This is a genomic window from Microbispora sp. NPDC049633, from assembly GCF_040675265.1.
In the GTDB taxonomy this organism is placed as follows: Bacteria; Actinomycetota; Actinomycetes; order Streptosporangiales; family Streptosporangiaceae; genus Microbispora; species Microbispora maris.
Genome location: NZ_JBFAOO010000019.1, coordinates 1 through 57,330, shown reverse-complemented (window position 1 = coordinate 57,330; position 57,330 = coordinate 1). Strand labels below are relative to the sequence as shown.

Annotated in this window: 50 protein-coding genes, 2 tRNA genes and 1 riboswitch; of the genes, 26 read left to right on the top strand and 26 right to left on the bottom strand. The window is 70.5% G+C overall.

Features of this window, described 5'->3' with window-relative positions; translation table 11 throughout:
• The first annotated feature begins 62 nt into the window (after window positions 1-62).
• The 4 genes from AB0J39_RS07940 to purU all read left to right on the top strand — a co-directional run bounded on the left by AB0J39_RS07940 (window position 63) and on the right by purU (window position 5,417).
• Window positions 63-1,652 carry an XRE family transcriptional regulator gene (locus tag AB0J39_RS07940; RefSeq protein ID WP_363462678.1) on the top strand — a complete coding sequence of 530 codons (1,590 nt, stop codon included), beginning with the start codon at window positions 63-65 and terminating at the stop codon, window positions 1,650-1,652.
• A gap of 21 nt (window positions 1,653-1,673) precedes the next feature.
• Window positions 1,674-2,240 (top strand): GNAT family N-acetyltransferase, encoded by a 567-nt coding sequence (locus AB0J39_RS07935; RefSeq protein ID WP_363462677.1) that lies wholly within the window; start codon window positions 1,674-1,676, stop codon window positions 2,238-2,240.
• Between the two features lie 247 nt (window positions 2,241-2,487).
• A complete protein-coding gene (locus AB0J39_RS07930; RefSeq protein ID WP_363462676.1) occupies window positions 2,488-4,413 on the top strand; it encodes a tetratricopeptide repeat protein in 1,926 nt (641 codons plus the stop codon).
• Window positions 4,414-4,568: 155 nt separating this feature from the next.
• Window positions 4,569-5,417, top strand: coding sequence for a formyltetrahydrofolate deformylase (gene purU, locus AB0J39_RS07925; protein ID WP_363462675.1), 849 nt, complete (start codon window positions 4,569-4,571; stop codon window positions 5,415-5,417).
• A gap of 2 nt (window positions 5,418-5,419) precedes the next feature.
• On the opposite strand, the gene AB0J39_RS07920 is transcribed toward purU, so the two are convergent.
• Entirely contained in the window at window positions 5,420-7,483 is a 2,064-nt protein-coding gene (locus AB0J39_RS07920; RefSeq protein WP_363462674.1) for a prolyl oligopeptidase family serine peptidase, read from the bottom strand.
• A 299-nt stretch (window positions 7,484-7,782) separates the two neighbouring features.
• Between AB0J39_RS07920 and AB0J39_RS07915 the strand changes: the two genes are divergently transcribed.
• The 3 genes from AB0J39_RS07915 to AB0J39_RS07905 are packed head-to-tail and all read left to right on the top strand — an operon-like array spanning window position 7,783 to window position 9,388.
• Entirely contained in the window at window positions 7,783-8,292 is a 510-nt protein-coding gene (locus AB0J39_RS07915) for an HNH endonuclease (RefSeq protein ID WP_363462673.1), read from the top strand.
• Window positions 8,293-8,297: 5 nt separating this feature from the next.
• Window positions 8,298-9,116, top strand: a complete 819-nt coding sequence (locus AB0J39_RS07910) for a GNAT family N-acetyltransferase (protein ID WP_363462672.1) — start codon at window positions 8,298-8,300, stop codon at window positions 9,114-9,116.
• Window positions 9,117-9,166: 50 nt separating this feature from the next.
• Window positions 9,167-9,388: a zinc ribbon domain-containing protein gene (locus tag AB0J39_RS07905; RefSeq protein WP_363462671.1), complete on the top strand. Its 222-nt coding sequence runs from the start codon at window positions 9,167-9,169 to the stop codon at window positions 9,386-9,388.
• A gap of 95 nt (window positions 9,389-9,483) precedes the next feature.
• Here the strand turns inward: AB0J39_RS07905 and AB0J39_RS07900 are convergent, their stop codons facing one another.
• Complete coding sequence (locus tag AB0J39_RS07900) at window positions 9,484-9,978, bottom strand: WYL domain-containing protein (protein ID WP_363462670.1); 495 nt, start codon at window positions 9,976-9,978, stop codon at window positions 9,484-9,486.
• A 298-nt stretch (window positions 9,979-10,276) separates the two neighbouring features.
• Between AB0J39_RS07900 and AB0J39_RS07895 the strand changes: the two genes are divergently transcribed.
• The 3 genes from AB0J39_RS07895 to pip all read left to right on the top strand — a co-directional run bounded on the left by AB0J39_RS07895 (window position 10,277) and on the right by pip (window position 13,953).
• Window positions 10,277-12,016, top strand: a complete 1,740-nt coding sequence (locus tag AB0J39_RS07895) for an alpha/beta hydrolase domain-containing protein (RefSeq protein WP_363462669.1) — start codon at window positions 10,277-10,279, stop codon at window positions 12,014-12,016.
• 348 nt (window positions 12,017-12,364) lie between these two features.
• The gene (locus AB0J39_RS07890) at window positions 12,365-12,838 is read left to right on the top strand and encodes a hypothetical protein (protein WP_363462668.1); all 474 of its coding nucleotides are present in this window, start codon (window positions 12,365-12,367) and stop codon (window positions 12,836-12,838) included.
• A 152-nt stretch (window positions 12,839-12,990) separates the two neighbouring features.
• Window positions 12,991-13,953 carry a prolyl aminopeptidase gene (pip, locus tag AB0J39_RS07885; protein ID WP_363462667.1) on the top strand — a complete coding sequence of 321 codons (963 nt, stop codon included), beginning with the start codon at window positions 12,991-12,993 and terminating at the stop codon, window positions 13,951-13,953.
• Window positions 13,954-14,026: 73 nt separating this feature from the next.
• Here the strand turns inward: pip and ilvD are convergent, their stop codons facing one another.
• Together ilvD and AB0J39_RS07875 are read right to left on the bottom strand one after the other, a co-directional pair.
• The gene (gene ilvD, locus AB0J39_RS07880; protein WP_363462666.1) at window positions 14,027-15,865 is read right to left on the bottom strand and encodes a dihydroxy-acid dehydratase; all 1,839 of its coding nucleotides are present in this window, start codon (window positions 15,863-15,865) and stop codon (window positions 14,027-14,029) included.
• A 100-nt stretch (window positions 15,866-15,965) separates the two neighbouring features.
• Window positions 15,966-16,796, bottom strand: a complete 831-nt coding sequence (locus AB0J39_RS07875; protein WP_363462665.1) for a nuclease-related domain-containing protein — start codon at window positions 16,794-16,796, stop codon at window positions 15,966-15,968.
• Window positions 16,797-16,940: 144 nt separating this feature from the next.
• On the opposite strand from AB0J39_RS07875, the gene AB0J39_RS07870 reads away from it, so the two are divergent.
• Entirely contained in the window at window positions 16,941-18,368 is a 1,428-nt protein-coding gene (locus AB0J39_RS07870; protein ID WP_363462664.1) for an amidase, read from the top strand.
• 3 nt (window positions 18,369-18,371) lie between these two features.
• On the opposite strand, the gene AB0J39_RS07865 is transcribed toward AB0J39_RS07870, so the two are convergent.
• From AB0J39_RS07865 to pepN, 4 genes are all read right to left on the bottom strand, one after another.
• Complete coding sequence (locus AB0J39_RS07865) at window positions 18,372-19,340, bottom strand: hypothetical protein (protein ID WP_363462663.1); 969 nt, start codon at window positions 19,338-19,340, stop codon at window positions 18,372-18,374.
• Window positions 19,341-19,349: 9 nt separating this feature from the next.
• Window positions 19,350-21,239 (bottom strand): hypothetical protein, encoded by a 1,890-nt coding sequence (locus AB0J39_RS07860; RefSeq protein ID WP_363462662.1) that lies wholly within the window; start codon window positions 21,237-21,239, stop codon window positions 19,350-19,352.
• A 2-nt stretch (window positions 21,240-21,241) separates the two neighbouring features.
• Entirely contained in the window at window positions 21,242-21,793 is a 552-nt protein-coding gene (locus AB0J39_RS07855) for a LemA family protein (RefSeq protein ID WP_363462661.1), read from the bottom strand.
• Between the two features lie 295 nt (window positions 21,794-22,088).
• Entirely contained in the window at window positions 22,089-24,653 is a 2,565-nt protein-coding gene (gene pepN, locus AB0J39_RS07850) for an aminopeptidase N (RefSeq protein ID WP_363462660.1), read from the bottom strand.
• Between the two features lie 182 nt (window positions 24,654-24,835).
• Here pepN and AB0J39_RS07845 point away from each other — a divergent pair, with 182 nt between their 5' ends.
• Both AB0J39_RS07845 and AB0J39_RS07840 read left to right on the top strand, forming a co-directional pair.
• The gene (locus AB0J39_RS07845) at window positions 24,836-25,444 is read left to right on the top strand and encodes a DsbA family protein (RefSeq protein ID WP_169987636.1); all 609 of its coding nucleotides are present in this window, start codon (window positions 24,836-24,838) and stop codon (window positions 25,442-25,444) included.
• A gap of 94 nt (window positions 25,445-25,538) precedes the next feature.
• Window positions 25,539-26,945, top strand: coding sequence for an aldehyde dehydrogenase family protein (locus tag AB0J39_RS07840; RefSeq protein WP_363462659.1), 1,407 nt, complete (start codon window positions 25,539-25,541; stop codon window positions 26,943-26,945).
• A 1-nt stretch (window position 26,946) separates the two neighbouring features.
• On the opposite strand, the gene def is transcribed toward AB0J39_RS07840, so the two are convergent.
• Window positions 26,947-27,435 carry a peptide deformylase gene (def, locus tag AB0J39_RS07835; protein WP_363462658.1) on the bottom strand — a complete coding sequence of 163 codons (489 nt, stop codon included), beginning with the start codon at window positions 27,433-27,435 and terminating at the stop codon, window positions 26,947-26,949.
• A 107-nt stretch (window positions 27,436-27,542) separates the two neighbouring features.
• Between def and AB0J39_RS07830 the strand changes: the two genes are divergently transcribed.
• Complete coding sequence (locus AB0J39_RS07830; protein WP_139576480.1) at window positions 27,543-28,013, top strand: ribose-5-phosphate isomerase; 471 nt, start codon at window positions 27,543-27,545, stop codon at window positions 28,011-28,013.
• A gap of 58 nt (window positions 28,014-28,071) precedes the next feature.
• Here AB0J39_RS07830 and AB0J39_RS07825 read toward each other — a convergent pair whose 3' ends face one another.
• A complete protein-coding gene (locus AB0J39_RS07825; protein ID WP_363462657.1) occupies window positions 28,072-28,233 on the bottom strand; it encodes a hypothetical protein in 162 nt (53 codons plus the stop codon).
• 36 nt (window positions 28,234-28,269) lie between these two features.
• Window positions 28,270-29,505, bottom strand: coding sequence for a GNAT family N-acetyltransferase (locus tag AB0J39_RS07820; protein ID WP_363462656.1), 1,236 nt, complete (start codon window positions 29,503-29,505; stop codon window positions 28,270-28,272).
• Window positions 29,506-29,622: 117 nt separating this feature from the next.
• Here AB0J39_RS07820 and AB0J39_RS07815 point away from each other — a divergent pair, with 117 nt between their 5' ends.
• Window positions 29,623-30,735: a PP2C family protein-serine/threonine phosphatase gene (locus tag AB0J39_RS07815; RefSeq protein ID WP_363462655.1), complete on the top strand. Its 1,113-nt coding sequence runs from the start codon at window positions 29,623-29,625 to the stop codon at window positions 30,733-30,735.
• Between the two features lie 4 nt (window positions 30,736-30,739).
• On the opposite strand, the gene AB0J39_RS07810 is transcribed toward AB0J39_RS07815, so the two are convergent.
• Complete coding sequence (locus AB0J39_RS07810; protein WP_363462654.1) at window positions 30,740-31,345, bottom strand: response regulator transcription factor; 606 nt, start codon at window positions 31,343-31,345, stop codon at window positions 30,740-30,742.
• 190 nt (window positions 31,346-31,535) lie between these two features.
• On the opposite strand from AB0J39_RS07810, the gene AB0J39_RS07805 reads away from it, so the two are divergent.
• The gene (locus AB0J39_RS07805; protein WP_363462653.1) at window positions 31,536-32,840 is read left to right on the top strand and encodes a site-2 protease family protein; all 1,305 of its coding nucleotides are present in this window, start codon (window positions 31,536-31,538) and stop codon (window positions 32,838-32,840) included.
• Between the two features lie 17 nt (window positions 32,841-32,857).
• Here the strand turns inward: AB0J39_RS07805 and AB0J39_RS07800 are convergent, their stop codons facing one another.
• Together AB0J39_RS07800 and AB0J39_RS07795 are read right to left on the bottom strand one after the other, a co-directional pair.
• A complete protein-coding gene (locus AB0J39_RS07800) occupies window positions 32,858-33,367 on the bottom strand; it encodes a DinB family protein (protein WP_363462652.1) in 510 nt (169 codons plus the stop codon).
• A 17-nt stretch (window positions 33,368-33,384) separates the two neighbouring features.
• Entirely contained in the window at window positions 33,385-34,581 is a 1,197-nt protein-coding gene (locus AB0J39_RS07795) for a serine hydrolase domain-containing protein (RefSeq protein ID WP_363462651.1), read from the bottom strand.
• A gap of 321 nt (window positions 34,582-34,902) precedes the next feature.
• Here AB0J39_RS07795 and AB0J39_RS07790 point away from each other — a divergent pair, with 321 nt between their 5' ends.
• Entirely contained in the window at window positions 34,903-35,334 is a 432-nt protein-coding gene (locus AB0J39_RS07790) for a hypothetical protein (protein ID WP_363462650.1), read from the top strand.
• Between the two features lie 65 nt (window positions 35,335-35,399).
• Here AB0J39_RS07790 and AB0J39_RS07785 read toward each other — a convergent pair whose 3' ends face one another.
• The 7 genes from AB0J39_RS07785 to AB0J39_RS07755 all read right to left on the bottom strand — a co-directional run bounded on the left by AB0J39_RS07785 (window position 35,400) and on the right by AB0J39_RS07755 (window position 43,153).
• Entirely contained in the window at window positions 35,400-36,332 is a 933-nt protein-coding gene (locus AB0J39_RS07785) for a hypothetical protein (protein ID WP_363462649.1), read from the bottom strand.
• Window positions 36,333-36,345: 13 nt separating this feature from the next.
• Window positions 36,346-36,484: riboswitch (cyclic di-AMP (ydaO/yuaA leader) on the bottom strand.
• Window positions 36,485-36,555: 71 nt separating this feature from the next.
• Complete coding sequence (galT, locus tag AB0J39_RS07780) at window positions 36,556-37,614, bottom strand: galactose-1-phosphate uridylyltransferase (RefSeq protein WP_363462648.1); 1,059 nt, start codon at window positions 37,612-37,614, stop codon at window positions 36,556-36,558.
• A gap of 37 nt (window positions 37,615-37,651) precedes the next feature.
• Window positions 37,652-38,455, bottom strand: a complete 804-nt coding sequence (locus AB0J39_RS07775) for a DeoR/GlpR family DNA-binding transcription regulator (RefSeq protein WP_363462647.1) — start codon at window positions 38,453-38,455, stop codon at window positions 37,652-37,654.
• A gap of 227 nt (window positions 38,456-38,682) precedes the next feature.
• On the bottom strand, window positions 38,683-39,249 hold the full coding sequence (locus tag AB0J39_RS07770; protein WP_363462646.1) for a TIGR03086 family metal-binding protein: 567 nt from the start codon (window positions 39,247-39,249) through the stop codon (window positions 38,683-38,685).
• Window positions 39,250-39,336: 87 nt separating this feature from the next.
• Entirely contained in the window at window positions 39,337-41,070 is a 1,734-nt protein-coding gene (locus tag AB0J39_RS07765; protein WP_363462645.1) for a SpoIIE family protein phosphatase, read from the bottom strand.
• A 162-nt stretch (window positions 41,071-41,232) separates the two neighbouring features.
• Complete coding sequence (locus AB0J39_RS07760) at window positions 41,233-42,591, bottom strand: TrpB-like pyridoxal phosphate-dependent enzyme (protein ID WP_363462644.1); 1,359 nt, start codon at window positions 42,589-42,591, stop codon at window positions 41,233-41,235.
• 64 nt (window positions 42,592-42,655) lie between these two features.
• Complete coding sequence (locus tag AB0J39_RS07755; protein ID WP_363462643.1) at window positions 42,656-43,153, bottom strand: DUF2087 domain-containing protein; 498 nt, start codon at window positions 43,151-43,153, stop codon at window positions 42,656-42,658.
• A 50-nt stretch (window positions 43,154-43,203) separates the two neighbouring features.
• Between AB0J39_RS07755 and AB0J39_RS07750 the strand changes: the two genes are divergently transcribed.
• Window positions 43,204-43,596 (top strand): VOC family protein, encoded by a 393-nt coding sequence (locus AB0J39_RS07750; RefSeq protein WP_363462642.1) that lies wholly within the window; start codon window positions 43,204-43,206, stop codon window positions 43,594-43,596.
• A gap of 3 nt (window positions 43,597-43,599) precedes the next feature.
• Here AB0J39_RS07750 and AB0J39_RS07745 read toward each other — a convergent pair whose 3' ends face one another.
• Both AB0J39_RS07745 and AB0J39_RS07740 read right to left on the bottom strand, forming a co-directional pair.
• On the bottom strand, window positions 43,600-44,361 hold the full coding sequence (locus tag AB0J39_RS07745) for an enoyl-CoA hydratase (RefSeq protein ID WP_363462641.1): 762 nt from the start codon (window positions 44,359-44,361) through the stop codon (window positions 43,600-43,602).
• 168 nt (window positions 44,362-44,529) lie between these two features.
• Window positions 44,530-44,606 (bottom strand) — tRNA-Pro (locus tag AB0J39_RS07740).
• 90 nt (window positions 44,607-44,696) lie between these two features.
• Here AB0J39_RS07740 and AB0J39_RS07735 point away from each other — a divergent pair.
• Window positions 44,697-44,770 (top strand) — tRNA-Gly (locus tag AB0J39_RS07735).
• A 22-nt stretch (window positions 44,771-44,792) separates the two neighbouring features.
• Here the strand turns inward: AB0J39_RS07735 and AB0J39_RS07730 are convergent.
• Window positions 44,793-45,026, bottom strand: a complete 234-nt coding sequence (locus AB0J39_RS07730; protein WP_363462640.1) for a helix-turn-helix transcriptional regulator — start codon at window positions 45,024-45,026, stop codon at window positions 44,793-44,795.
• Between the two features lie 442 nt (window positions 45,027-45,468).
• Here AB0J39_RS07730 and AB0J39_RS07725 point away from each other — a divergent pair, with 442 nt between their 5' ends.
• A complete protein-coding gene (locus AB0J39_RS07725; protein ID WP_363462639.1) occupies window positions 45,469-46,215 on the top strand; it encodes a PDZ domain-containing protein in 747 nt (248 codons plus the stop codon).
• Window positions 46,216-46,738: 523 nt separating this feature from the next.
• Here AB0J39_RS07725 and AB0J39_RS07720 read toward each other — a convergent pair.
• Together AB0J39_RS07720 and AB0J39_RS07715 are read right to left on the bottom strand one after the other, a co-directional pair.
• Window positions 46,739-47,719 carry a ferritin family protein gene (locus tag AB0J39_RS07720; RefSeq protein ID WP_363462638.1) on the bottom strand — a complete coding sequence of 327 codons (981 nt, stop codon included), beginning with the start codon at window positions 47,717-47,719 and terminating at the stop codon, window positions 46,739-46,741.
• Between the two features lie 148 nt (window positions 47,720-47,867).
• On the bottom strand, window positions 47,868-48,257 hold the full coding sequence (locus AB0J39_RS07715) for an ATP-binding protein (protein WP_363462637.1): 390 nt from the start codon (window positions 48,255-48,257) through the stop codon (window positions 47,868-47,870).
• A gap of 366 nt (window positions 48,258-48,623) precedes the next feature.
• Here AB0J39_RS07715 and AB0J39_RS07710 point away from each other — a divergent pair, with 366 nt between their 5' ends.
• The 6 genes from AB0J39_RS07710 to AB0J39_RS07685 all read left to right on the top strand — a co-directional run bounded on the left by AB0J39_RS07710 (window position 48,624) and on the right by AB0J39_RS07685 (window position 56,898).
• Complete coding sequence (locus AB0J39_RS07710) at window positions 48,624-49,490, top strand: helix-turn-helix transcriptional regulator (RefSeq protein WP_363462636.1); 867 nt, start codon at window positions 48,624-48,626, stop codon at window positions 49,488-49,490.
• A gap of 201 nt (window positions 49,491-49,691) precedes the next feature.
• A complete protein-coding gene (gene tig / locus AB0J39_RS07705) occupies window positions 49,692-51,083 on the top strand; it encodes a trigger factor (protein ID WP_363462635.1) in 1,392 nt (463 codons plus the stop codon).
• A 353-nt stretch (window positions 51,084-51,436) separates the two neighbouring features.
• Window positions 51,437-52,081 carry an ATP-dependent Clp protease proteolytic subunit gene (locus AB0J39_RS07700; RefSeq protein ID WP_169987685.1) on the top strand — a complete coding sequence of 215 codons (645 nt, stop codon included), beginning with the start codon at window positions 51,437-51,439 and terminating at the stop codon, window positions 52,079-52,081.
• Between the two features lie 14 nt (window positions 52,082-52,095).
• Window positions 52,096-52,743 (top strand): ATP-dependent Clp protease proteolytic subunit, encoded by a 648-nt coding sequence (locus tag AB0J39_RS07695; protein WP_169987687.1) that lies wholly within the window; start codon window positions 52,096-52,098, stop codon window positions 52,741-52,743.
• A 206-nt stretch (window positions 52,744-52,949) separates the two neighbouring features.
• On the top strand, window positions 52,950-54,233 hold the full coding sequence (clpX, locus tag AB0J39_RS07690; RefSeq protein ID WP_150935092.1) for an ATP-dependent Clp protease ATP-binding subunit ClpX: 1,284 nt from the start codon (window positions 52,950-52,952) through the stop codon (window positions 54,231-54,233).
• 85 nt (window positions 54,234-54,318) lie between these two features.
• Window positions 54,319-56,898 carry a valine--tRNA ligase gene (locus AB0J39_RS07685; protein ID WP_363462634.1) on the top strand — a complete coding sequence of 860 codons (2,580 nt, stop codon included), beginning with the start codon at window positions 54,319-54,321 and terminating at the stop codon, window positions 56,896-56,898.
• The last annotated feature ends 432 nt before the right edge of the window (window positions 56,899-57,330 follow it).

Here is a 57,330-nt window from a genome sequence, read left to right as displayed (position 1 = left end):
AGGGTGAGGACCGCTCGAGACCACGGGCTGCTAGCGCGGCCGGCCACGAGAGAGGGGCCGGAATGTCCGGCAGGCAACACAGGGAGACGGAGATCGCGCGCCGGATCCGGGCGCGGGGCCTGGCCACCGGGCGCAGCCTGGCCGAGATCGCCGAGGAGATCCACAGCGACTGCGGGCCACAGTTCGGCACGACCCGGATCAAGGCACATCGCCTCTCACACGGTGTGGCGCTCGCCGACGTGATCGAGCAGGTGCGCGCTCTCTTCGAGAGGGACGGAAAAGCCGTCCCCGGCATCGGAGAGACGCTACTGTCCGCGTACGAGTCGGGGATGAAGCGGCCCGGCCCGGAGTATCTCCACTACCTGTGCTCGGTCTATCGGGTGGAACCGCTGGCTCTCGGGTTCGAGAGCCCGTGCATCTGTGGCCACGGACACCTCGCCGAACCGAGTAGTGGAGCCCCAGAAGAGGACAGACCTGACACTTCACCCGCTCCGTGGGGTGCGCCGGCCCCGTCGGGCGGCGAGACCCCCACGATGAACGGGGGCGAGGAGGACGAGAACGTGCTACGGAGGACGCTATTGAGGCTCCTCGCCGGCGGCGCCGTGGGGGCGGCTGGCCTCCAAGAGCTCGACGAAAAGGTGCTCGGCGCGGTGGAGAACCTCCGTCGGCGTATGGACGAGACCATGGTCACGGCCACCGTCTCGCCGGCGATGCTCGATCAGTGGGAGCAGGCCACGTCCGGGTTCGGGCGGCAGTACATGAACACCCCGCCCGTACGGCTGCTCTGCGACGTGATGCTGGAGTTCACCGCCGTGCGCAAGGCGCTGGACCGCCGCCAGCCCATCGACGTGCAGGAGCGGCTGTGCCGCATGGCCGCCCAGCTCGCCGGGCTCTCCGGGATGATCATGATCGACCTGGGGGACCAGCGGCTGGCCCGCTCGTTCTTCCGCACCGGCAGAATGGCCGCGGACGAGACCGGCGACCGCGCTCTGCGCGCCTGGGTCACCGCCCGCGAGGCGCTGGTGCCGCTTTACTACGGCGATCCGCGCGAGGCGCTCACGCTCGCGAAGAAGAGCCGCGACCTGGCCGGCCACACCCCGTGCGCCGCCCGGACCATGGCGCCGGTCGTCGAGGCGAGGGCGCTGGCGAAGATCGCCGGCGTCAACGGCTCGCGGCACGAGGTGGTCGAACAGGCCAAGCGGGCGCTGCACCGCGCCCGGGCGGCCTTCCAGCAGATGAACGACAGCGACCGGGAGGACCCGGCCTTCGGCTACACAGAGCGGCAGCTCTACTTCTACCAGGGCGACGTCCTGGTGAAGCTGGGGCAGACCGTGGAGGCCGACGTGATCCTGCAGCAGGCGCTCGACAAGTACACGGACGAGGACCTGCTCGACCAGACCCTGATCCGGTTCGACCGGGCGATGTGCCGGCTCATCGACGGCGACGTCGAGGCGGCGCTGAAGCTGGGCCAGGAGGCCATCGACCTGGTCGACAAGGACTACCGGACCGACCTGCTGCTCAAACCGGCGTACGACCTGGTGAAGGCGATCAGGGCGAAGCACGGCGACTCCGCCCGGTTGCAGGAGTTCTGCGAGGTGATCAAGCAGAGCCGCGTCACGATCCCGCCGGAGTTGGTCCGGGACGTCGGGTGACGTGGGTAACAAGGAGGACGTGTGGCAGGAGACGCGCTGGCGGGGGATCTCGAGCCGGGAGATCCCGTGAGAGGCGGGGAGGGCGGGATCGCACCGCTGAGGATCCGGCGGTACCGCTGGTCGGATCTCGACGCGGTGTGGTCCCTTCATCAGATCGGCCTGGCCCAGGTGGGCGTGGTTCCGGGCGACGGCGTCTACTACGACGACGATTTTCCCCGGATCACCGAGATCTACCTGGCGGCCGGGGGTGACTTCCTGGTCGGAGAGGTGCCCGGGGCGGGGCTCGTCGCGATGGGCGGCCTGCGGCGCATCGACGCCGACACGGCCGAGATGTGCCGGCTGCGCGTCCACCCCGATCACCAGCGGCGCGGCTACGGTGCGCGGATCACGGGGGAGCTCGAGGAACGGGCGCGCCGGCTCGGATACTCGACGTTGCGCGGGGACACCACCCTGCGTCAGGCCGCCGCGCTGGAGCTCTACCGCAAATCCGGCTGGCGGGAGTTGCGGCGCGAGGTATGCGGCGACAACGTGGTGATTTATATCGAGAAGCAGCTAAATGGCGTGGTCTCCCGGCTTTTCTCCCGATAGATAATGCTTCCATCCCTTGGCGGATAGCTGATCCCTGCGAATACTTGTGCCTTGTCCGCAAGAGTGGGGAAAGAGGCGTGATGAAGAAGATCATTATCCGTAAGCCGGGGACGACCAAGCTGAGCGGCACCTCGAGCGTGATCCACAAGGGGTGAGGGACCTCCCGAGCCACATCTGGGTCCGGGGAGACCTCTCCCGCGACCGCGTAGCGGCCCTCCGATCGCTGGTTGGGAACCACGCCCTGGAGGTGCCGCCCCCAGTCGCGCCCGTCGTCAACGGGCACCGCCGGCTACGCGGTCCGTACACGATCGGCGGCGCGCTGCTGCGCGCCCTCGTCCCGGTCGCCCTGGAGCGTTCCCCGGGCTTGGTGGCGGCACACGACATCGAGATCCGGGCCGTCGCACCCGGCCTGCGCCCTCTGGTGCCGGCGCGCCGGCAGCCCATCGAGGACCGCCTGACCGAAGACGAGCGGATCCTCGTGCCCGCGCCGCGCCGCACGCTCCGGATCGCCAACGGCATCGCCGAGTTCGTGCGCGACTGCCTGGAGGGACCGCGGACGCTGCTGGTGGACAACCTGCACGAGGCGGATCCGGCCGACCGCGAACTGCTGCGCGTCCTGGCGCGCCGGGCGCCGGGCCTGACGCTGGCGGTGGGCTCCGTGGAGCCGCCGTGGGAGGGCATGCGGCCGGTGGAAGCGCGGGCTCAGGGCGGGCCCCCCGACGACTACGTCGCCTCGGACGGCACCTGTGACGACCCCAGGGCCTACCGCGCGTACCTGTCGCTGCCGCCGGAGGAACGCGCGCGCCGGCACGACCGGCGCGCCGCCGAGCTGAGGGCCGGCGCCGCGGCGGCGGAGTACGCACTGGGCGCGGTGCCCTACCACCTGGAGCACGGCGGCGACCCGCACGCCGCGGCGCAGGCGCTGTGGGCGGCGGTGGACCACTGCGTCACCGAGGGGTTCCTGCACGCGGTCGTGGAGTTGGGCTCGCGTGGCCTGCGGCTGGTGGAGCCGGGTTCGGACCTGTGGTGGCGATTCACCCAGCGCACCGCGACCGCCCTGACAGGGCTGGGCCGGCGCGCGCACGCGCAGGAGCTGTACGACCAGGCCCGGCGGGTCAGCGTCGATCCCGCCGTGCACGCGGCCGCCGCGTACGGCACGGCGATGCTCGACGCGCGCGACCGCGATCCGGCACGGCGGGACCTGGTCAGGGCCAGGGCCTGGATCAACGAGGCGATAGCGATCTCCACGCTGCTGCCCGACCGGCGGACGCGGGCCTTCAAGCTCGGGTTCGACCAGAACGCCCGCGCGTTGATCGAGCTGCGGGAGGGACGGGCCGACGAGGCTCTCGGCCTGGTGCAGTCGGCCATCGACCTGGCCGAGCGCGACCTGCCGCCGGGCGCCCACCCCGTCCACCGGATGGTGCTGTTCGCCAACCGGGCGCAGCTTCTCGCCCGCCTGGGCCGCACGCGGGAGGCGCTGGCCGACTTCGACCGGGCCGTCGCGATCGATCCGGGCTTCCCCGACTACTATCTCGACCGGGGCAACCTGCTGTTCGAGATGGGACGGACCGGCGAGGCGCTGGCCGACTACGAGACCGCGATCCGGGTGAGCCCGCCGCTGCCCGAGGCGTACTACAACCGGGCCGAGCTGCGCCTGGCCGCCGGGGATCTGGACGGCGCCCGGGCCGACCTCGACCACGTGCTCGAACTCGACCCGGGCTACCTCGACGCCTACGTCAACCGGGCCGGCGTGCTGGAGATGCTCGGCGAGCACGAGGCCGCCAGGCGCGACGTCGAGGCGGGGCTCGCGCTCGACCCCGGCGACGCGCACCTGCACGGTGTGCTGGGGCAGCTGGAAACCGAGGCGGGTCGCTACGCGGAGGCCGCCCTGGCCTTCGACGCGGCGCTGGCCGCCGACGCCCGCCTGGCCTCGGCCTGGGCGAATCGCGCGACTCTCCGGTTCGAGACCGGCGACGCGCCGGGCGCGGTCGACGACCTGACCCGGGCGATCGAGCTGGGCGAGGACGCGGCCCTGTACTTCAACCGGGCCACCGCCCTCGACGCGCTCGGCCGGGGCAGGGAGGCACTGGCCGACCTGCGCCGCGCGCTGGCCCTGGCCCCCGGCGACCCCGACATACGCGCGGCGCTGGAGCGGCACGAGAAGGAGGGCTGACGGGGCAGGGGGACGACGGTCACGCCGAGGCGCCGGGGAGCCGCTCGACGACGTCCGCGAGCCCGGTCGTCGTCCGCGTCCCCGCCTGCCCGCACCTCCCGGGCCGCTGGCCCTACCCTTGAATCCGATACGTCACCCCTGTCGAGGATCTGAGCATGAGCGCTGAATACGTGCTGACCCTGTCCTGCCCGGACCGGCCCGGAGTGGTCGCGGCCGTCTCCGGGCTGCTGGCCCGGAAGGGCTGCAACATCATCGAGAGCCAGCAGTTCGGCGACCCGGTCGAGGAGCGGTTCTTCATGCGGGTGCAGTTCTCCAGCGGGTTCGCCGTCGACGAGCTGCGGGCCGAGTTCGCCTCGCTCGCGCCGGAGTTCGCCATGGAGTTCCAGCTCTTCGACCTCGCGGTGCGGACCCGGGTGCTGGTGCTCGTCAGCCGGTTCGACCACTGCCTCAACGACCTGCTCTACCGCGTGCGCTCGGGGCTGTTGCCGATCGAGATCGTGGGTGTGGCGTCCAATCATCCCGACCTGCGCCCGCTCACCCAGTCGTACGGCGTGGACTACCACCACCTGCCGGTCACCCCGGAGACCAAGCCGCGGCAGGAGGCGGAGATCCTCACCCTGGTCGACCACTACCAGGCCGACCTGGTCGTGCTGGCCCGCTACATGCAGGTGCTGTCGGAGGACATGTGCGCCAAGCTCGCCGGGCGCATGATCAACATCCACCACTCGTTCCTGCCGTCGTTCAAGGGCGCCAAGCCGTACCACCAGGCGTACTCTCGCGGCGTGAAGCTGATCGGCGCCACGGCGCACTACGTGACGCCCGTCCTCGACGAGGGGCCGATCATCGAGCAGGAGGTCGCGCGGGTGAACCACACCCACTCGCCGGAGGACCTCGCCGCGATCGGCCGCGACCTCGAATGCCAGGCGCTGGGCCGGGCCGTCCGCTGGCACGCCGAGCACCGCGTGCTGCTGGACGGCCACAAGACCGTCATCTTCCCCCGCTGAGATCAGCCCACCTTCAGGCCGGTGTGCCGGGCCAGGAAGGCGAGCTGGTCGGCCGACAGCTCGACCGACCGGCTCACGGCCCGGGCGCCGTGACCCACCTCGGTCTCGTTGCGCAGCAGGATCGGGCGGTCGCCCGCCTGCGCGTGCTGCAGGGCCGCCGCCATCTTCCACGCGTGCAGGGGATGGACGCGGGTGTCCGAGGCGAACACGGCGAACAGCGTGGCCGGGTAGGACACCCCCTCGCGGACGTGGTGGTACGGCGAATAGCCCCACAGCCAGGAGAACTCCTCCGGCACCTCGGCGGAGCCGTACTCGACGTTCCAGGTCGCCCCGAGACCGAACTTCTCGTAGCGCACCATGTCGAGCAGCGGGGCCGAGCAGACGACGGCCGCGTACAGGTCGGGGCGCTGCGTGAGCGCCGCGCCGACGAGCAGGCCGCCGTTGGAGCCGCCGGAGATGGCCAGCCGGTCGGGGCTGGTGACACCGGTGGAGACGAGGTGCTCGGCCGCGGCGTGCAGGTCGTCGAAGACGTTCTGCTTGCTGCCGAGCATGCCGGCCCGGTGCCACTGCTCGCCCTCCTCGCCGCCGCCGCGGAGCTGGGCGACCGCGTAGACGCCGCCCGCCTCGACCCAGGCCAGCGTGGTGGCGGAGAAGCCCGGGTTCATCGAGATCCCGAAGCCGCCGTAGCCGTACAGGATGGTGGGGCGGGGCCCCGAGCCGGGGCGCGAGGTGACCAGCATGTGCACCTCGGTGCCGTCCTTCGACCGGTAGACCACCTGCTCGGTGGTCGCCTCCGGCACCTCCACCGCGCCGGGCGGCGCCTCCCAGAGCGTGGTCTCGCCGGTCAGCGCGTCGTAGCGGTACACCGCGGTCGGGGTGATCTCGTCGGTGTAGCTGAACCAGGCCTCGTGCCCGCCCTCCGGCCGCTCGACGATCCCGCCGATCGAGCCGAGCCCCGGCAGCGGGACCTCGCCGATGCGCTCGCCGCTCTCCAGCGCGTGCACGGAGATCTCGCCGATCGCGTGCCTGGTCCAGCCGACGAGCAGGACCGGCTCGGCCATGCCGTCGAGGATGGCGAAGTCGGACAGCACCGCCTCGGGGTCCTCGGGGACCAGGTCGCGCCAGTGCTCCGCACCGGGGGTCTGCGGCGAGGTGACGCAGACGCGCCCGCGCGGGGCGTCCCGGTCGGTGAAGACGTAGAGCCGCCCGTCGCGGCCGAAGTGGAGCCCGGTCTGGGCGTCGACGTCCTGCTGTACGGTGACCAGCTCCGGCGCCTCGGGCGACGAGGCGACCAGGTCGGCCACCCACAGATCGTTGCGCGGGGCCGTCCCCCGCGAGGCGGAGATCGACAGCCACCTGCCGTCGAGGGAGACCGACACCCCGTAGTAGTTGGTCTTCTCCAGGCCCTCGCCGAAGACCAGCACGTCGTCGTCGGGAGAGGTGCCGACGCGGTGCAGGTAGACGCGGCGGTGGTACTGCTCCTCGCCGGCCGGGACTAGCGAGGGCGCCAGCCTGCGCACGTAGTAGAACGCCTCGCCGCCGGGCAGCCAGGCCACGGGGGAGTAGCGGCAGCGGTCGATCGGCCCCTCGACGACCTCTCCCGTCGTCACGTCGACGACGTACAGGCGCGACTCCTCGTCGCCGCCGACGGAGATCTGGTACGCCAGCCGGTTGCCCTCCTTGTCCGGCTGGTAGGAGTCGAGCGTGGTCAGGCCCGAGGGATCGAGGGCGGTGGGGTCGAGCAGCACGCGCTCGCCGTCTCCCTCCCCGACGTACAGGACCGGGTGCTCCTGGTCGGGCGCCCGGCGGGTGAAGAAACGGCGCCCGCCGCGCCAGGACGGCGTCCCCACCGACCCGGAGCGCAGCAGTTCCGCGACGCGCTCGCGGAAGTGGTCGCGCCCCTCCAGCTCGGCGGACCGGAACAGAATCTCCTGCGCGTCCAGCCACTCCTTCGTCGCCGGATCGTCCGGATCCTCCAGCCACCGGTACGGGTCGGGGACGGGCGTTCCGTGGAGATCGTCGACGATGTCGTCACGGCGGGCTGGCGGGTACGGCGGTCGGCTCATGCTGGCACTTTAAATCAGCCGGGCGACTGCGACGGTACATCGGCCGTACCCGGCCAAGACGGGAATAAAGGGGTGATCGGCTGGGCATAGAAGCAGCAGGCGTCCCTGTCGTTCACCTCGCAGACCCTTTTATGGGTGGCGAAGGGGTCGCCGGAAAGGCCACACTTTGGTGAAGGGCGGTGCCGTGGTGACGATCCGCTGGGCCGTCCGGCGGAGGTCCCTGTGACGGAAGCACCCGGGTCCCAACAGGCGGGGCCACAACCCAGGCGCACAGCCGAGATCGCTGTGGAGGCCGGCTGATGCGCCAAGTCCTGCTCCTCAATGCCACATACGAGCCGCTGACCACGCTCTCCCTGCACCGGGCCGTCATCCTGGTGCTCAGAGAGAAGGCGGATGTCGTGCACCGCGACGGCCGGGGCGCGGTCCTGCGCTCGGCGACCCGCACGCTAGACGTCCCGTCGGTGATCAGGCTCCGGCGCTACGTCCGCATTCCCTATCGGACGCGGATCCCGCTCACCCGCGCGGCGCTCATGCGCCGGGACAACTTCCGTTGCGCCTACTGCGGGCAGCGGGCCGAGACGATCGACCACGTCATCCCGCGTTCCCGGGGAGGCCCCCACACCTGGGAGAACTGCGTCGCCTCGTGCACGCCGTGCAACCACCGGAAGGCCGACAGGCTGCTGGAGGAACTGGGGTGGGCGCTGCCTGTCGCCCCCGCGGTGCCGCACGGCGCGCACTGGCGGCTCATCGGCGCGCAACTCGACGGCGATCCGCAGTGGGCGCCCTACCTGTCGGAGACGGCGGCCTGATGGGCATGCGGTGGACGATCACCGACGAGGTCGAGGAGTACGCCGCGGCGGCCGAGCCCTGGCTGCTGCGCGATCCCGTCCGCAACACGGTCATGCTGACCGCGTTGCGCGGAATCCGCAGCGGCCAGTTCGCCGGCGACTGCCTGCTGGCCTGGCTGGAGGAGGACGACGGCACGGTGGCGGGGGCGGCCTGCCGCACGCCGCCGTACCCGCTCGCGCTCGGCGACGTCCCGCTCGCGGCGCTTCCCCTGCTGGTGCGCGAGCTGGTCGAGATGGACCAGGACGTGGCCGAGGTCGGCGGTCCGGTGGCCGCCGCGGAGGCGTTCGCGGACGCCTGGTGGCGGCCGGAGACACATCGGCGATCCGAGCGCCTCTACCGCCTCGGCGCGCTGCGGGCGCCCACCGCGTCGGGGAAGCCCCGCGTCGCCGGCCCCGGCGACCTGCCGATGGCCGTGCGCTTCTTCCGGGAATTCCAGGACGAGGCGCACGTCGACAGAACGGCCGATCCCAGCCCGGTCGTCGCCGCGCGTATCAACCGCGAGGAACTGGTCTGGTGGGAGGACGACGACCGGCCCGTGTCCATCGCGGGGGCCTCCGCGCCCATCGCCGGGATGTCCCGGATCGGGCCCGTCTACACTCCGCCCGATCTGCGCGGCCACGGCTACGGCAGCGCCGTCACCCACGCGGCCAGCAGGAAGGCGCTCGACGACGGCGCGACCGAGGTGCTGCTGTTCACCGATCTGAGCAACCCGACGTCGAACTCCATCTACCAGCGGCTCGGTTTCCGGGCCGTCACGGACTTCGCGAGCATCCAGTTCGGGTGATCGGCCGCCGCCCGCTGCCGTTCGCGGGTGGCGGGTCGTAATCTGGACGCATGCCTCGCTATGACTACCGTTGCCGCGCATGTGGATCGACGTTCGAGCTCAACCGTCCCATGGCCGAGGCCGGTGACCGGGCGGTGTGCCCCTCCGGCCACGACGACACCGTGAAGCTGCTTTCCACCGTGGCCGTGACGGGCAGGGCGTCCGGAACCTCCGCCGTCCGGCCGGCGGGCGGAGGAGGTGGCTGCTGCGGAGGTGGCTGCTGCGGCGGCTGACGCGCGTACGACCGTGCGGCCCGGGGCGTCACGCCCCGGGCCGCACGGCCACCTCGGCCGATCCCGCCCGCCGAGGTGGCGTGTGCGGGCAGGGGTCAGGCCGCGGACGGGCGCCTGATCCGCGCGCGTCGCTGGAACGGCAGGTAGCGCTGCGGCAGGTGGGGGCGGGCCGGCAGGTCGGTCGGCTCGACCGCCAGGATCCGGTCGAAGCGGAAGGCCCTGATCGAGCGGCGCATGCGGCACCAGCCGACCAGATACCAGAACTCCCCGTGGACGAGGCAGGTCACCGGCTCGACGTCGCGGACGGTCATCCGGCCGGCGGCGTCGTGATACTGGATGCGGATCACCAGGCGCGCGGTGATCGCGTTGGCCACCGCCCGTGCCCGGCGGGCGACGTCGGTGGGCAGCGGGGTGGTCAGGGTGGTCAGGGTCGTGGCGATGACGTCGTCGTCCAGATCGAGGTGCTCGAAAGCATGGCGCAGGCCGCGCCGGGCGGTGACCGACTGGGGGCCGGCACCGAGGTGAGCGAGCGACAGGGCGAGGGCGGCGAGTTCCTCGGCGGTCAGCGAGTGCCGAATGACGTTGGCCATATCTCGACAATAGCGACGAGGACTGACATTTTTCCGAACGCCTTATCGGAAGGTCAGCATCATGTCGCCGTCGTGTCAGCCATTACTTCCGTGCGTGGCGGCCGGGGTCTGGTCACCCGACGCCCGCGTCGAATGGCGTACTGGGCAGGTGGCGCTCTGGGCTTTTGTTGTTTTCGGCGAAAGTCTGGTAGCTGAAAGACTATCTTTCGTTCGGATTGACAGTTAGTCTCTGCGCCAGAGACAGCGCGCTGATCCGGACGATCCCCCCACCCCCGGCCTCTCGCAGCGAGGTGTAGTTTTGCCTGCTCTTCTTCCCACTCTCCAGACCTTTCGCCGACGATTCGCCGCGCTCGGTCTCGCCGGCGCGCTGACCGTTCCCCTCGGGCTCGCCACTCCCGCGAGCGCGTCCGGGCCCGGCCGGGGCGAGCCCGCGCCCCGCCCGTCCACCGCGACCGGCGACAACGTCGCGAACCCCGTGATCACGGGGCCGATCGCCCGCACCACCCCTGTCGGGGATCCCGCCCACGGCTACCCGTTCCTCGCCACCGACGTCGACCTGAAGGCGGCGGGCTACGTCGAGCAGGAGTTCTTCGTCTCCGGCACGGCGACGGGCTACGCGACCCCCGGCACGGGCACCGCGACCGCCGTCAGCACGGGCAACCCGTACAGCACGCGCATCGTCGTGCGCCGCCCGGTCTCGGCCCGGACGTTCAACGGGGTCGTGATCGCCGAGTGGTACAACGTCAGCAATCAGTGGGACCAGGAGGTCGACTGGTTCCAGTCGCACGAGCATCTGATCCGGGAGGGGTACGCCTGGGTCGGCGTCTCCGCCCAGCGCGCCGGAGTGCACTCCGCGACCGGGCTCAAGGCGTGGAGCCCGGCCCGTTATGGAACCCTCGACGTGACCGCGGGCGGGACGATCAACGACGACAGCCTGTCCTACGACATCTTCAGCCAGGCGGTGAAGGCCGTCCGCGGTCCGGCCGGCGTCGACCCGCTCGGCGAGCTGCCCCCGCCCCGGTACGTGATCGCCACGGGTCACTCGCAGTCGGCCGGTCGCCTCGCGAACTACTACAACGGCGTCCAGCCGCTCGCGAACGTCCTCGACGCGGTCGTCCTGCACGGCGGCGGTGGCCCGCTGCGCACCGACCTGGCGACGCCGGTGTTCCGGATCAACTCCGAGGGCGACGTGAGCAGCGGCATCCTGCCGCCGGCGGCCCGCGCCCAGGCCGACTCGGCGGTCCTGGCCAGCTGGGAGGTGGCCGGCGCGTCGCACGGCGACTGGAAACTCATCAGAGACTACGGACCGCTGCGCAAGCGTGACATCGGCACGTACCCCGGCGGCTACCCGGGCGAGCCGCAGACGTGCACGCTGCCCTCGTTGTCCCGCATCCCACAGCACATGGTGCAGAACGCGGTCTACGACCACACCGTCGCCTGGGTCGCCCACGGTGTGCGGCCTCCCGCGGCTCCCAAGATCCGGATGACGGACGCCACGCCGCCGGTGGTCGCGCGTGACGACCTCGGTGTCGCGCTCGGCGGCATCCGGCTCGCCCAGCAGGAGGCGCCGCTGCGCGTCAACAGCGGCAGCAACACCGGCCCGGGCTTCTGCTTCCTCGACGGCAGCTCGGTGCCGCTGACCGACGCGCGGCTCGCGGAGCTCTACCCGACCGTGCGGTCGTACGCCGACGAGGTCGTCGCGACGACGCTCGCCGACGTCGAGGCCGGGTACATCCCCCGGTCGTTCACCCGCGATCCCGCGTGGTACTCCGACCTCCGCGACCTGATCGGTGAGTACGCCGCCGCCGGTCGTATCGCCGGGCCCGTCGCGTCCTCCCTGGAGGACCGTCTCCGGCACGCCGAGCGGGCCGGTCTCGCCGGTGACGTGCCTCCCGCCATCGCGCACCTGCGGCAACTCGCCGAGCGTGCGGACAGGCAGATCGGGGACGACGCGGCGAAGGCCGGAGTGCTGCGGGTGACAGAGGCGCTCGTCGCGCTCCTCGCCGAGGCGCGGAAGGCGGAGCACAAGGGCCGCTAGACAGGGTCCCTCCGGTGGGCGGGTCCGCGGGCGTGGCGCGCACGCCCGCGGACCGTCCGCGTCCGGTGAATCTTTCATCGAGCCGGTTCTGTCGTGGAATCCAATGAATTCCCGCGTTCGCGGAATTTCGGCGAGCCACCGGCACGAATTCCCCGATCCCCGCTGCGTATCGGATCACGGCGGCCAGGCCTGACCGGTATCGCTTTTCCGGTCCTCGGCGACGAGCGGTTTTCGTGTTCGGGGTGACCAGGTCTTCCGGCCCCGCCGAAAACACCGATCCATTGACGGCATCCAGGGGAGATGGTGCATTCGCTGTGGCTGTTGTCGGAGACGGGAGAGGGACATCCAATGTTCGCGGTGAATTCGGCCAGGAGGGTGCTCGCGCTCGGTGCGGCGCTCGTGACGACCGGCGTGCTGAGCGTGGCGCTCGCGCCTACCCCCGCTATGGCGTCCACCATCACGCTACAGGCGACGATCGACTGCTCCAACTACAACAGTTTCGGGGACACCAGGGACTGGTATCCCATCGGCCCCAGCGTCAGCGCCTCGCCGTACGGGACAGGCGGGGCCGGCACCGTGGTCGCGGTCCCGGCCACGCACGCGTGGCAGATCACGCACACACTGCCCAGCGGGACGACGGCCGTCGGCGCCTCCGGCAGGTGCAGCGAAGGCCACCAGTACGACTTCTTGGGCTCGACCGCCAGTATCAGCATCCCCGCGGGCGTTACCACGGTGACGGCCACCTGGAACTGCAGCACTGCTCCGGTCTATCCCGGCCCGTGGATGACCAACTGCAGCGTGCAGTCGGTCTCGTACAGCTGATCGCTCCCGGGGCACCGGGCGCGTGAACGCGGGCCGCTCCGGCGGGCCGCGCGGGGCGGGGACGCCGGCACCGAGGTGAGCGGGCGACGCGCCCGTCCGCCGCCGGGGAAAACCGCTTCCCCGCCCATGGCGGTCGCTGTAGCTTCTCCGGCGTGTATCCCCCCATCGAGCCGTACGACCACGGCCATCTGGACACCGGCGACGGCCATCTCGTCTACTGGGAGGTCTGCGGGAACCCCGACGGCAAGCCCGCGCTCGTCGTCCACGGCGGCCCCGGCTCGGGCTGCACGCCGGGCCGGCGCCGGGCCTTCGACCCCACGCGCTACCGGATCATCCTGTTCGACCAGCGCAACTGCGGCCGGAGCCTGCCCCACGCGAGTGATCCGGCGGCCGACCTGACGAACAACACCACCCATCACCTGGTCGCGGACATGGAGCGCCTGCGTGAGCGTCTCGGGGTCGAGCGGTGGTTGCTCCACGGCGGGTCCTGGGGATCCACGCTCATCCTCGCCTACGCCGAGGCCCACCCTGAGCGGGTGTCGGAGATCGTCATCGCGGGCGTCACGATGACCCGCCGCTCCGAGATCGACTGGCTCTACCGGGGAGTCCGCCGGTTCCTTCCGGAGCAGTGGCAGCGCTTCCGCTCCGGAGTGCCGGAGGACCTGCGCGACGGCGATCTGGTCGCCGCCTACGCGCGGCTGATGTCCGACCCGGACCCCGGCGTGCGGGCCAGGGCGATGCACGACTGGACGGCGTGGGAGGACGCGGTGATCTCCCACGAGGTCAACGGCAAACCGGACGCCTACAGCGACCGGCCCACCCCGGCGCTGGAGGCGTTCGTCCGCATCTGCACGCACTACTTCTCGAACGCCGCGTGGCTGGAGGAGGGCGTGCTGCTCCGCGACGCGTACAGGCTGGCGGGCATCCCGGGCGTGCTCGTCCACGGCCGCCTCGACCTGGGCGGACCGCTGGAGACCGCCTGGCAGCTCGCCAGGGCGTGGCCCGACGCGCGCCTGGTCGTCGTGGACGACGCCGGTCACACCGGCAGCGACGCCATGAGCAGGGAGATCCGGGCGGCGCTGAACGGCTTCGCGGGCCCCGCGAACGGGCGGTGACCCGCGCCGCGCCTCTTCTGGAATGCCTGACGGCTGCCACCCCGGCATGGGGGCGGCAGCCGTCACGGGCCGGTCAACGCGAAAGCTGGGACAGGTCGCGCGAGGCGCCGGTCGAGGCCGAGGTGGTCAGCGCGGCGTACGCCTGCAGGGCGGCCGACACCGGGCGGTGCCGGTCGCGCGGCCGGTAGCCGCCGAGGTCGGCCAGCAGCCGCTCGCGGCGGGCGGCCAGCACGTCCTCGGCCACCTTGAGCTCGATCGAGCGGCCCGGGATGTCGATCTCGATGATGTCGCCGTCCTCGATCAGGGCCATCGTGCCGCCCTCGGCGGCCTCCGGGGAGGCGAGGCCGATGGACAGGCCCGACGTGCCGCCGGAGAAGCGGCCGTCGGTGATGAGCGCGCACGCCTTGCCCAGGCCCTTGCCCTTGAGGAAGCTCGTCGGGTAGAGCATCTCCTGCATGCCCGGGCCGCCCTTGGGGCCCTCGTAGCGGATCACCACCACGTCACCGGCCTTGACCTTGCCGCCGAGGATGCCGTCGGAGGCCTCCTCCTGCGACTCGAACACGACCGCCGGGCCGGAGAACCGCCAGATCGACTCGTCCACGCCGGCCGTCTTGACCACGCAGCCGTCCAGGGCGATGTTCCCGTACAGCACGGCGAGGCCGCCGTCCTTCGTGTAGGCGTGGTCGAGGTCGCGGATGCAGCCCTCGGCGCGGTCGAGGTCGAGCGACTCCCAGCGGGCGCCCTGCGAGTAGGCCTTGACCGTCCGCACGTTGCCGGGCGCCGCGTGCCACAGCTCCACGGCCTCGTCGGTGACCTCGGGCGACTTGGGGTCCCACTTGGCGATGTATTCCGCGATGGACGCGGAGTGGACGGTCGGCAGGTCGCGGTGGAGCAGGCCGGCCCGGTCCAGCTCACCGAGGATGCCGGGGATGCCGCCCGCCCGGTGCACGTCCTCGACGTGGTACTTCATGGTCGCCGGGGCGACCTTGCACAGGCACGGCACCCGGAGCGAGATCTCGTTGATCTCCTTGAGCCCGAAGTCGACGCCCGCCTCGCGGGCGGCGGCCAGGATGTGCAGGATCGTGTTGGTCGAACCGCCCATGGCGACGTCGAGCGCCATCGCGTTCTCGAACGCCTCGCGGGTGGCGATGTTCCGCGGCAGGACCGACTCGTCGTCCTCCTCGTAGTAGCGCCGGGTGAGGCCGACGATCTGCCGTCCCGCGTCCTCGAACAGGGCCTTGCGGGCCTTGTGGGTCGCCAGCGTGGTGCCGTTGCCGGGCAGGGCCAGGCCGATCGCCTCGGCGAGGCAGTTCATGGAGTTGGCGGTGAACATGCCGCTGCAGGACCCGCAGGTCGGGCAGGCGTTCTCCTCCATCGCCAGGAGGTCGGCGTCCGACACGCTCGCGTCGGCGGAGGCGATCATCGGGTCGATCAGGTCGAGCTTGCGGCCGGGGATCTTGCCGGCCTCCATCGGGCCGCCGGACACGAAGATCGTGGGGATGTTGAGCCGGAAGGCGGCGAGCAGCATCCCCGGCGTGATCTTGTCGCAGTTGGACACGCAGACCAGCGCGTCGGCGCAGTGGGCGTTGACCATGTATTCGACCGCGTCGGCGATCAGCTCGCGGGACGGCAGCGAGTAGAGCATGCCGCCGTGGCCCATCGCGATGCCGTCGTCCACGGCGATCGTGTTGAACTCGCGCGGGACGGCTCCCGCCTCGCTGACCGCACCGGCCACCACCTCGGCGACCTCGCGCAGGTGCACGTGGCCGGGCACGAACTGGGTGAAGCTGTTGGCGATCGCGACGATCGGCTTGCCGAGGTCGCTGCCCGCTACGCCCGTGGCCCGGAGCAGCGCACGGGCGCCGGCCATGTTCCTGCCGTGGGTGACAGTGCGGGACCTGAGAGCGGGCATCGAGGGACCCCCATCTGGAGACTACTGAGTCTTCAAATGGTACGGCCAGTGCCCGGCTGCCGAGACCCGCTGTCCACCTCTCGGGACGGCGCGCCGCCCTCTATTCGGGGTACCGCGCGGGGAGCACGCGCTCGGCGGCCCGGTAGATCGCCTCGATCTCGGCCGTGGTGAGCGATCTCTCCCGCTTGGTGATCCACTTGCGCACGAGCCCGCCGGAGAAGACGTCGACCTCGCGGATGTTGAGGATGCGCCAGGGGATCGGCGGGCCGTAGATGGCCAGGGACGGCACCACGGTGATCTCCCGGCCGAGCGCCTTGCTGATCAGGTCGCTGGCCTGCGCCGCCTCCCACCGGGCCTCGTCGAGCCGCGGCTTCTGGTTGAACGGGCCATGGAAGAGCTTGCGGTGCGACTGGACCCGTACGGGCAGCCGCTTGTCCCACTTCTCCGAGTCCACGGCGTACACCCCGGTGGGCCCGACCACCAGGTGGTCGATCTGGGCCTCGCTGCCGGGGATGGCCCGGGCGTGCAGCGTCTTGTAGCCGTTCCGCTCCAGCTTCTTGAGCTGGGCCTCCGTCTGGCGCTCCGCCGCGGAGGCGCGCCGCCACGCGGGGATGGTGGAGACGGTCCTCGCATGGTAGACGGCGTCGGCGACACACGCGAGGATGGCCGCGGTGAGCCCGAGCCGCCAGCTGCCGAAGAGCACGCCGAACACCACGCCCGCCGCGGCCGCGATCAGGGCACGGCGGCGCAGATGGCGGTATCGCGTGTCCTGCCACAGGTTGCTCAGCGACGTGCGCTGGACCGGAGCGTACGTGGGGGACGCCGGCGCCTCGGGTGGCGCCGGAGGGCGTTCCGCCTGCTCCGACGTTTGGTCACCGACCCAGATGGGTGACGTATCGTGACCGTCTTCTGGCGCTAGACCGGTATCCACATCACTCACGGTAGTTGAGCCGTCAGCGGCTTGCCTAGTGTTGGATGGTTCATACTTTTGTGGCCTGCTTGAGCCGATTCATTGCGCGGAAGTGCGGGTATCTTCTCTAGATATCCGCGGCCCGGAGGCCTACCGTTCGGTAGCGTGGCGCACATTCACGATCTTACCGCCCTCGAGCAGGCGGCAGCCGTACGCACGGGGGAACTTTCTCCCGTGGAAATCACCGAGCACTACCTGGAGCGCATCGAGCGGCTCGACCCCGGCCTGGGGGCGTTCGTCACGGTGACCGCCGAGCGGGCCCTCGGCCAGGCGCGCGAGCAGGAGGCCCGGATCGCCGCGGGCGGCACCGAGGACCTGCCCCCGCTGCTGGGCGTACCCGTCCCGATCAAGGACCTCAACTTCGTCAAGGACGTCCCGGTCTACTTCGGCTCGGCCACGTACGAGGGGTTCGTCGCGCCCGCGGACGACAGCGTGGTCGAGCGCCTGCGGGACGCGGGCACGGTCATGCTGGGCAAGACCAGCACCCCCGAGTTCGGCATGCCCTGCTACACGGAGACCTACCTGGGCGAGCCGGCCCGCACCCCGTGGGACACCACGCGGTCGGCCGGAGGGTCGAGCGGGGGAGCGGGGGCCGCGGTCGCGGCCGGCCTCGCGCCGGTGGCGCAGGGCAGCGACGGCGCCGGCTCGATCCGCATCCCCTCCTCCGTCTGCGGCCTGTACGGCATCAAGCCCAGCCGTGGCCGGATCTCGGCGGCCCCCATTGTGCCCGACCTCGCGGGGCTGTCGACCAACGGGCCGCTGGCCCGCGACGTCGCCGACGCCGCGGCGCTGCTGGACGTCATGGCCCACAACAACCCCGGGGACCTCTACCACGCCCCGCCGCCCGCGCTCGGGTCGTTCTCGGCGTACGTGGGACGCGAGCCGGGCCGGCTGCGGATCGCGCGGTTCGCCACGCCCGCCGTGCCCGGCGCGGAGGTCCACCCCGAGGTGCTCGCGGCGTACGAGAGCGCCTCTGCCGTGCTGGAGTCGCTCGGCCACGAGGTGGAGGAGATCGCCCCGCCGTTCGGGCCGGACGTGGTGCCCGAGTTCGTCAAGATGTGGTTCGCCTTCTCCTGCATGCACCCGGTCGCCGAGGAACTGGAGCCGAAGCTGCGCCCGCTGACCGCGTGGCTGCGCGAGCGCGGGCGCGCCGTCTCGGCCCCCGAGTTCCTCCAGGCGCAGGGGACGCTCCAGCTCGCCACACGGTTCGCGCTGCTGGTGACCGACACCTACGACGCGGTGCTCTCACCGACCGTCACCCAGCCGCCCGTGCCCGTGGGCTGGTTCGAGGACGTCGACTCGCCCGAGGAGACGTTCGAGCGGATGATGCGTTTCGCGCCCTTCGCCGCCATCTACAACGTCAGCGGGCAGCCCGCGGTGAATCTCCCGCTCCACTGGACGCCCGAGGGCCTGCCGATCGGCGTCATGCTGGCGGGCAGGTACGGCGACGAGGGGACGCTCATCTCGCTGTCCTCCCAGGTGGAGGCGTCGCTCGGCGGCTTCTGGGGCGACCGCAGGCCGCCGGTCTGGTAACGGCTACCTGAGCAGTTCCACCACGTGGGCGGCGACGTCGGCGAGCAGCGTGGCCGGCCGCACCGGCGCCGCCGCCACGGCGGAGAACAGGGCGGGCAGGCCCGGCAGCGGGAAGTCGTCGTCCTCGGTGACCTCGCGGGCCGCGTCGTGCTTGGCCAGCGCGGCGCGGCTGCGCTCCCACGCCTCCAGCACCTCCTCCGGCGACGGCACGCCGAAGCCGTGGCCCACCGGGGCCGCGTGGCGCAGCCGTACGAGCGGGGTCTCGGCGAACGCCAGCGCGATCCGGCAGCGGGCGGACAGGTCGTCGAGGTCCGGCACCCAGGCGAGTGCCTCGCAGGGGGTGCGGCACCGGCCCGCGCAGGTGGCCAGGGCCCCCGCCACCTGGCTGTGCTGCCGGTCGAAGTAGGCCCGCCAGCCCGGCGGCGGCTCCACGCCGACACGCAGCGTCCGCTCGGCCGCCGACCGCTCGGCCCTGGTGTGGTCGCACTCCCTGACCGGCATGGTGCCGAACCGGCTGCCGGGAGCGCGCAGGCCCTCCGGCCAGCGGACCGGGTCGCCCGCGTGGCCGAGCGCGGGCTCGAAGGCGAGCAGGGGCAGATACTCGCTGCAGATGTGGACGGCCGCGATCATCGCGCTGAGCTCGCGCCGCCGCCAGCGCGCCTCGATCACCTCCAGGAGCAGCGCGTAGGCCGGTCGCAGCGAGTCGAGCGCGCCGCGCGGCTGCTCCCTCGGCGTCTGCGGCATGTGGCACGCGCGGGCGCGCCTGCGCAGGTCGGCGGGCACCGTCTGGGCGTCGATCTCGGTGGCGAAGTCCTCCGCGTCGAGGGTGAGCAGCCGCTGGCCGAACTCGCAGACCGACGTCACCAGGGCCGCCCGCGCGCCCTCTCCGAGCACGTCGGGCGCCAGCGCGCCGACGTCGCCGAACGAGTGCCGACGAGCCAGGGCGATCAACAGGTCTCGGGCTGAGTGCACCCGACGACCTTACTGACCCAGGCGGGCGGCGGCCGTACGGGCGAGCTCGATCAGCGGGCCGGGCGGCGGCGGGCCCTGCGGGGACGACACGGTGATCGCGAACGTGCCCCGGCGGGTGGCCGCCGACACCAGGCCCGGGTAGAGCATGGCGCCGTCGCCGACCCCCTCGACCGGCCGGCCCCGCACCCGGGTCAGCGTGTGCCCGACCGCCATGAGGTAGCGCGAGCGCAGGCCGGTGGCCGCGTGGACGTCCACCGTCACGCCCGTGCCGGTCTCGTACCGGCAGGAGTCGACGCGGAGCCAGGCCGGCGCGGGCGGTCCTTCGCACGCCACAGGGGCCCCGACGTCGATCCCGAGGGCGCGCTTGAGATCGGCGGGGGTGACGAGGTCAGCGGGGGTGAGGTCGGCAGGGCGCACGCCGTCCGCCGTCGTCCCGCGGGCCCGAGGCTCGGGCAGTATCCGGACCTCGCCCAGATTCTCCGGCGCGTCCACCAGGTGCTCCCCGGTGTCGTCGTGGGCAGTGTCGTCGTAGGAGGGGGCGTCGCGCATACGCGAGTCCTCGGTCACGTCGATCCGCCTGATCCAGCCCAGCCTGCGCCCCGCCACGGCCCGCACCTTGTCGCCCTCCCGCAGGGGGCGCCACATCTCCTCGCTCAGGCACATGGCCCTGACCTCGCGGGAGGCTCCCTCGTCGATCGCGCACCAGTACGTCCACTTGGGGGTGTCGTTCGCCTTGCTGCCGTCGGAGAACCGGCGCAGCCGGACGATCTGGCCCTCCACAGTCGCCGCACCGCCGAGATCGCCGATCGCGTACACGACCGGGAGGCCGGCGACCGCCAGGCCGGCGGCGAGGGCGGCGGGCAGGACGAACCCGTCCGGCCACACGCCGAAGGCGGCGGCGACCACCAGGAGGATCCAGGTGAAGAACCCGGCGAACCAGCCCGCCGCCAGGCCCCGCAGGATCGTCGGCCCCGGCGGCCTGCCCCACAGCAGCCGCGAGGGATAGCGGACGTCGACGGCGTGCCACATCCCGCCGTAGTCGGACCAGGCCCGGTTGTCGTCGGCCGGAGTGCTGACCGGAAGGCTCCTGACGGCCCGCGGCGCGAGCCCGAGCGCGGCGGCGTACGCGAGGTGGCGGCCCCAGATCGTGACCGAGGCGGCGGGCTGCTCGGCGAACCGCCCGGTCGCGCGCAGGTGCTCGCGGACGCCGAGCCAGTGCGCGGCGGCCGCGGCCCCCTCGGCCGTGCCGCGCTCCCCGTTGAGCCTGCCCATCACCGCCACGAGCAGCGCGAAGGACACGATCGCCGCCCCGGGACCGCCGTCGTGGTTCGCGCGGGTGTCGTCGACGGAGACCGCGATGCCGATCGCCACCGCGGGGACGCTCGCGGCCACGCCGAGGAGCAGCGCGTGCGCCCGGCTCCAGCGCGGCCGGGACAGGCCCTGCTCCCGCGCTTCGACGATCACCTTCTTGCGGAAGCTCTTCCACCACCGGCCGAGGTCGCGCGAGCCCTCGGCCAGCGCGCCCGTCGCGACCACGCCGTCGACCGCCAGCGAGCGGACGTGGTCGTAGACGAGCCGCTCGTACGGCCGCAGGCCGCCCGGCTCCGCGCGCAGCCGTACGAGGGACAGCTCGGGGCCGATCTCCTCGACGGCCACGACTCCCCTGGCGGCAAGGTCGAGCAGGGTGGCCGAGGCCGCCTCGTCGCACAGCCGCCAGTTGCCGGTGATCAGATCGACCACCGCGGGGGAGTGACCGGCGAGCTCCCCGGTGGCCGGCCCCGGCTCGACGCCCGGGTTCCTCGTCGCCACGGCGAGCGCGAGCAGGAGCAGCAGCCACAGGCCGGTCGCCGCCGCGGCGGCCACCCAGGCGGCCATCGAGGCGGCCATCGAGGCGGACACCGTCAGAACCGGACCCGCACGGGGCCGCGCTCCTCGCCGGGCGCCTGGAAGTACTCGCGGGGCGCGAAGCCGGTCATCCCGGCCACGATGTTCGCGGGAACCGCCTGGACGGCGTTGTTGTAGGTCAGGACGGCGTCGTTGTAGTACTGCCGGGAGTAGGCGATCCGGTTCTCGGTCGTGGCCAGCTCCTCCTGGAGCTCGGCGAAGTTGGCGCTCGCTTTGAGATCGGGATGGGCCTCGGCCACCGCGAGCAGGCTCTTCAGCGCGTCCGACAGCATGTTCTCGGCGGCCGCCTGCTCGGCCGGGCCCCGAGCGCCGATCGCCCGGGAGCGCGCCGCGACGACGGCCTCCAGCGTGGCCCGCTCGTGGACGGCGTAGCCCTTGACGGTCTCCACGAGGTTGGGGATCAGGTCGTAGCGGCGCTTGAGCTGCACGTCGATCTGCGCCCAGGCGTTGTCGGCGTTGTTACGGGAGCGTACGAGACGGTTGTAGACGGAGACGAACGCCGCGACGAGGACGGCCACGACGGCGAGGACGACGATCAAGGGGATCATGGAGACCTCCTGCACGGACGGTAGTCCCGGGTCGTCCCCCTGTAAACGGCCGGCCGTACGCCCGGCCCACGGGGAGAGCCGTCGCGGCGGCCGTGCCGGTCACGTGGCGCCGGTGCGGCCAGGGGGCTCGCCGCGCGGCACCGGTGAACGACCCGGTGCGCCCATGGCACCGCCGATGCCTTGCACGGGCTTGCGCCGCGCTTTCACGGGCCCGCTACGGGTCCCCTGACACGCCCGAGGGCCCCGGCGGTGCTTCGCCGGGGCCCTCGGGGCTCGCGGGATCAGGTGGGACGCGTCAGGCGGAGGCGTCGCGGGCGCGGGCGCGCAGCGCCCGGCTGACGCCGTCGGCGCCCTCGAGCAGCAGACGCCGCAGCGCGTGCGGCGGCTGCTTCGCGCTGATGTGGTCCTGCGTGCGGGCCACGGTCTCCGGACGGATCAGCAGCGCGGGGTAGCAGCCGATGGCGAAGTTCTGCGCCATGTCGGAGGTCCACTCGCTCCAGATCCGCCCGATCTCCTCGAAGTACCGGTCGCCGTACGGCTCCAGCAGCTCGGGGTGGTGCGGGTCCACGAAGCCGAGGATCGTGGAGCGCAGCAGCGCGCCGCTGAGCTTCCCACCCACGATCGCCGTCCAGGTCTCGGCCTTGGCCTCCGGGGTCGGGATCGCGGCCCGGCTGGTGGCGGCCGAGCGCTCGCCGGTCGCGGTGGCGTCCCGCGCCAGCTCCGCGTCGATGTCACCGGCGCCGAGCACACCGCCGGACACGAGCGCGTGGATGAGCGTCCAGCGCAGGTCGGTGTCGACGGCCAGTCCCTCGGGCACCTCGGTGCCGTCGAGGACGCCCTTGAGGAACGCCAGGTCGTCGGGCGAGGTGGCGGTCGCGGCGAAGGCGTTGACGTAGGCGAGCTGGTGGTCCGAGCCCGGCTCCGCCGCCGAAATCAGGCCGCGCAGCGCGCCGGCCAGCTCGGCGAGACCGGTGTCCCGCCACGCCGGGTCGGCGTACTGCTGCACGGCCTGGCGGGCCTGGCGCAGCACGGTCTGCAGGACGGTCATGTCGCGCACCGAGTCGATGCCGGAGACGACCAGCTTGACGTAGTCGCGGGTGGCCATCTCGGCGTCCCGCGTCATGTCCCAGGCGGCCGACCAGCACAGCGCGCGGGGCAGCGACTCGCTGAACGCGGTGATCCCGCCGTTCACGAGGGTCTGCAGCGACCGCTCGTCGAGCCGGATCTTGGCGTAGGTGAGGTCGTCGTCGTTCACCAGCACGAGGTCGGGCCGGGCCTCGCCGACCAGCTCGGGCACGGCCGTACGCGCGCCGACCACGTCGAGCTCGACCCGCTTGGTCCTGGTCAGCACGCCGTCCCGCAGGGAGTACAGGCCGATGGCCACCCGGTGCGAGCGCAGCGTCGGGTGCTCCTGCGTGGCCTCCTGCAGCACGTCGAAGCTCAGGAACCGGCCCTCGTCGTCGGTGGTGAACGACGGCCGCAGCGTGTTGACGCCCGAGGTCTCCAGCCACTCCTTGGACCAGGACGACAGGTCGCGCCCGGAGGTGCGCTCCAGCGCCGACAGCAGGTCCTGCAGGGTGGTGTTCTTCCACGCGTGCTCGTTGAAGTAGTCGCGCACCCCGGCGAGGAAGTTGTCGAGCCCCACGTACGCGACGAGCTGCTTGAGCACCGACGCGCCCTTGGCGTACGTGATGCCGTCGAAGTTGACCTCGACGGCCTGCATGTCCGGGATGTCGGCGGCGATGGGGTGGGTGGAGGGTAGCTGGTCCTGCCGGTAGGCCCAGGCCTTCTCGACGTTGGCGAACGTCGTCCACGCGCCCTGGCCCCAGCGGGTGGCCTCGGCCTGGCACAGCACGGACATGTAGGTGGCGAACGACTCGTTCAGCCACAGGTCGTCCCACCAGCGCATGGTGACGAGGTCGCCGAACCACATGTGCGCCATCTCGTGCAGGATCGTCTCGGCGCGGCGCTCGATGACGGCGTCGGTCACGCGCGAGCGGAAGACGTAGTCCTCCAGGAACGTCACCGCCCCGGCGTTCTCCATGGCGCCGGCGTTGAACTCGGGCACGAACAGCTGGTCGTACTTGCCGAAGGGGTAGCGCAGGCCGAAGACGCGGTGGAAGAAGTCGAAGCCCTGCTTGGTGACCTCGAAGATGTTGCCGGCGTCGAGGTACTGCGCGAGCGAGCGCCGCACGTAGACGCCGAGCGGGATGCCGTCGTGCTCGTCCCGCACGACGGCGTACGGCCCGGCGATGAGGGCCGTGATGTACGTCGACATGACGGGGGTCGGCGGGAAGTGCCAGCGCCTGGCGGCCTGCAGCGTGCCGTGCCGCCCGCGGTGCTCCTCCAGCTCCTCGGCCGCGTCGGGGGCGGCGTTCGACACCACTTCCCAGCCGGCGGGGGCGAGGACGGTCAGCTCGAAGGTCGCCTTGAGGTCCGGCTGGTCGAAGCAGGCGTACATCCGGTGGGCGTCGGCCGTCTCGAACTGGCTGTGCAGGTAGACCTGCTGGTCCACGGGGTCGACGAAGCGGTGCAGGCCCTCACCGGTGCGCATGTAGGAGCAGTCGGCGTCCACGCGCAGCTCGTTGTGCGCGGCCAGCCCCGGCAGCGGGATGCGTCCCTTCTCGGCGTCGTAGGTGCTGACGTCCAGCTCCCTGCCGTTGAGTACGACCTTCCGCACGTGGGCGCCGTGCAGGTCGATGAAGGTGTCCGCCCCCTCGCGGTCCGAGGTGAAATGCACCGTCGTGATGCTCTCGAACCGCTCCTCGCCCTCCGTCAGGTCGAGTTCGACCTGGTAGGACTGGACGGAGAGCAGCCGAGCGCGCTCCCGAGCCTCGTCCCGTGTCAGATTCCCTGCCACACCCGCTCCTCATCGCATGATCGAGCCCCCGGATCCCCGCCGCCCCGTCGCGTCAGGGAATGCATGAATCCTGCCACGCCGCGGGGACATCGCGGATTCGAGATCGCTCCTACCTGGAATAGGAGATTTCCTGCCCGGGTTGACGACCGAGGGAACCATAGTCCGTTCGAGAGGGTGTCACAGTGTCCGACCGAAAGCTTGTCGATTTCTGGTTCGACCCCGCCTGCCCCTGGGCGTGGATCACCTCGCGCTGGATCCACGAGGTGGCCGCGCTCCGGCCCATCGACGTGCGCTGGCACATCATGAGCCTGGCGGTGCTGAACGAGGACAAGGACATTCCCGCCGACTACCGCGAGCGGGTCGAGCAGACGCTCGGCGCCGTGCGGGTGCTCGCCGCCGCGGCGGACAAGTACGGCGAGGAGGTCCTCGGCGACCTCTACACCGAGATCGGCAGGCGCTTCCACGACGAGGGGCGCGAGCGCGACCGGGCCACGCTCGCCGAGGCCCTCACCGCCGCCGGGCTCGACTCCGCGCTGGTCGCCGCGCACGACTCGGACGAGTACGACGAGGCGATCCGGCGCTCGCACGGCGAGGGCATCGACCTGGTCGGCCAGGAGGTGGGCACGCCGGTCGTCGCCGTCGAGGGCACGGCGTTCTTCGGCCCCGTCGTGTCGCCGATCCCGAGGGGCGAGGCCGCAGCCCGGCTGTGGGACGGCGTCCTGCTCGTCGCCGGCACCGACGGCTTCTTCGAGCTGAAGCGGTCCCGGACCCGCGACCCGATCTTCACCTGACGCTGACAGGCTCCTTCACCGGCGCGCGAACGGATCGGAAAGGTTTCGGCCGGAAGGCTCGCCATCTGACAGCCGAGGCGCAAGGATGAGTGACATGCGTCACCTCTACGTGAACGGAGCCTGGGTCCCGTCCGCCTCCCGCGAGGCTGTCGACGTCGTCAACCCCGCGACCGAGGAGGTCGTGGACCGGGTGCCGGCGGGGTCGCCCGCCGACGTCGAGTCCGCCGTCGCCGCCGCCCGTGCCGCCTTCCCCTCCTGGTCGGCCCTGGAGCCGGCCGAACGCGCCGCGTTCCTGGGGGCGGCGGCCGGGCTGCTCAAGGAACGCGCCCAGGAGATCGCGGCGACCATCGCGACCGACATGGGGGCGCCGCTCACGCTCGCGCTGAAGGTGCAGACGCTGATGCCCGCCGAGGTGCTGGCCTCCTACGCCGACCTCGCCAAGAGGTACGAGTTCGACGCCGGCCGCGTGGGCAACTCGCTGATCGTGCGCGAGCCCGTGGGCGTGGTGGGCGCGATCACGCCGTGGAACTATCCGCTCCACCAGGTGGTGTGCAAGGTGGCCCCGGCTCTGGCCGCGGGCTGCACGGTGGTGCTCAAGCCGAGCGAGGTCGCGCCGCTCGCGGCGTACGCGCTGGCCGACATCTTCCACGAGGTCGGGCTGCCGGCCGGCGTGTTCAACATGGTCAGCGGTCACGGACCGGTGGTCGGCGAGGCCATCGCCGCCCATCCGGACGTCGACATGGTGTCGTTCACCGGGTCCACCAGGGCCGGCCGCCGGGTCGCGGCCCTCGCGGCCGAGACGGTCAAGCGGGTGGCCCTGGAGCTCGGCGGCAAGTCGGCGAACATCGTCCTGCCCGACGCCGACCTGGAGAAGGCGGTGAAGAACGGGGTCGCCGGGGCGTATCTCAACTCGGGCCAGACCTGCTCGGCGCTGACCCGGATGCTGGTCCACTGGGACCAGTACGACGACGCCGTACGGCTCGCCGTCGAGGCGGCCGGCGCCTACGTCCCCGGGGATCCGTTCGCCGAGGGCACGCGTCTGGGCCCGCTGGTGTCCGCCGCCCAGCGCGACCGGGTCGTCAGGTACATCAACCGCGGTCAGGAGGAGGGTGCCCGCCTCGTGCTCGGCGGGACCGACAACCCGATGGAACGCGGTTACTACGTCGAGCCCACGATCTTCGCGGGCGTCTCGCCCGGCATGTCCGTCGAGCAGGAGGAGATCTTCGGCCCGGTGCTGTCGATCATCCCGTTCTCGTCGGAGAACGAGGCCGTCGAGATCGCCAACGGCACGCCGTACGGGCTGTCGGGGGCGGTGTGGGCGGGCACCGAGGACAGGGCGCTCTCGGTCGCGCGACGCCTGCGCACCGGGCAGGTGGCCGTCAACGGCGGCCGGTTCAACACGATGGCGCCGTTCGGCGGCTACAAGCACTCGGGGGTCGGCCGCGAGCTCGGCGAGTTCGGCCTGGAGGAGTTCCTGGAGGTCAAGGCCATCCAGCTCTGAATCAGGGCGCCTGCAGGAGAATCTTGCGGCGCTCGTCCTTGCCCAGCCGGTCGACGTACAGCGTGCCTTCGAGGTGGTCGAACTCGTGCTGGAAGCACCGGGCGAGCATGCCGCGGGCCTTGACGGCGACGGGCCTGCCGAGTTTGTCGACCCCGCGCAGGGTGACGCCGGCGGCGCGGGCGGTCGGGGCGTACAACGGCTTGCCGGTCTCCTTGCCGGGCACCGACAGGCAGCCCTCCTCCTCGACGACCTGCCCGGCGTCGTCGATCGTGAGCTCCGGGTTGATCACGTGGCCCTTGCGGTTGCTGATGTCGTAGACGAACAGCCGGCGGCCGACGCCGATCTGCGGCCCGGCCAGCCCCACGCCGTCGGCCTGGTACATCACGGCGAACATCTCGTCGATCAGCCGGCGCAGTTCGCGGTCGAAGTCCGTCACCGGTTCCGCGGGGGTACGGAGGACCGGGTCGCCGACGTAACGCAGCTCGCGCATGACACTCCTGTCAGGCCGGAGGTGTAAGGGACGGATGCCCATCCTGGCTATTACCTTAGTGGAGCCCGGGGTCGTCTCCGCCAGAGGCCTTCTGGGAAACTTGTGCCGTGCGTGTCTACATCGGTGCCGACCATGCCGGCTACGAGCTGAAGAATCACCTGGTCTCCTGGCTGAAGGAGCAGGGCCACGAGGTGGAGGACTGCGGGCCCCACGTCTACGACGCCGAGGACGACTACCCGCCGTTCGTGCTGCGCGCCGCCCAGGGCGTGGCCGGCGACGCGGGCAGCCTCGGGGTGGTGATCGGCGGCTCGGGGAACGGCGAGCAGATCGCCGCCAACAAGGTGCGGGGGGTGCGCGCGGCTCTCGCCTGGAACGAGGACACGGCGAAGCTGGCCCGCGAGCACAACGACGCCAACGTGATCAGCCTGGGCGCCCGGCAGCACACGCCGGAGGAGGCCGCCCGGTTCGTCGGGCTCTTCCTGGCCACGCCGTTCTCCGGAGCCGAGCGGCACGCCCGGCGGATCCGCCAGCTCGCCGACTACGAGACCACCGGCGAACTGCCGCCACTGCCCGCCTGAGTATCCCTAGTGCCGCGACTGCCGAAGTTTGCCCGGGCAAAGGCCGGCGGGAGGGGCACTAGCGCGCATCCCTGTCCCGGCCCCGGCGGGGCTCCCGCCGGGGCGTCTCATCGCGCAGCGGCCGCTGGTCGGCGGCCTCCAGCTGCTCCGATGTCGGCCGGGACACGTCGCGGGCCCGCATGGCCGTGATCGCGGTGATCTGCAAACTCTGCAGCGCCATGCCCCGAGCCTACGCCCCGGCTGTCCGCGGCGCGTTTCAGAACACCCGGCAGCCCCAGGGCGCGGGGTCCCACGCCATCGCGGCCGACAGCTCGCGCAGGGCGCCCGCCCGATGCTCCCGCACCAGCCCGGCGTCCGCCGCCGCCATCAGCGGCCGCCCGCCGAGGTACGCCGCGCCCAGCACGCTCACCGGCAGCGTGAGGTCCGCGGGCGCCTGGCTCCGCTCGCACGACCCCTCCCCGCCGGCCGCCTTCAGCCGCCAGCGCCCGGCGTTCCATGGGCACACCTCGTCCTCCACCTCGACGACGAGGTCGGCGGGGGCGGCGTAGGCACGGGCGGCCAGGGCCCGGTCCACGTCCACGAGACGGACCCACAGGTCGTCGATCCAGATCGCGTTGAGCTGACGGGGCTCGGCCAGCAGGTGCATGATCGGGTCGTCCAGCGGGCGCCGCTCGGCGTGGACGACCGCGCACAGGTCGCGGTCGAGGACGCCGCGCCAGGCCAGCGCGTACGCCGCGGGATCGCGGGCCTGCAGCTCCAGGAGCCGGACCTCCCCGTCCGACACGTTGTGCTCGTTCCAGCCGGACTTCGCCCGGAACAGCGCGTAGCCGCGGGGCCCCGACGCGTCCTCCGCGATCAGGCAGCGCAGCGGGCCCATCCCGCCCTGGTCGTGGTCGGTGTCCGGGAGGATCTCGACCCGCCAGTACGCCTCAGAGCGCCCGTACAGGCCGGGACGGCCGGGCTGTACGGCGTCGTAGACCCGGCGGAGCACGGCGAGCTCGTCGGCCGGCCGGGCCACCCGGAGGCGAAGCGCGGGGTCGGCGGGAGCCGCGCGGGTGAAGGCCGAGCCGCGCGTGGGGATGCGGAAGGACAGGGCGTCGGCGGCCCTGCCGTACCCGAAGCGGCCGTAGATGCCCGCCTCGCTGGCGTAGAGCGCGGCGACGGCCTCACCCCCGCGGTCGTGCAGGTCGTGCAGCTGGTGGGTCATCAGCGCGGTCAGCACGCCCTGCCGGCGGTGTGAGGGGAGCACGCCCACCGACGTGACCCCGGCGACGGGGATCGGCCCGCCGGGAACCGCCATCCGGAAGGACAGCGCGCCGGCGCAGCCGACCGCCAGGTCGCCGTCGAAGGCGGACACCAGGCGGTCGATCTCCATGATCTCGCGCCAGCGGTCGGCGATCTCCAGCGGATAGGTGGAGCTGAACGCCTCGTAGGCGACGGCCACGAAAGCCGGCCACTCGGCTTCCTCGATGGGACGGACGGCGATGCTCATCGAATCACCGTAGAAGCGGCCCGCCGCGCGGGGCGACCCAATATCCGTGCCGGGTGATCTAGACCTTGGTCAAGCAGGTGCCGCCACCTGGGATGTCCGGATACAGTCGAGGCCATCATGACTTCCCGTCCGGCGCCGCTGATCCCTCCTCGGCTGCGCGCGTTCCTGGCGCGCGTGCCGCTCCTGGTGCCGTTGGTTCGTTTCGTCAGGAAAGTCTGGTCAAGGGACCGGTACCTGCTCATCGCTCTCGCCGTGCTCACCATCATGGTCGGCGTGCTCGACGCGGAGGTGTCGGCGTACTGGTTCTCGCCCTCGCTGCTGATCCTCTTCACCCTGATCGGCGGCCTCCAGCTCCGGCTGCGCAGCCTCGCGATCCTGCTGTGCGTGGTCGTGGCCTCCCTGACGTACATGGGACCGATCACGGGGGTGCCCAGCGTCGGGCCCGGCCTCCTGATCACGATGGCCTTCACCGCCGCGCTGGCGTGGACGATGGCCCGGACCCGGGGCAAGCTCGGCGTCCAGGGCCTGCGCGGCGACGCGATGCTGCTGGAGCTGCGCGACCGGCTCAAGCGGCAGAGCGAGCTGCCGTCGCTGCCCAAGGAGTGGGGCGGCAAGGTGGTGCTCAAGCAGGCCGGGGGATCGTCGTTCGGCGGCGACTTCGTCGTCTCCATGCGGGAGGGCGACCGGGTCCAGATCGCGGTCGTCGACGTGTCCGGCAAGGGCGTGGACGCGGGCACCCGCGCGCTCATGCTGTCGGGCACCTTCGGCGGGCTGCTCGGCTCGGTGGACGACTTCCTCGTCGCGTGCAACTCCTACCTGCACCGCCAGCTCGGCGACGAGGGGTTCGTCACCGCCGTCCACCTCGACCTCGACCTGTCCACGGGGGCCTACACCATCACCTCGGCCGGACACCCCCCGGTCGTCCGGTTCGACGCCGGGTCGGGCACGTGGCGGGTGTCCACGGCGAAAGGCGTCGTGCTCGGCGTGGTTCCGGACCTGGCCTGCGAGACCGACAGCGGGGTGCTGCGCAGGGGCGACGCGCTCATGCTGTTCACCGACGGGCTGATCGAGCAGCCCGGCCGGGACATCGACGCCGGGCTCGACCGGTTGCTGGGAGAGGCGGAGCGGCTGCTGCCGTCGGGATTCCGGGACAAGGCCCGGCAGCTCGTCCAGTCGATGTCCTCCGGCCACAACGACGACTGCGCGCTCGTCCTGATCTGGCGCCCCTGAGTCCCTACAGCCAGCCGGAGTCGGTGGCGATGCGGACGGCGTCGACGCGGCTGCGCGCCCCGGTCTTGACGATGATGCGCGACAGGTGGTTGCGCACCGTGCCGACGGACAGGCCCAGCTCCGCGGCGATCTCCTTCGGGCGCGCGCCCCCCGCCGCGAGCCGCAGCACCTCGTGCTCCCGCGGCGTCAGCGGGCAGTCGGCGGCCTCCAGCGCGGCGACCGCCAGCTCGGAGTCGACGACCCGGCGCCCGGCGGTGATCCGGCGGATGCCGTCGGCGAGCTGCTCGGGACCCACCTCGATGCTCAGGTAGCCCAGGACGCCCGCCGCGAAGGCCCGCTTCACGTGACCCGGGCTCGGCTGCGCCGACAGCAGCAGCACCCGGCAGCGCGGCACCTTCTCGCCGAGCCGCGCCGCCGCGCTGAGCCCGTCCACGCCGGGCAGGTCCGCGTCGATGACGGCGGCGTCCGGCCGTACGTCCAGGGCCGCGGGCACGATGTCCTCACCCGACCCGACGTCCGCGACCACCCGCAGGTCGTCCTCCCCGTCGAGGGACGCGACCAGGCCACGCCGTACCAACGGAAGATGCTCGGCCACCAGGATCCGGATCAAGATGCTCCCCTCTGGACGTCTCTCAAAGGGTGATCGACCAACTGCGTACTGTCAACGAAGTGTCCCTAATCGGTCACCTGCGGGCAAGCCGAACCCGCGTCGGAATAGTCTTCGCTCTCGCGCGGGTGGGCTACGCTCGAAAGGTGCTTCGTCTGCCAGGGCACCTTCTCCACCTCGGGGGTACGCGCTGATGAGCTGGCTCATCGTGGCCGGATTCGTGATCGTCTTCGTGGGCCTGCTGCTGTCGATCGCGCTTCATGAGATCGGGCACCTCGTGCCCGCCAAGCTCTTCGGCGTCCGCGTGACCCAGTACATGGTGGGTTTCGGGCCCACGATGTGGTCGCGCAGGCGGGGTGAGACCGAGTACGGCGTGAAGTGGATCCCGCTCGGCGGCTACATCCGCATGATCGGCATGCTCCCGCCGCGCGCCTCCGACGAGCCGGGCAAGCTGCGCAGCGTCTCCACGGGCCCCTGGCAGGGACTCATCGAGAACGCGCGGGCCGTCGCCTCGGAGGAGATCCGGCCGGGCGACGAGAACCGGGTCTTCTACCGCAAGCCTTGGTGGCAGAAGGTCATCATCATGACCGGCGGCCCGGCGATGAACTTCGTGCTGGCGTTCGTGTTGTTCGCGGTGGTGATGATGGGGTTCGGCGTGCGCGAGTTGACGCCGGTCGTGTCCTCGGTGTCGAAGTGCGCCATCCCGGCCGCCGAGGCGGGGCACCGCGACTGCCGGGACAGCGATCCGCTGACACCCGCCGCGAAGGCCGGTCTGCGGCCCGGCGACCACATCGTCGCCGTCGGCGGCACGCCGGCCGCCGATTGGGAGGCGGCGCAGCGGCTGATCCGGGAGCACGGCGCGGGGGCGACGACGCTCGGCATCGAACGGAACGGGCAGCGGACCGACGTGCGGGTCGACCTGATCGCGCAGGACATGCCCTCGCTGACCGACCCCGACAAGGTCGACAAGAACGTCGGCTTCCTGGGCGTGAGCCCGACCACCGTCGTGGAGAAGAAGGGCCCCGGCTACGTCGTCGGGCAGATGTGGGACCTGACCGAGCGCACCGCCGTCGCGATGGTCAACATCCCCAAGAAGATGGTCGGCGTCTGGAACGCCGCGTTCTCGGGAGACAAGCGCGACCCGAACGGGCCGATCGGCATCGTGGGGGCGGGCCGGATCGGCGGTGAGATCGCCGCCTCGGACCTCCCGGTCGAGAACAAGATCGAAATCTTCATCAACCTGCTGGCCGCGCTGAACCTCGCGGTGGGCATGTTCAACCTGATCCCGCTGCTGCCGCTGGACGGCGGGCACATCGCCGGCGGGCTCTGGGAGGGCCTCAAGCGGGCCTTCGCGCGGGTGCGCCGTCGGCCCGCCCCCGGTTACGTGGACGTGGCCAAGGCGCTCCCGCTGACGTACGTCATGGCGGCCCTGCTGGTCGTCATGGGCGGCCTTCTCATCTACGCCGACCTCGTCAACCCGGTCCGCCTGTCCGGCTGAGCCCGCCGGGCGGCGGGCTACTCGCCGGTGGCGCCGTCGACGCGCTCGCGCAGCAGATCGGCGTGACCGTTGTGGCGGGCGTACTCCTCGATCATGTGGCACATGATCCAGCGCAGCGAGTGGTGGACGCCCTCACGGCCCGCCTTCGTCATGGTGTCCAGGTCGGCGCAGGCCTCCTCGGCCGCCCGCGCGTGCTCGATCTCCGCACGCCAGGTCGCGAAGGCCTCCTCGGCGGACGCGGTGTCCACGTTGTCGAACTCGCCGTCCGGGTCGTCGGCGCTGTAGTAGATGCCGTCCAGGTCCTCGCCGTTCAGCCGCCGCCGGAACCAGGCTCGCTCGACGTCGGCCATGTGCCGTACGAGGCCGAGCAACGACATGCTGGAGGGCGGCACCGAGCGCAGCCGCAGCTGCTCCTCCGTGAGGCCCTCGCACTTCACCGCGAGGGTCTCACGGTGCCAGTCCAGCCAGGCGCGCAGCATCGTGCGCTCGTCGGCGGCGACAGGGGGATCGATACGTGTTTCGGTCATCCCAGTATCCTGCCCGGCTAACGCGGTATCGCGCCAACGCCGCCGCGGATCGCGCTGCGGACCGCGTCGAGGAGCGTGGCGGCTCTGCTGTCCGGCGCGCCCTCCTGGACGCGGTTCATGACGTAGCCGAAGGCCAGGCCGGACGCCGGGTCGGCGAAGCCGAGCGATCCGCCGTAGCCGGGCCATCCGAAGGCGGTAGGGCTGTACCAGAAGGCGTCGGGGGTGGGCAGGCCGAAACCGGTGGCGATCCGGACCGGCACGCGCAGGACGCGGTCCACGCCGCCGGCCTGCTCCGCGGTCGCCGCCGCCAGAGTGCCGGGGGACAGGATGCGATGCCCGTCTACCTCGCCGATCAGCGCGGCGTAGAAGCGGGCCAGCGCGCGGGCGGTGCAGATGCCGTTGGTCGCGGGCATCTCGGCGAGCTGCTCGGACGGGTCGTCGTGGTTCAGCAGCGGCGTGACGACGGTCATCGCCCGCATGGTGAGCGACGTGGGATCGGCGTAGGCGCGCATCACCTCGCGCGCGGACTCGGGGAGGGCGTCCAGGTCGATCCCGGTCAGCGCGCCGAGGTCGATCGGGGTGGCGACGATCCGGCTGACCCGGTGCTGCTCGGATTCCGGCAGCCCGATCCACAGGTCGAGGCCGAGCGGTGCGGCGATCTCCTCGGCGAGGAAGGCGCCGATGCTGCGGCCCGTCACCCGGCGGACCACCTCGCCGACCAGCCAGCCGTACGTGTGCGCATGGTAGCCGTGCGCGGTGCCCGGCTCCCAGAACGGCCGCTGGGCGGCCAGCGCGGTCACCATCGGGTCCCAGGCGATCGCCTCCGCCGGGGTGATCGGGTTGTCGATCGCGGGCAGTCCGGCCTGGTGGGTGAGCAGCCAGCGCACCGGGATCCGGTCCTTGCCGTTCGCCGCGAACTCCGGCCAGTAGCCGGCGACGGGTGCGTCCAGGTCCAGTTCGCCCCGCTCGGCCAGCAGGTGCGCGCAGGCGGCGGTGACCCCCTTGGTGGTGGAGAACACGACCGCCAGGGTGTCGCGGTCCCAGGGGCGGCCCGTTCCGGGGTCGGCGATCCCGCCCCACAGGTCGACGACCTTCCGGCCGTGCAGGTAGACGGCGACCGCGGCCCCCACCTCCTGCCCGCCGGACAGATTCGCCGCGAAGGCCTCACGTACTGCTTCGAATCCAGGTGCGGTCTCGCCGCCGATTCCGGGCATGCGTCATCGCCTTCCGAACGATCAGGGTGTGGGCAGGAGCCGACGAGGCGGGCGCGGTGCTGCGGTGTCGTCTCTCGCAGAGACGAAGTTAGTCCATTGACGAAACCTCGTCAACGGCGAAGACGATGTTCTCTTCCGGGTCGCGGGTGCTCGCAGAGAACGAGTAGGCCGTTCATCGACCCTGGAGGCCGAACCTGACCGCCTTGACTCGGAGATGAACGGGTCATTGCTCAGGCTTGTGCATATGTGGCAGATGTGATCAAAATCAATTTACCCTTCAACTACTTGGGCTGAAGGGTCACCGCACGGATGAGGAGAGGCATGAAGCGCACCATCTCCGTTCTCGCCGTCGCCGGCGGCGTTCTCGGCGCCACGCTCACCGGCGTCGGCCCCGCGTCCGCGGACACACCCGCAGTGGACTGCTCCACGGGCGGGTACACCTATGTCGTCAACAAATACGTCCCCACCAACGTCGAGGCGCCGGCGGTGGACAATCGCCTCTACAACATCGCCGGTCCGACGGCGTACACGCACGAGGTCTGCCTCGACATCCCCGACACCGAGACGTTCACGATCGAGGTCCGGATCGGGCCCACCGGGTCACAGCGAGTGATCGTGGACGACCGGCCCGGGGACAAGATCTTCCGCTTCTCGCCCGGTGCCAACACCTTCTGGCAGGTCTACGGCACGTTGACCGGGCCCGGCAGCACCTACCTGTACTACACCTGGCACGAGAAGCAGATCCCGGCCTGACCCGGAACGGCCCGGCCGCCTCGCTCGCCGAGGTGGCCGGCCTTCCCCGCGAACGCCCTGACAGGTCAGTACATCGAGATGTGGACGTGGTCGTAGTGGTTGGCGGTGACTCCGCCGCGATCGGACATGGTCCGCCAGCCCGGATGGCCGAGGTTGTAGATGCGCTGCTGCCAGATCACGTACATCACGCCCAGCTTCGGCCCGTTCTTGATGGCCCAGGCGGCCAGGCTGTCGCCGAGCGCCTTCATCTCGGGGGAGGGCATGGCGCCGCCCGAGCTCATCATGAAGTCGCAGGCGCGGCCGAGGGGGTGCTCGCCGCTGTTCTCCGCGCGGTAGCAGCCCACCGGAAACCGCAGGTTGAAGGCCTGGCCGACCTCGGTGCGCATGAGCCGCATACGGGGGGTGATGTTGTCGGAGCCGGCGGGCAGCTCCGGCGCCCACGAACCGCCGGCCCGTCTGCCCGGGGCGATCGGGATGAGGGCGTCGAGCTTGCCCTTGATCTCGTCGATGAGGTCCTCGGCGTCCTCGCGCTGCGCGGCGACCTCGGCGGCCTGCGTCTTGAGCTGTCCGGTGAGTGTCTCGGCGGCGTCCGCGGCCCGTTGCCGCTCGGCGCGGACCTGGTCGAAGTGCTCGAGCCTGGCGGCCTGCTCCTGTTTGAGCTGGTAGTTCAGCGCGGCGGTGTTCATGTCGGGCAGCGCCATCGAGCTGTCCGTCTGATAGCGCAGCCCGGCCATCTGCCGTACGGCGTCCCTGGCGACCTCGTAATCGGCCTCCGCCTTGGCCAGCCGCCCGCGCGCGGCCTTCTCCTCGACACGGGCCTTGGCGAGCGCGACTCGTTTGGCGTTGTAGTCGGCGATCAGGCGGTCGATCCTCTTCCGCAGGTCCGACAGCTCCTGCTTGAGCTGCTTCTCCGTGGGCTTGGGGTCGGCGGCGCCCGGGGTGGCCGCGCCGAACACGAGGGCGGCGGAGGCGAGCACACCGACAGCCAGGGGGAACACGCGGGGCAGAGCCCACTCCTCTCCACATGCCGGCCGGGTTAGCTGACGGGTGCGGGCTGGAGGAGCCCGGGCAGGCGGCTGCCTTGACCCCAGATGCGTGGTTGGGTCCCCGGCTCCCGGGCGAGGCGCCCGGGATTAGGCGTACCGGCTGTGACAGCCGGTGCTCCGGGATACTACTGGTAAAGAAACCCCAGGTGCCACCCAAGTCGCAACCGTTCGGTGATCAAGCCGTGACCACCTCGCGGAGCATCCGGGCGGCCTCCTCCGGCAGCACGTCGTTGACGAACGCGCCCATCGCCGACTCCGAGCCGGCGAGGTACTTCAGCTTGTTCGGCGCCCGCCGGATCGTGAAGAGCTGGAGGTGGAGATGGGCCAGGTCGCGCCGGTAGGTGACCGGGGCCTGGTGCCAGGCGGCGACGTACGGCATGACGACGCCGAACAGCCCGTCGAGGCGGCGCAGCACCTCGATGTAGAGCGGCGCGAAGGCGGCGCGCTCCTCGGGCGACAGGGCGGGGATGTCGGGCACCCGGCGGTGCGGGTAGACGTGCACCTCGAACGGGTACCGCGCGGCGGCCGGAACGAAGGCCGTCCAGTGCTCGTTGGCGGCCACCACCCGGGGGCCCTTCCGCTCGGCGGCCAGGACGTCCGCGAACAGGTTGCCGCCCCGGTGACGGGCGGCGGTGTCCAGCATCTGGCGCGTACGCGGCGTGACGTACGGATAGGCGTAGATCTGCCCATGGGGGTGCGGCAGGGTGATGCCGATCTCGGCGCCGCGGTTCTCGAAGCAGAAGACCTGCTCCACGCCGGGCAGCGCGGACAGCTCGGCCGTACGGTCGGCCCACGCCTCTACGACCAGCTCGGCCTGCTCATCGCTCAGGGAGCTGAACGACGCGTTGTGGTCGGAGGTGAAGCAGACCACCTCACAGCGCCCGATCCCCGGCCGCACCTCGCTCAGGCCGCCCACCTGCTCGTACGCCCCGGTGTTGAAGCTGAACGACGGGAACCGGTTCTCGAACACCGCCACCTCGTACGGCGAGGGGATCTCCGAGCCGGGATGTGCCGGGCAGAGCGGGCACTCCTGGGCGGACGGCAGGTGGGTGCGCGTCTGACGATGCCGGGCGACGGCCACCCACTCGTCCATCAGCGGGTCGTAGCGCAACTCGGAGGCGAGCGGGCGCGGCGGCAGGTCCCTGGGGTCGGTGGCGCTGTGGTCGGCGTCGTCGCGCCGGTCGAAGTAGATGAGCTCGCGGCCGTCGGCGAGATGGGTGATGGTGCGCTTCACGAAGCGGTCTCCAACTTTCGGCGTGCGGTGTTCGGCGTCACAGGGCGGTCTCCAGCGCGGATTCCCCGGACGGATCGGCGAGGAGGAGCTCGCCGGCGTGCTCCGACAGCTCGGCGCGCGCCTCATCCGGCAGTCCGACGTCGCTCACGACCACGTCGGCCTCGCCGAGGGCGGCGATCGTGCTGATGCCGATCGTCCCCCACTTGGTGTGGTCGGCCAGGACCACGAGCTGCTGGGCGGCCGCGATGAGAGCGCGGTCGGTCTCCGCCTCCAGCAGGTTGGGCGTGGTGTATCCCGCCCTGACGCTCATGCCGTGCACGCCGAGCATGAGCGTGTCGACGTTCAGGGAGCGGACGGCCGCCACGGCCACCGGGCCGACCAGGGCGTCGGAGGGCGTGCGCACGCCTCCCGCCAGCACCACGGTCTGGTCGGGCCGCCCCGCCCGGTGGAAGACGTCGGCCACCTGCACGGAGTTGGTGATCACAGTCAGTTCGGGCACGTCCACCAGGTGGTGGGCGAGCGTCCAGGTCGTGGTCCCGGCCGACAGGGCGACCGAACTGCCCGGCCGTACGAGGATGGCCGCCCGGCGGGCGATGGCCTCCTTCTCGGCCTGCTGCCGCACCGACTTGGCCGCGAAGCCCGGCTCCTCCGTCGAGCCGGTGCCGGTGGCGGTCGCCCCGCCGTGCACCTTGACGATCAGGCCGCGTTCCGCGAGGACCTCCAGGTCGCGGCGGATCGTCATGTCCGAGACCCCGAGGTCGCGTACGAGCTGCGCGACGCGCACCCCGCCGGTTCTGCGCACCCTCTCCAGGATCGCCTGCTGCCGTTGCTGGGCCAGCATCCACCACTCCTGTCAACAGATTCAAACAAATTATGCCCCACGCACGTGGGGACGTGTTGAGTTGGGGTCCGGGTACTTGCCGGTCGCGGCCTCGGGGAGGAGAGTGAGCGAAACGCCGTACTCGACGGAAGGCGGTCTTCATGGGCAGACGCGCACGCAAGTCGAAGGCACGCAAGAAGAAGAAGGCCAACCACGGCAGGCGGCCCACGGGCCGGTAGAGGCCCGGTCTAGGCGTTCCTGCCCCAGGCGGCGAGCAGGTGAGTCTGCTGGTCGGCGCCGGCCGGGACGCCTCGCTCGTCCCCGATCACCCCCGCCTCGCGGTAGTCCTCCCGCGCCTTCTCGAACCATTCCGAGCAGGAGGCGACGAGCTCGGGGTCGAGCCTTTCCGGCCCGCCGATGGCACGTGCCAGGTCCCAGGTGTGGATCAGCGCGTCCGCGAACAGCTCGGTGATGTACTCCTCGCCCGGCACGTCGCCGAAGGACAGATGGGCGACGGCGGTCAGGGCGCCCTCGGCGTACACGGCCTGCACGGCGCCCTGCGCGGACGCCTCGAACGCCTTGACCGGGTCGTCGCCGAGCACGTCCCCCTCGAAGGCGTCCCCCACCTCCGCGACCGTGCGGCCGGACAGCAGCTCGGGGGCCCACAGGTTCTCGGACACGACGTGGTTGACCAGCCCGCGGACGTCCCAGTCGACGCAGGGAGTCGGCAACTCCCACTGACCGCGGCGGACGAGATGGAGGCGGTCCCCGAAACCGTCCAGCGCCCTGCGGTACGCGTCACGGATATCGATCATGTCCCCTCCTCGCCACGAACTCCCCGTTCGACCGTAACTCTTCTCAACGATCAGTAATACACGCTCGCCGGGGAGGGAACACCCGGGTCAAGGGAGGTGCTGCTCGACCCAGACGATCTTTCCGTACGGAGTGGGCCGCGTGCCCCAGCGGTAGGCGAACCGCTTGATCAGCTGGAGACCGCGGCCGGTGTCCTCGTCGGGGGTGGCCGTGCGCGGGGCGGGAGCGGCGGGCGAGCCGTCGGCGACCTCGACCACCAGCGTCCGCCCGCGCAGCAGCCGCAGCTCTATCGGCGGCCAGCCGTGCTTGAGCGCGTTGGTGACCAGCTCGCTCACGATGAGCTGGGTGGCGTCCACCAGGCCGCCCAGGCCCCACCTCTGCAGCGTGCCGCGGACGAAGCGGCGCGCGTGCGAGACGAACCGCGGGTCGGCCGGCAACGGGCAGGTCGCGATCTCGTCCGGATCGAGGTCGCGCACCTGGGCCACCAGCAGGGCGATGTCGTCACGCTCGTGGCTCGACCGCTGGCTGCTGATGATCACGTCGCACATGTCCTCCAGGTCGTCGACCGGACCGGCGAGCAGGCGCCGCAGCCCCATGATCCCGGCGTCCAGGTCCCGCTCGCGGCTCTCCACCAGGCCGTCCGTGTAGAGGGCGAGCACGCTCCCGGACGGCAGGACCAGCTCGCGCGACTCCAGCGGATCGCTGCCGATGCCCAGCGGCAGGCCCGACGGCAGCTCGATGATCTCGGTCGAGCGGTCGGGGTGCAGCAGGATCGGCGGCACGTGCCCGGCGCGGGCGAGCGCGCAACTGCGCGTCACCGGGTCGTAGACCGCGTAGATGCACGTCGCGATCTGGCTCGGGTCGAGGTCCTGGCTCATGAGGTTGAGCCGGAACAGCACCTCGTCTGGCGGCAGGTCGAGGCTCGCCAGCGTACGCGCGGCCGTGCGCAGCTGGCCCATGGTCGCCGCGGCCCTGGTCCCGTGCCCCATGACGTCGCCCACCACCAGGGCCGTACGGCAGCCGGGCAGGGCGATCACGTCGTACCAGTCGCCACCGACGCCCATCAGGTCGCTGGCCGGCAGATACCGCGAGGCGATGTCCATCCCGAGCGCCTGCGGAAGCTCGACGGGCAGCAGGCTGCTCTGCAGGGTCAGCGCGGTTTTGCGCTCCGTGGTGTACAGCCGCGCGTTGTCGATGCACAGCGCGGCGCGGGCGGCCAGGTCCTCGGCCACCACCACGTCCTGCTCCTCGAACGGCAGGCTGCCGGGGCGCCGGGTGAAGACCGCGCAGCCGAGGACCCGGCCCCGCGCCCGCAGGGGCACCGCGAGGAACGAGCAGTCGGTCAGGAGCGAGGCGACCGCCTCCTCCCGGTCCAGGCTGGCGCCGATCAGCCGGGCGCTCTCCTTGTCCAGCGACGGGTACATCAGCGGCTTCCCGCCCGCCATGCACTGGGCCTGCGGGAGGATCGCCGGATAGATCGTCGCCTCGTCGACCGGGAACGCCTTCATCCAGGCGTCCGGATCGGCGCCGGCCACACCCAGGGCCACCCGGCGTACGAGGGTCGTGCCGTCGACCGGCCGGGGCGACAGCTCGCCCTCCGACATGAGGCGGTCCTGCACCATCACGGCCGCCGCGTCGGCGAAGCGGGGGACCGACACGTCCACGAGCTCCCGGCTCGTCTCGGCCAGGTCGAGCGTGCTGCCGATACGCCGGCTCGCCTCGTTCAGGAAGGCCAGCCGCTCGTTGGCGGACGCGGCGCTGCTGCGGCGCCACTGCGCCCGGTTCCCCGGGGCGGGGTCCTTGATAACGCAGTTCCGGTTCAACGAATTCTCCGGAGAGAGCGGATGGTGTTCCAGAATCGTATGGAGCTGATACCGCGCATTTCAGCCGTTTGACATGAGTGCTCCGACAGGTATGACGGCACGATGGCGCAGCCGTACCCGCCGCTCAAGGGACGAAACGGATATCAGTGAGCATGCGTCGCATCAGACGACGGGCAGGTGCGCGAGGGCCTCGTCGATCCGCCCCTGCGGAAGCGTGAAGTCCTCCAGGCGGCCGGCGAGACGGCTCTCGTAGGCGGGCAGGTCGAAATGGCCGTGCCCGCACAGGGACATCACGATGACCTTCTCCTCGCCCGACTCCGCGCACCGCAGCGCCTCGGCGATCGTCGCGGCCACCGCGTGGGCGGGTTCGGGGGCAGGCACGATCCCCTCGGCCCTGGCGAAGCGGATCCCCGCGTCGAAGCACTCGGTCTGCGTGACGGCCACGGCCTCCACCAGGCCCTGCGCGTACACGTGTGAGAGCAGCGGCGACATGCCGTGGTAGCGCAGCCCGCCGGCGTGGATCGGGTCGGGCACGAACGTGTGCCCCAGTGTGTGCATCTTCATCAGCGGCGTGAACCCCGCGGCGTCGCCGAAGTCGTAGGCGTACGTGCCGCGGGTCAGCGACGGGCAGGCGGCGGGCTCCACGCCGCGCAGCACCGGGTTCATCCGTCCCGCCAGCTTCTCGCGCAGGAACGGGAAGGCCAGCCCGGCGAAGTTGGAGCCGCCCCCGGTGCAGCCGATCACCAGGTCGGGAGTCTCGCCGAGAGCGGCGAGCTGCTCCAGCGCCTCCTCGCCGATGACGGTCTGGTGCAGCAGGACGTGGTTGAGCACCGAGCCCAGGGCGTACCGCGTGTCGTCGTGCTGCCCGGCGACCTCGACCGCCTCGCTGATCGCGATGCCCAGCGACCCCGTGCAGTGCGGGTCCTCCGCCAGGATCCTGCTGCCCGCCGTGGTCACCGCCGACGGGCTGGCGTGCAGGGTGGCGCCGTAGACCTTCATCAGCGTGCGCCGGTACGGCTTCTGGTCGTACGACGCCCGGACCATCCAGATTTCGCAGGCCAGGCCGTACTGGGCGGAGGCGAACGCCAGCGCGGACCCCCACTGGCCCGCGCCGGTCTCGGTGGTCAGCCTGCGCACGCCCTCCCGCGCGTTGTAGTACGCCTGCGGGACCGCCGTGTTGGGCTTGTGCGAGCCCGACGGGCTGCCGCCCTCGTACTTGTAGTAGATGCGCGCGGGCGTGCCGAGGGCGCGCTCCAGGCGGCGGGCGCGGATGAGCGGAGTCGGCCGCCAGAGGCGGTAGACGTCGAGGACGCCCTCGGGGATCGGGACGAACCGCTCGCCCGACACCTCCTGCCCGATCAGCGCCTCCGGGAAGAGCGGGGCGAGGTCGTCGGGGCCGACCGGCTGCAGCGTCGCCGGGTGGAGCACCGGTGGGGGCGGCGTGGGCAGGTCCGGGATGACGTTGTACCAGTTCCGGGGGATCCGGGACTCGTCGAGAAGCACCCTGGTCGGCTCGCCCATGTCTCCCAGTGTCCGCGCCGCGGGCCCATCGGGAAAGGGCGCCGGCCGATGTGGCCGGACCCGGTCAGACGCTTCCTCCCGAACGCCAGTAGACGTTGGCCTCCCGGGTGAGGAACCCCTCGTCCACCAGATAGCGGCGCAGCGCGGCATGGTCGTCGTGGAACGCCCGCAGCGCCACGTCGACCTCCTTCTCCTGGTAGCGCACGCCCACCTCGAACACCTGCGCGATGTAGTCGAGCACCATCAGCCGTTTGGCCCGCTTCACCGGTATGGAGACGAGCCGCCCGTCGACCAGGAACGCGTCCATCGGGTCGGCCGGCGTGGAGGGGACCGTGCGCAGCAGGTCGCGGAAGGTCTCCGGCCGCGCCCGCCAGCCGTCCTCCTCCCGTACGGCGAGACCGCCCCTGGCCAGCCGGTCAAGGGCCTTGGCCGCCGCCTCCGGGGTCAGCCCGGTGACCTTGTCGAGCGGCTCGCCGGGACGCAGGACCAGTCCGGCGAGGACGCGAAGCGTGTCGTCCTGCCCGAGCAGCCCGAGCACGCGGGAGATGTGCTTGTCGATCACCTGTCCACGGTATTGGGTCGATGAGGACCGCGGAAAACCTGGAGGCCGCCGTGACCGCTCGACTGGACCACACGATCGTGCACAGCAGTGACCGCTTCGAGTCCGCCCGGTTCCTGACCGGGTTGCTCGGCGAGCCGGAGCCCGGCGCGTTCGGGCCGTTCGCCACGGTCCGGGTCGCCAACGGCGTGACGATCGACTACGCCGACTCGATCGTCGAGCGGGACCGGATCGTCATGCAGCACCTGGCGTTCCTCGTCTCCGAGGACGAGTTCGACGAGATCTGCGCCCGCATCGCCGAGCGGGGCCTGCCGTACTGGGGCGGGCCGCACCACCAGGAGCCGCAGCAGGTCAACCACCGCCACCACGGTCGCGGGGTGTACGTGGACGACCCCGACGGCCACGCCATCGAGTTCCTCACGCACCCGTACGTGGAGGAGGAGTGACTTTCAGCGGCTCTGGGTCCGGCCCCGTTCGAAGACCGCGCGCCTGCGGGCGGCGAAGTCCTCCGGGCTGGCGATGGTGAGCCCGTCCCGGCCGGTCTCCAGTTCGGCCCGCAGGCCGTCGGCGCCGGTGCCGTCCCGCAGGAGGTCGTAGATCTCCCGGATCCTGCCCAGCGTCTGCGGAGTCGTCGTCGCGATGCTCCGTGCGAGCTCCACGGCCCGGGGCAGCAGCCGGTCGTGCGCGACGACCTCGTTCACCAGCCCGATGCGCAGCGCGAGGGGCGCGTCGACGAAGTCACCGGTGAACGTCATCTGCCGGGCCCACGCCTGCCCGACCGCCTGGCTCAGCCGGGCGGTCATGCCCCAGGAGGGCACGATGCCGACGCGGGTGTGGGTGTCGGCGAACCGCGCCCGTTCACTGGCGATCCTGAAGTCGCACGCGAGCGCGAACTCCAGGCCGCCGGTCACCGCCACGCCGTTGACCGCGCCGATGACGGGCACGGGGAAGTTCCGCAGCGGGAGGATCGAGTCGGGACGGCCGATGTTCACATTCGCTTCCAACTCACCGAGGTCCAGGCCCGCGCAGAAAGCGGGGTCGGCCCCGGTGAGGACCATCGCGCGCAGGTCGGGCTCGGCCGCGAGCCGCTCCAGCGTGTCCCGGAACTCCTCCAGCAGCGCCTTGGAGATCGCGTTGTACTTGCGCGGACGGTTCAGCGTCACGACCGCGACGGCCTCGGCAGGCCGGTCGACGAGGACCAGGTCGCCCATGGTGCTCCTCAGGGTCCCGGGAGTACGGCGAGAACAGGTTATAGAAACGCGCCGGAGGCCCGGAGCCCGGCGGGGGTGCCGTTGCCCCTATGGATGGGGACCCCTATCGGGAGCGGGGACCGCTCCGGCGGCTGTCAGCCGCAAGCGGTGTGGGAAACGCGAGAGCCATGGTCGGGGCGACAGGATTTGAACCTGCGACTTCTTGCTCCCAAAGCAAGCGCGCTACCAAGCTGCGCCACGCCCCGTCTCGTCGGGTACGCGTGCGCTCCGAGACTCCGGTACGCTTACGCCCTGACGACCGGATGAAGTCTAGACCAGATGGACACCGGCCGCGCGCGGACGTAGCTCAATGGTAGAGCCCCAGTCTTCCAAACTGGCTACGCGGGTTCGATTCCCGTCGTCCGCTCCATTGCGAAAGGCCAGGTCATCCCCTATGGGGAGCCTGGCCTTTCTGTTTCTCGAGTTTGTTGATCGAGGTTGAGCGCTGCGGACACTTGCTCAACCGTCTCTGGAGTCGGTAGCAGGCGACCTGTTTCCATGCGCGAGATCGTCGGCTGGGCGACCCCCGCCAGTTGCGCGAGCTCCTTGCCCGTCAGGCCCGCATCCTTGCGCAGCCGCCGCAGCAGCTCACCCAACTCCCGCAACCGATCACGCCGATCCTCCATGCAGGCGTTCTACCACCGACACTTCAGCCCGTGGTCAGAGGTCACGCGGAACACTGCCGAACTGTTCTTGGGGATCAAGGCGGCGGCGCGGCGCGCCGCCGCACGGCCCGCCGCCCGAACGCCGCCCGAGCGTGCGGCGTGGGCGCCGGTCTCGGCCGGCGGCGGGGCCACGGGCCGCCCACCGCACCACCCGCTCGCCGTACCCGACCATCGGCCGCCGCCGTGGGCCGCACCGCCGCCCGCCTGAGAATCACTCTCCGCCTTGATAGTGAACGTGTCGACTTGCCGAGAGTGCTGCCGTCATTGAACGCGGACTGCTCGCTCACCAGTCAACGATCCCACTCGGGCTTACCTAGCCTGCCTCCCATGCGGCCCGTCATCACGACTTTCCGCAACCTAACTGCCACAATGCGTCATGATCATCCGCTAGCAAGGAGTACCCATGACAAACAAAGGGATAAAGCCGTATGCCGCCGTCGCTGTGGCAGCGAGCCTGTTTACCGGCGGAACCGCCTTCGCGGCCACTGCGGAAGGCGCGCCGTCGAACTTTGCACGTCCGGCGCGGTCGCTGCCCCCGCAGCAGAGCGTTCCCGACCTGGACACGGGCGGCCCAGCCAAGGATGTCGTCTACAAGGCTGACAGCCTGATCCGTAACCAGCCAGGTCGGTTCGTCGCGCAGGCCCCGCCGTACACCCGCATCGTCAGTATCAACACGACAACCTGCCTCGGCAGCGTCATCTGTACGGCCACGGTCGCACCGGACGGCAAATCGGCCACCATGACCATGCAGAACAACAACTGGATATGGGGTGGAGAACTCAGCGTCACACTCAAAGCGGAGGACAATGCCCCGATGGCCGGCGGCCAGTTCAGCAGCACGATGACCTTCGATGGCACCACGCAGCCCCTCACGGTCAACATCGTCCCAGGCACGCAAGGGGTCATCGATGGCTATCTGAGAAACACCGCCAGCGGAGTCAACGTGCTGTTCGTTGCTCCGGGAAGCAACAGCCAGTCCTCTGGCCTCATGGCCGGTGACATCATCAGGTCCTTCAACGGCACCCCGGTCACCACCACTGCCGCCCTCAACCAGGCAATGGCAGGCAAGCGGGCCGGAGCGACGTTCCCTGTGATCGTGGAACGCGGCGGCGCCTGGGTCACTGTCCAGCTGAAACTGGACCGGCAGTAACGGAGGTCAGAGGCGGGCAGACCCACACCCGGAAAACACTGGCGAAGCCTGCCTCTGACCCGCCATGCGCATCCAAAATCCCCCCGGACCCCCTGCCCCGGAGACGTGGACGAGATGCCCTATGACCTGCATTGAACCGTCCGGAACAGCGCGAGGCCGATCTTCAATCCGCAGGTTCCGGATTCAACTCCCAGGAGTCTTGCCCAACGACTGCCGTGCAACATGCATGCAGTGATCATGACTCATCCCTTCCGGCCATGCCCGTTGCGTGCCCGTCGGGAGGGTCGCCAAGGGGGAATCGCGGGGACTCGCGGGCAAGGGGGAAGCGTCTCCGACCTGGAGCGAAGCAGGTAACGGAGGTACGCGCCGCAATCTTCCAAACTGGCTACGCGGGTTCGATTCCCGTCGTCCGCTCTGACGATGAAGGCCCAGGTCCGGGGGTGAGTCCCCGGCCCTGGGCCTTGGTCTTCTCACGGTCTCCGAATTCTCGCCATGGCGGGACGGGCACGACCGTGTCTCTCGGTCAGCTCGCTGCGGGGCAACGGCCGCCGAGCTCGGACAGCTGACCGGCGAAGGCCTTCGCGTGCTTCAGCTCGTCTTTCGCCGTGTCGGTGAGCACGCTGGCCGCCGCGGTGTCTCCGGCGGATGAGGCCTGGCGCGCGTAATCGGGGTACATCCGGGTGCCCTCGTGAGTCTCACCCTTGATCGTCGCGCACAGGTTGGCCGCGGTGCCGCGCACCGCGCCGGCCAGATTCGCCTCCTCGGCGAAGTGCTCGGTGCGCTCGACGGCGGCGGTGCGGTGGAACAGTTTGGCGAGCCTCGGCTGACCGGTCTCGCGGGCCTTGTCTCCGTAGAGGGTGTACCTCGCGTAGGCGAAGGCTTCGCCCTTCATCGCCGTACGCAGGTTCTCCAGGGTCCGGTCGGACGAGACCTCCGGCTCTCCCGCGCGTACGGTCACGCGCTTCGCCTTGACATCCGTTGGGATGACCGCGCCGGACGACGGATCGGCGACGGCCTTCGCCGCCTCGGCGAACTTCGCGTGGTGTGCGGCCTCGTCCTTGGCAATCTCCGAGAAGAGGCGGGCCGCCTGCCGGTCGCCGTCCTTCCTGGCCTGCTTGGCGAAGTTCTTGTACATCTTCGTCGCTTCGTAGGACTCGCCGCTCATGCTGTCGCGGAGGTTCGCGGCGTTGTCGCCGACCAGGCCGACGAGCTTCGCCTGCTCGTCGAGGTGCTCGCGTAATTCCGTGTGTGCGGTGCGCCTGTACAGCCCGGCCACTTCGGGCAGGTTCTCCCTGTCCGCCTGCTTCGCGTACTCGCGGTAGGCGACGTGCGCGAGCGCCTCGCCCTTCATCGCGTTCGTGACGTTGGTACGTGTCGACGGGCCGACGTCGTCCCCATGGGGAGCGGCCGCAGCCGAGGCGCGTGCGACTCCCAGAGCGAGAAGCGTGACGGTGCCGGCAGCCGTGAGACCGGCCTTGCACCAGCCGAGACCTGAGGTTTCCATGCGACCCCCCGACGGGCGTAGAGCCTGGTGAGAGGGGGGTCGGAACCCGGCATACCCGGTTACGGCGCGCGAATCTCCTCGGATGCCCTGTGTCTTGCACGGACATCTGAAAACATGGCCCCGGTGGCCGGGTGGCCGCAGGAGACCGTCAGTCGCCGGTGCGGAAGAGGGCCCAGACGGCCTTGCCGCCCTCGTCCAGCGCGTCCCAGCCCCAGGCCTGGCTGTAGGTCTCGACGATGTAGAGGCCACGTCCGTGCTCGGAGACGAAGTCGGGCTGCGCGGGTGAGGGCGCCTGGTCGCTCGGGTCCGACACGGCGAGCAGCACGTGCGGCGCGATGCGCAGGAGCGTCAGCGTTATGGGCGGCTCACCGGTGCGGTTCGCCGGACACAGAGCGTAACGAACAGCGTTGGTAACCAGTTCGCTCACGACGAGTGCCGCGTCGTCGCTCAGCTCCGACAGGCCCCACTCCCGCAGGGTCGTCCGGGTGACGTCACGTGCGGTCTTGACCGAATCGGCCTGCGGGGCCAGGGGGCACATCGTCGTATCGGACGGACCTGCCGCCCTCCGGAACCAGCCGAATCCCACGTCGCGGGTCAGCTGGCCGCCGGATTTGGGCTCGTCCGACATGGTTGCCCGTACCTCCCGCTGGCCTGAATCGATGACTGGTGCACATTTAGCCCAATATGCACCTAAGACATGATGGATCAGTGGCTCCCGCTGCTGCAAGACCCAAATGCACGTGCAGTTGTCATGTGCAGACGCACGTTGCGAATGTGCTGACCGTCAGGGACACGTAGATCAGACCTTGTCATCGGAGCCCGGAGTGGTGACACTGTGTGGGCTGGGGGTGTCGTACGGGTCGTCCCTTGGCGGCACACAGGGCCGAGGTGAGAGGGAGGCGCCGTGATACAGATCCAGGCTGGATCGGGTCCGACGGCTCTGCGCATCCTTCTCGGTTCCCAGCTCCGCAAGCTCCGTGAGAGCAAGGGCATCAGTCGTGACCAGGCCGGCCAGTGCATCCGGGCGTCCGAGTCGAAGATCAGCCGGATGGAGCTGGGCCGGGTCGGGTTCAAGGAACGCGATGTGGCCGACCTCCTCGTCCTCTACGGAGTCGAGGACGAGGAGACGCGCGATGTCGTGATGAACCTGGTCGAGAGGGCCAACGAGCCCGGCTGGTGGCACAGGTTCAACGACCTGCTGCCCTCGTGGTTTCAGGCGTACGTCGGTCTGGAGGAGGCGGCCGAGCGCATCCGCACCTACGAGGTGCAGTTCGTTCCCGGCCTGCTGCAGACCAAGGAGTACGCGCGCGCCGTCATCATGGCCGGCGCGGTCGGCGCGGCGCCGGAGGAGATCGCCAGGCGGGTGGACCTGCGGCTGGAACGCCAGCGCATCCTCGACGGCGGGAACAGCCCCAAGTTCTGGGCCGTGATCGACGAGGCCGCGCTGCGCCGCCCGATCGGCGGAGTCGACGTCATGCGAGGCCAGATCCAGCACCTCATCGACCTGATGAACCAGTCCAACGTGACGATTCAGGTCATCCCGTTCAGTTATGGAGGACACGCCGCCGAGGGCGGCGCCTTCAGCATCCTGCGGTTCGCCGACCCCGACCTGCCCGACATCGTTTACGTCGAGCAGCTCGCCAGCGCGCTCTACCTGGATAAACGGGAAGAAGTCGACCGCTACAGCGAGGTCATGGAGCGCCTCTGCGCGGTCAGCACCACCCCCACGGAGACGGTGGACCTGCTGCGGCAGATCATGGCAGACCTCTGATCAGTCGCTACCGGGCCTCATCTGCTCTAGACTGCCCTTGGCGTTGGACACCCGCCACAGTCGAGCATGCCCGGACAGGTCGCGTGCAGGCGAGACGGTGATCCTGCGCCTTTCACGTGGGCGCGGCGCGCGTTACTGTGCCGCGGTTGCCGTGCACGACGTGCCCGCGATCACCAGATGCTGGATCAAGGAGACCACCCCGTGAAGACCGCTGTCGAGGAGCTCAGCCCTACCCGGGTCAAGCTCACCGTCGAGGTGCCGTTCAAGGAGCTCGAGCCGAGCCTGCAGGCCGCGTACAAGAAGGTCGCGCAGCAGGTGCGCGTGCCCGGCTTCCGTCCTGGCAAGGTGCCGGCCCGGATCATCGAGCAGCGCTTCGGCCGCGCGGTGGTTCTCGAGGAGACCCTGAACGACGCTCTGCCCAAGCTGTACGGCCAGGCCGTTGACGAGACCGAGGTCTTCCCGGTCAGCCAGCCGGAGATCGAGGTCACCAAGATCGAGGACGGCGAGCAGGTCGAGTTCACCGCCGAGGTGGACATCCGTCCCGCCTTCGACGTCCCGGACTACCAGGGCGCCGAGATCGTGGTCGACCCCGCCGAGGTGACCGACGAGGACATCACCGCCCAGCTCGAGGGCCTGCGCCAGCGCTTCGCGACGCTGACCGGCGTCGAGAGGCCGGCCCAGAACGGCGACTACGTCGTGATGGACCTGCGCGCCGAGATCGACGGCCGCAACCTCGAGGAGCAGCAGGCCGCCGACGTGTCCTACGAGGTCGGCGCGGGCTCGGTCCTGCAGGGCCTGGACGACGCGCTGCAGGGCATGGCCGCGGGCGACGAGAAGACCTTCCGCACCACGCTCGTCGGCGGTGAGAACGCCGGCGAGGAGGCCGACGTGATCATCAACGTCAAGTCGGTCAAGGAGAAGGTGCTGCCCGAGCTGGACGACGAGTTCGCCCAGCTCGCCAGCGAGTTCGACACGCTCGACGAGCTCAAGGACAGCATCCGCGAGCAGGTTCGCCGCAACAAGCTGGTGGACCAGGTCATGCAGAGCCGCGAGAAGGCCCTCGACGCGCTGCTCGAGAAGATCGACATCCCGCTGCCCGAGAGCGCGCTCCAGGCGGAGATCGACGCGCGCAAGCACAACCTCGAGCACCAGGTCGCCGAGAGCGGCCTGAGCCGTGACGCGTACTTCCGTCTCCAGCAGACCACCGAGGAAGAGCTGTTCGCGGAGTACGAGGCGAACGCGGCCAAGGCGCTGAAGTCGGGCTTCGTGCTCGACAAGATCGTCAAGGCGGAGGAGATCGGCGTCAGCGAGCAGGAGCTGACCGACTTCGTGGTGCGCCGCGCCATGCAGATGGGCGTCGCGCCGAACACGCTGGCCCAGCACCTCGCCGACAACAACCAGCTCCCGCTGGCGATGATGGAGATCGTGCGCGAGAAGGCCAAGACCGTCATCGGGGACGCGGCCAAGGTCACCGACACCGCGGGCAACGAGGTGGACATCCAGGCCATCTACGCCGAGCTCAACCCCGAGCAGGAGGCCGTGGGCGTGGACGAGGCGGGCGAGGAGCCCGCCGAGGAGACCAAGGAGAGCTGATCTCCGAGGCCCTCGCCTGACTTCTGCCGCCGGCCTGCCGCAGGGCGGGCCGGCGCGGTGGCAGCGCTTGAACCCCCGTCGCACTCGGGTGCGCCGGGGGTTTCCGGTTATATCCGGGCAAATCGCTGGAAATTGTTTATTACCGGGGGCGGGGAGCACGCGTACGGCCGTGACACATGTGTCTCGGCAGTCCGGCCATGGGCGGGAAACACGAGCGATGCGGCGTGGATGCGCCGTCGCGGGCCGGGCATGCGCCGACAGCGAACAGTACGGCGCACGGGCATGACCTGTCTGCGCCGCGCGTTAAGGTCACAAGCAAAGCCAATCGATTACGAGCATCGGAAGGTGACGCTGTGACCAGCCCGCCGACCTTCTTCCCGACCGGTGGTTCCGGCTTCGAGGCCCGGAGCCCGGAGGGTGGCCCCTCCCGCCTCGAGGACCAGCTCTACCAGCGCCTGCTGCGCGAGCGGATCGTGGTGCTCGGCACCCAGGTGAACGACGAGGTGGCCAACCGGCTGTGCGCTGAGCTCCTGCTCCTCGCCGCCGATGACCCCGATCGTGACATCTGGATGTACATCAACTCCCCGGGTGGCTCGGTAACCGCCGGTATGGCGATTTACGACATGATGGAGTACGTGCCGAACAACGTCTGCACGGTCGCCATGGGTCTGGCCGCCTCCATGGGGCAGTTCCTGCTCTGCGCCGGCGCCCGCGGCAAGCGGTACGCGCTTCCGCACGCCCGGATCATGATGCACCAGCCGTCCGGCGGCATCGGCGGCACCGCGGCCGACATCGCGATCCAGGCCGAGCAGATGCTCTACGTGAAGAAGACACTCGCGGAGCGGATCGCCTACCACACCGGCCAGCCGCTCGAGCAGATCGAGCGCGACTCCGACCGGGACCGCTGGTTCACGGCCGAGGAGGCCAAGGACTACGGCTTCATCGACCACGTGGTGCGCAGCGCCCGCCAGGTGCCCTCCGAGGGCGCCGTCTCGTGACTGGAGCTTCCCAGATGAGTGAGCTGATCCGGCCGGGTGACATCAACGGCCGCTACGTCCTTCCCTCCTTCGTCGAGCGCACGTCGTACGGCGTCAAGGAGATGAACCCCTACAACAAGCTGTTCGAGGATCGCATCATCTTCCTCGGCGTCCAGATCGACGACGCTTCGGCGAACGACGTGATGGCGCAGCTGCTCACGCTGGAGTCGCTCGACCCTGACCGCGACATCAGCATGTACATCAACTCGCCGGGCGGCTCGTTCACCGCGATGACCGCGATCTACGACACCATGCAGTTCGTCCGGCCCGAGATCCAGACGGTCTGCCTGGGGCAGGCGGCCTCGGCCGCCGCGATCCTGCTGGCCGGCGGCACGCCGGGCAAGCGGTTCGCGCTGCCGAACGCCCGCGTGCTGATCCACCAGCCCTACACCGAGGGCGGCGGACAGGGCAGCGACATCGAGATCCAGGCTCGTGAGATCCTGCGGATGAGGTCGCTGCTGGAGGATCTCGTGGCGAAGCACTCGGGCAAGTCGCCCGACGAGGTCCGCAAGGACATCGAGCGCGACAAGATCCTCAGCGCCGAGGAGGCGAAGGCGTACGGGTTGGTGGACGACATCATCCCGTCGCGGAAGAAGCGTGCGGCGGCGGTCGCCGCTTCCTGAGGAGGTTGCCGCACCGGAACGGTGCCCATTTGGGCACGTTCCGGTGCGACTCACCGCTAGGGGGCTCACTGAGGGCCCGAGAGACGGTAACGTCGAAACCTGAGCGGGATGACGTTTTCGCACCGGATCGCGTTCAATGATCGCGAAGAGGGTGCGGACGGAAGCGACCGCGGCGGCAGGCGGTCCCACGCAAAGGAGTATCTGGGGTGGCACGCATCGGCGACGGGGGAGACCTGCTGAAGTGCTCGTTCTGCGGCAAGAGCCAGAAGCAGGTCAAGAAGCTCATCGCCGGACCAGGCGTCTACATCTGCGATGAGTGCATCGACCTCTGCAACGAGATCATCGAGGAGGAGCTGTCCGAGTCCTCCGAACTCAAGTGGGACAACCTTCCCAAGCCCCGTGAGATCTACGAGTTCCTGGACGCGTACGTCATCGGGCAGGACAAGGCGAAGAAGGCCTTGTCGGTGGCGGTCTACAACCACTACAAGCGCGTCCAGTCCGGGGAGCGAGGCCGCGACGACGGCCTGGAGCTGGCCAAGTCCAACATTCTGCTGCTCGGCCCCACCGGGTCGGGCAAGACCCTGCTCGCGCAGACGCTCGCCAAGATGCTCAACGTGCCGTTCGCCATCGCGGACGCGACCGCGCTGACCGAGGCGGGATACGTCGGCGAGGACGTGGAGAACATCCTCCTCAAGCTGATCCAGGCCGCCGACTACGACGTCAAGAAGGCCGAGACCGGCATCATCTACATCGACGAGGTCGACAAGATCGCCCGCAAGAGCGAGAACCCGTCGATCACGCGGGACGTGTCGGGCGAGGGCGTGCAGCAGGCCCTGCTCAAGATCCTGGAAGGGACCACGGCGAGTGTGCCGCCGCAGGGCGGGCGCAAGCACCCCCACCAGGAGTTCATCCAGATCGACACCACGAACGTGCTGTTCATCTGCGGCGGCGCCTTCGCCGGCCTCGAGAAGATCATCGAATCCCGGGTCGGCAGGAAGGGCATCGGCTTCAACGCGATCATCCACTCCAAGGAGGAGATGGACTCGTCCGACATCTTCTCGGACGTCATGCCGGAAGACCTGCTCAAGTTCGGCATGATCCCCGAGTTCGTCGGCCGGCTGCCGGTGATCACGTCGGTGCACAACCTCGACAGGAGTGCGCTGATCCAGATCCTCACCGAGCCGCGCAACGCGCTCGTGAAGCAGTACCGGCGCCTGCTCGAGCTGGACAACGTCGAGCTGGAGTTCACCGACGACGCGCTCGAGGCCATCGCCGACCAGGCCATCCTGCGCGGCACCGGTGCCCGCGGCCTGCGCGCCATCTTGGAGGAAGTCCTCCAGTCCGTGATGTACGAGGTGCCCTCCCGTCAGGACGTGGCCCGCGTCGTCATCACCCGTGAGGCCGTGCTGGAGCACGTGAACCCGACTCTCGTGCCGCGCGACCAGCTGCAGGCCAAGCAGCAGCGGACGCCGAGGGAGAAGTCGGCCTGACGGGCACTCGCCCGGGCGTGTTGTTGTCCACAGGGTGTGCGGCGACGGCTCGGGCGGCGTCCGGACGTCCCTAGAATTGGGCAGCGTGACTACGTCTGAGCTGCCCACCCAGTACGCCCCCGCCGATGTCGAGACCCGGAGCTACGAGCGCTGGGTATCGGCGGGCTACTTCACCGCGGACCCGGGCAGCGGGCGCGAGCCGTACAGCATCGTGCTTCCCCCGCCCAACGTGACCGGGTCGCTCCACGTGGGCCACGCGCTCGACCACTCGATCCAGGACGCGCTGACCCGGCGGGCCCGGATGCGGGGGATGGAGACGCTGTGGCTGCCCGGCATGGACCACGCCGGCATCGCCACCCAGAACGTCGTGGAGCGCGAGATCGCCAAGGACGGCCTGTCCCGCCACGACTTCGGCCGTGAGGCGTTCGTCGAGCGCGTCTGGCAGTGGAAGGAGGAGTCCGGCGGCCGGATCCTCGGTCAGATGAAGAAGCTCGGCGACGGCGTGGACTGGTCCCGCGAGCGCTTCACGATGGACGAGGGGCTCTCCCGGGCCGTCCAGACGATCTTCAAGAAGCTGTTCGACGACGGGCTCATCTACCGGGCCGAGCGGATCATCAACTGGTGCCCCCGCTGCCTGACCGCCCTGTCCGACATCGAGGTCGAGCACAGCGACGACGATGGCGAGCTCGTCTCGATTCGATACGGCTCGGGTGACGAGGAGATCGTCGTCGCCACGACCCGCGCGGAGACGATGCTGGGCGACACCGCGGTCGCCGTTCATCCCGCCGACGAGCGCTACGCGCACCTAATCGGCAAGTACGTCGAGGTCCCGCTCACCGGGCGGCGCATCCCGATCGTCGCGGACGAGCACGTGGACCCCTCGTTCGGCACCGGCGCGGTCAAGGTCACCCCCGCGCACGACCCGAACGACTTCGAGATCGGACGCCGCCACTCGCTGGAGTCGCTCGTCATCATGGACGAGCGGGGCATCATCACCGCTCACGGGCCCTTCCAGGGCCTCGACAGGTTCGAGGCGCGGCCCGCCGTCGTCGCCGCGCTGCGCGAGCAGGGCCGCATCGTCGCCGAGAAGCGCCCGTACGTCCACTCGGTCGGCCACTGCTCCCGATGCAAGACCGTGGTCGAGCCGCGTCTGTCGCTGCAGTGGTTCGTGAACGTCACGCCGCTGGCCAAGGCCGCCGGCGACGCGGTGCGCGACGGCCGCACCCGCATCCACCCGCCGGAGCTGGCCAAGCGCTACTTCGACTGGGTCGACGACATGCACGACTGGTGCATCTCCCGTCAACTGTGGTGGGGTCACCGAATCCCCGTCTGGTACGGCCCGGACGGCGACATGGTCTGCGTGGGACCCGACGAGGAGCCGCCGGCCGGTTACGAGCAGGACCAGGACGTCCTCGACACGTGGTTCTCCTCGGGACTGTGGCCGTTCTCCACGCTGGGCTGGCCCGACGACACGCCCGAGCTGGCCCGCTTCTATCCGACGAGCGTCCTGGTCACCGGCTACGACATCCTGTTCTTCTGGGTGGCCCGGATGATGATGTTCGGGTTGTACGCGATGGACGGCCAGCCGCCGTTCCGCACTGTGGCGTTGCACGGCATGGTGCGCGACCAGTTCGGCAAGAAGATGTCGAAGTCGTTCGGCAACGTCGTCGACCCGCTCGACTGGATCGAGCGATACGGCGCGGACGCCACACGCTTCACGCTGCTCCGCGGTGCCAACCCCGGCTCCGACGTGGCGATCAGCGAGGACTGGGCGGCCGGCTCCCGGAACTTCTGCAACAAGATCTGGAACGCCACCCGGTTCGCGCTGATGAACGGCGCCGTCTCCGACGGCCTGCCCGATGACCTCACCGCGGCCGACCGGTGGATCCTGTCCCGGCTGCAGGAGGTCGTCACGAGTGTCGACGCGGCCTTCGAGGAGTTCGAGTTCGCGAAGGCCTCCGACGCCCTCTACCACTTCGCCTGGGACGAGGTCTTCGACTGGTACGTCGAGTTGGCCAAGGTGCAGTTCGCCGAGGGCGGTGCGGTCGCCGAGAACACCAAGCGGGTGCTGGGGCACGTCCTCGACGCGCTGCTGCGGCTGCTCCACCCGCTCGTGCCGTTCGTGACCGAGGAGCTGTGGCGTGCCCTGACCGGCAGGGAGTCGATCGTGGTGACTCCCTGGCCATCGGTGTCGCCCGACCTGTTCGACCCCGCGGCCGAGCAGGAGATCGCCTCCCTGCAGAACCTGGTGACGGAAGTGCGCAGGTTCCGATCCGACCAGGGGCTGAAGCCCGGCCAGCGCGTGGCCGCGCGGCTGTCCCTGGCCGGTACGGCTCTCGCGGCCCATGAGGACGCGATCCGGGTCCTGCTGCGCCTGGACGAGCCGGCGGACACCTTCAATCCGACAGCCCGGCTCACCGTCGGCACGGTGCTCGTGGAGATCGACACGGCCGGTGCCATCGACGTCGTGGCCGAGCGGAAGCGGCTGGAGAAGGACCTGGCCGCGGCGCGCAAGGAGCAGGCACAGGTCACCGCGAAGCTCGGCAACGAGCAGTTCATGGCCAAGGCTCCCGAGGACGTCGTGGCGAAGGTGCGCCGGCGTGCCGAGCAGGCCGGCGAGGACATCTCTCGCCTCGAGGCCCAGCTCGCCGCCCTGCCGGCATAGGTGTGCCGGATGAGGTTTGGGAGTGCTGGAGACGGGGCAAGACTGTGTAGTTGCCTAAGTTGTCTCCAGCACCTCTCAACCGGTGCTAGTCTTTCTCTCGCGCTGAGGGTCCGGCGAGTCGGAACACCCCACGGGGATCCGGTTGTTAGACTCTCGGTTACTCCCTCCCTCTGACCCGATCTCGGGTGTCTCGTCGCGATTCGACGAGGTGCCGGGGATCGAGTAAGTTCGAGGGGTTGTCCCGGAAACGGGGCGGCCGAAATTCTCGGTGAAAAACGGAATTCAAAAGCAAATCGAGTTGATTTGACACGAATAACCGGACTCGCCAGAATAGAGGCACAACGAACGAAGCGAAACGCCCCGGAGCGTAGGGCCTGGTGAATCGGGTTCTGGGTGATGGTGGTCGCGTCCGTTTCTTGAGAACTCAACAGT

Coding starts and splice junctions, on each gene's coding strand:
- AB0J39_RS07745 (WP_363462641.1), bottom strand. CDS start 44,361: ATGGGCGACCTGGTCCTCGTCGACCGGCCTGCCGAGGCCGTCGCGGTC.
- AB0J39_RS07890 (WP_363462668.1), top strand. CDS start 12,365: ATGTTCGCGGTGAATTCGGCCAGGAGGGTGCTCGCGCTCGGTGCGGCG.
- AB0J39_RS07910 (WP_363462672.1), top strand. CDS start 8,298: ATGCGGTGGACGATCACCGACGAGGTCGAGGAGTACGCCGCGGCGGCC.
- AB0J39_RS07825 (WP_363462657.1), bottom strand. CDS start 28,233: ATGGCGCTGCAGAGTTTGCAGATCACCGCGATCACGGCCATGCGGGCC.
- AB0J39_RS07775 (WP_363462647.1), bottom strand. CDS start 38,455: ATGCTGGCCCAGCAACGGCAGCAGGCGATCCTGGAGAGGGTGCGCAGA.
- AB0J39_RS07820 (WP_363462656.1), bottom strand. CDS start 29,505: ATGAGCATCGCCGTCCGTCCCATCGAGGAAGCCGAGTGGCCGGCTTTC.
- AB0J39_RS07715 (WP_363462637.1), bottom strand. CDS start 48,257: ATGTGCCCCCTGGCCCCGCAGGCCGATTCGGTCAAGACCGCACGTGAC.
- AB0J39_RS07815 (WP_363462655.1), top strand. CDS start 29,623: ATGACTTCCCGTCCGGCGCCGCTGATCCCTCCTCGGCTGCGCGCGTTC.
- def (WP_363462658.1), bottom strand. CDS start 27,435: ATGCGCGAGCTGCGTTACGTCGGCGACCCGGTCCTCCGTACCCCCGCG.
- AB0J39_RS07900 (WP_363462670.1), bottom strand. CDS start 9,978: ATGGCCAACGTCATTCGGCACTCGCTGACCGCCGAGGAACTCGCCGCC.
- AB0J39_RS07770 (WP_363462646.1), bottom strand. CDS start 39,249: ATGATCGATATCCGTGACGCGTACCGCAGGGCGCTGGACGGTTTCGGG.
- AB0J39_RS07805 (WP_363462653.1), top strand. CDS start 31,536: ATGAGCTGGCTCATCGTGGCCGGATTCGTGATCGTCTTCGTGGGCCTG.
- ilvD (WP_363462666.1), bottom strand. CDS start 15,865: ATGCCCGCTCTCAGGTCCCGCACTGTCACCCACGGCAGGAACATGGCC.
- AB0J39_RS07790 (WP_363462650.1), top strand. CDS start 34,903: ATGAAGCGCACCATCTCCGTTCTCGCCGTCGCCGGCGGCGTTCTCGGC.
- AB0J39_RS07695 (WP_169987687.1), top strand. CDS start 52,096: ATGAGTGAGCTGATCCGGCCGGGTGACATCAACGGCCGCTACGTCCTT.
- AB0J39_RS07725 (WP_363462639.1), top strand. CDS start 45,469: ATGACAAACAAAGGGATAAAGCCGTATGCCGCCGTCGCTGTGGCAGCG.
- AB0J39_RS07760 (WP_363462644.1), bottom strand. CDS start 42,591: ATGGGCGAGCCGACCAGGGTGCTTCTCGACGAGTCCCGGATCCCCCGG.
- purU (WP_363462675.1), top strand. CDS start 4,569: ATGAGCGCTGAATACGTGCTGACCCTGTCCTGCCCGGACCGGCCCGGA.
- AB0J39_RS07730 (WP_363462640.1), bottom strand. CDS start 45,026: ATGGAGGATCGGCGTGATCGGTTGCGGGAGTTGGGTGAGCTGCTGCGG.
- AB0J39_RS07940 (WP_363462678.1), top strand. CDS start 63: ATGTCCGGCAGGCAACACAGGGAGACGGAGATCGCGCGCCGGATCCGG.
- AB0J39_RS07840 (WP_363462659.1), top strand. CDS start 25,539: ATGCGTCACCTCTACGTGAACGGAGCCTGGGTCCCGTCCGCCTCCCGC.
- AB0J39_RS07920 (WP_363462674.1), bottom strand. CDS start 7,483: ATGAGCCGACCGCCGTACCCGCCAGCCCGCCGTGACGACATCGTCGAC.
- AB0J39_RS07795 (WP_363462651.1), bottom strand. CDS start 34,581: ATGCCCGGAATCGGCGGCGAGACCGCACCTGGATTCGAAGCAGTACGT.
- AB0J39_RS07800 (WP_363462652.1), bottom strand. CDS start 33,367: ATGACCGAAACACGTATCGATCCCCCTGTCGCCGCCGACGAGCGCACG.
- AB0J39_RS07905 (WP_363462671.1), top strand. CDS start 9,167: ATGCCTCGCTATGACTACCGTTGCCGCGCATGTGGATCGACGTTCGAG.
- AB0J39_RS07915 (WP_363462673.1), top strand. CDS start 7,783: ATGCGCCAAGTCCTGCTCCTCAATGCCACATACGAGCCGCTGACCACG.
- AB0J39_RS07720 (WP_363462638.1), bottom strand. CDS start 47,719: ATGGAAACCTCAGGTCTCGGCTGGTGCAAGGCCGGTCTCACGGCTGCC.
- AB0J39_RS07855 (WP_363462661.1), bottom strand. CDS start 21,793: ATGATCCCCTTGATCGTCGTCCTCGCCGTCGTGGCCGTCCTCGTCGCG.